Source organism: Pseudomonas sp. UFMG81 (genome assembly GCF_015354575.1).
Lineage (GTDB): Bacteria > Pseudomonadota > Gammaproteobacteria > Pseudomonadales > Pseudomonadaceae > Aquipseudomonas.
On the sequence record NZ_JACAFQ010000003.1, the window covers coordinates 1 to 54,292 of the forward strand.

A 54,292-nucleotide genomic window follows, 5' to 3' on the forward strand; every position below is an offset into this window, starting at 1 on the left:
CACCGCCACCGCCACCACCCGCACCTGCGCTTAATTCTGGCGCGGCTGTAACCTATGGAGGGGGAGGTACAAGACCTATAGTCGTGCCGCTCCCAGAGGGGCCGATCGCACGAGTCGACATCGGCCCTCTGGAATTTCCTGACGCGAATCAAGATAGTTACGGTTGCAGTTCGGCAACTCAAGATGGGTATTACTAAGAGGGGTTTCGGCCTCTAACGCCAGAGCAATCTGAATACATCAATTAAAGGAGCGTCATGCAGTATCTGATATCGGACCACAAGCAGTTACCCGATAGAGAAAAGGCCGTGGGGTACCTTGCCTTTGGCGTGTCGGGCTTGTTATTCGCGTGCCTGTATTTACTGTTTTGGGAGCAGTACCACGAGCCTGATTATGCACGTTGGATCGAGGTCCCGGGAAAGTTGAACGGCGATGGCACGTCATGGAAGGCAGACACTAAGCTGCTGATATTCGGTGTGCGGTTTACGCTGCCAGGCGAGGCAAAGTCTCAGGTTCGACCCGTCTATGCCGACGTGAAGGCCTTCCGTGAAGCCAGAGTACGCATAGGTACTCCTGTGACGCTAACCGTCGAGCCTCGACAGGATGAGGTAATCGTTCGCGAAGTGGTGATGCTTGATGGCCGGGTGCTGTATGACGATAGCCTCTATCACCACGTGGTCTCGGCCAATAATGCTCAGGCCCTGCGCGTCATGGTCCCTCTCTCCATCATTTCACCGATCGCCTTGGTGCTTGCCGCAATCCTCTGGTTCCGCAACGAAGGTGCTTGCGAGGGTGAACCCTGAACCAATCGATGCCCGTACTCTCGATCAGAGCGTACGGGCATTCTCGTTCAGGCAGGTTTTCTGCCCTGAGGCAGTGGCTTGCATGCCCATTGATCAGTTGGAGTGGACAGCCGGCTTTTGAACGACTTAACTGTGGCCACGTTGTGGCTACAAATTGCCCGGAGGTCCCATGGCCCATACAGAAGTCGTCCGCACGCGGATCGATAGCGAACTGAAGACCAATGCAACCAGAATCCTGGATGAGATGGGCATCACCGTCTCGCAGGCTATCCGCATGATGTTGGTGCAGGTCGTGCAGACCAAAGCACTGCCGTTCGAGGTAAAGGCCCTCACGCTCAACGACCGAGCCAGGCAGGTGATGGAGGCTCAGGACCGCGAACCGGTCGTACAGGCGCACGATAGCGCCGAAGCGCTGTTCAAGGATCTGGGTGTGTGAGTGGCTCGAACAGGTAGCCGTGCGGGCCGGTCTGTTCCAGCGTGATGGTTCCGGCAGTGGTGTCGCATTGGTAGATCAGCCACCAATCGAAACCGATAAGGCAGCACCAGCGCCCAGGGGCACCCACCAGCTGGCCGTCGCAATGCCGAGGAGGCAAGGGGCGTTGTTGTTCAAGATGGCGGACAACGGACTTGAATGCGGCAATGTCCGGTTCCCTGGCCAGTTGATGCTGGAAGTCGGACCTGAATTGAGCGGTTGTCTGGATCTTGAACATGGCGAGCTCGCTGCCAGTTGAGCGACGGGAGCTTCGGGTATCGCGAGCACTCCATGTTCGCTTGAACGGGCCGCGTCCTGCGGCCCGGCAAAGCTTAGTGACCTCCCTGGATTGCCCGCGGGAAAGAGTGAGTCGAGGTTTTTCCGTTTACCGCCTAGCGTCTGAGAGGTTTGCCGCAGACCACCACGAGCCCCTCACCTCGCGCGCGTGCCAGCAACTCTTCGGTATCGTCCCCACCCGGCAGCGCCAGCACCAGGTCAGGCCGGCTGTCGCGCAGCATGAACACATTGCGCAGGCGCTCGGCCAATTTGCCGTGCAGTTGCCAGTTGGGCGGGTAGCGGACGATGTCGGCGCCATGCTCGCGCGCCCAGCCTTCGATTTCTCCGCCCAGGTGCTGGCTGCCGCCATGGATCAGCACCAGGATCGGGCATTGGCGCTGCACGTCATCCAGCGCCTGGCGGCAACGTTGGTTGTCGGCGTAGTTGCGCCCCGCACAGATCAGTACACGCATGCCCACCCCCTCAGAACCACTGGCCGAAGCGGCGGATGTACAGGGTCTTCATGCCCTGGGCCACCAGGCAGTAGCCCAGCAGGGTGGCGGCCAGCCAAGGGAAGTATTCCCACGGCAGCGGCACCAGCCCGACCATCGCCCCCAGTGGCGAGAACGGGATGTAGATACCCAGGCACATCACCAGGCCGGTCGCCAGGATCACCGGCAACGCTGCGGTGCTCTGGAAGAACGGCACCTTGCGGGTGCGCAGCATGTGCACCACCAGCGTCTGCGACAACAGCCCCTCGACGAACCAGCCGGACTGGAACAGCGCCTGCATTTCCACGCTGTTGGCGGCGAACACGTACCACATCAGGGCGAAGGTGGTGATGTCGAAGATCGACGAGGTGGGGCCGATCCACAGCATGAAGCGGCCGATGTTGCCCGCATCCCACTTGCGTGGCTGGCGCAGAAATTCCTTGTCCATGCGATCCCAGGGCAGCGACAGCTGGGAGAAGTCATACATCAGGTTCTGCAGCAGCAGGTGGATCGCCAGCATCGGCATGAAGGGGATGAAGGCGCTGGCCACCAGCACCGAGAACACGTTGCCGAAGTTGGAACTGGCGGTCATGCACAGGTACTTCATGATGTTGCCGAAGGTTTCGCGGCCTTTGAGCACGCCTTCTTCCAGCACCATCAGGCTCTTTTCCAAGAGGATGATATCGGCCGATTCCTTGGCGATATCGGTGCCGCTGTCCACCGAGATACCCACGTCGGCATCACGCAGGGCCGGGGCATCGTTGATGCCGTCGCCGAGGAAGCCCACGGTATGGCCGTTGCTTTGCAGCGCCTTGAGCACCCGCGACTTCTGCAGCGGGGTGAGCTTGGCGAACACCGTGCGTTCTTCGACCAGCGCCTTGAGCTGGGTGTCGTCCAGGCGCTCGATGTCCTGGCCGAGCAGTGGCTGGCCGGGCTCCAGGCCCACTTCACGGCAGACCTTGCAGGTGACCACGGGGTTGTCACCGGTGAGCACCTTCACACTCACGCCCATCTCGCGCAGTGCGGCAATGGCAGGGCCGGCAGTTTCCTTGGGCGGGTCGAGGAAGGTCAGCAAGCCCCGGATCACCAGCGCTTGCTCGTCGTCGGTGTGGTACTGAGCCTTGCTTTCGGCGGCCGGAATGTCGCGGGTAGCGACCAGCAGCACGCGGAAGCCGTCGTGGTTGAAGGTGCTGGCCGTGGCCAGCAGTTGCTGGCGCTGCGCGTCATCGAGGGGAACGCGCCGGCCGTCATCCTCCACATGCGTGGCGATGGCGAGCATTTCCTCGACCGCACCTTTGCTCACCATCAGGTGATCGCCTTGTGCATTCTTGACGATCACCGACAGGCGCCGACGAATGAAGTCGAAGGGCAGTTCATCGACCTTGGCGTAGGCGTACGGCGGCTGGAACCCAGTGTTTTCGCCGGCGAAGCGCAGCACGGCCTGGTCCATCAGGTTCTTCACGCCGCTCTGGTGGTGGCTGTTGAGCCAGGCCAGTTCGAGCAGGTGCGGGTCGCTGCGGCCGCTGGGGGCGACGTGGTGCTCGAGGATGATGCGGTCCTGGGTGAGGGTGCCGGTCTTGTCGGTGCACAGCACGTCCATCGAACCGAAGTTCTGGATGGCGTTGAGGCGTTTGACCACCACCTTGCGCCGGGCCATGGCCACGGCGCCCTTGGCCAAGTTGGCGCTGACGATCATCGGCAGCATTTCCGGGGTAAGGCCCACGGCTACGGCCAGGGCGAACAGGAAGGCGTCGCTCCAGTCGCCCTTGACCACGCCGTTGAGCACGAACACCACCGGCACCATCACCAGCATGAAACGGATCAACAGGCCGCTGACGCTGTTCACCCCACGGTCGAAGGCAGTCTGGCTGCGCGAGCCGGCGATGGCCTTGGCCAGCGAGCCGAAGTAGGTGCGCTTGCCGGTGGCCACCACCACGGCGCGGGCGCGGCCGCTGACCACGTTGGTGCCCATGAAGCCGATGTTGGGCAGGTCGAGCAGGTTGCCTTGGTCGCTGGTGTTGTCGGCAGCGGACTTCTGCGCGACATGGCCGAGGGTGTCGTACTTTTCCACAGGCAGCGCTTCGCCAGTGAGCACGGCCTGGCTGATGAACAGGTCGCGCGATTCGATCAGGCGGATGTCGGCGGGGATCATGTCGCCGGCGGCCAGTTGTACGATATCGCCGGCCACCAGTTCGTTCATAGGGACTTCACGCAGGCGCGCGGGGCGGTCCTGGCGTTCGCGGCGCAGCACGGTAGCGGTGGTGCGGACCATCGCCTTGAGCGCTTCGGCGGCCTTGCTCGAGCGGTACTCCTGCCAGAAGCGCAGCAGGCCGCTGACGCTGACCATGGTGAGGATGATGATGACCTTGGTCAGGTCCAGATCGTCGAGGTCACCGGCGCGCAGCGGCAGCCAGTAATCGGTGACGAAGCTGATGGCGGCAAGGGTGAGCAAAACATAGATGAAGGGGTTGTGCAGGGCCTTGAGCAGTTGCACCAGGGCCGGTTGCGGTTTGTCGTGGGCGACTTCGTTGGCGCCGTCGCGTTGCAGGCGCTTGGCGGCTTCGTGCTCGGTCAGGCCCAGTTCGCTGGCGTCGAGGTTGGCGAGGGTCACGGCCAGGCCGTTGCGCGCTTCGCGGGCGGCACGCATGGACAGGCGAGCGTCCTGGGATGTGGTGGTGTTGCGGTCTTTTACGGTCATTTGGCTGTGCTCCTGCCGCAGGAGGCGGCACGACACACAGTCGACTCACGGTTGGGCGGGTGAGTGAGCGTGTCTCGGGCCGCGATCATTCGATCGGTGAAAAGCGTTGTTTTTCCGGCGGTTGCAAGTTCGCTGGCGAGTGCCGGGATTAATATCGGCAGCGAACGTTCTACTGGCGGAGTCCATGGCGGTGTTATTCCTCTGATAAGTTGCAGGCAATAAGTGGTCGGCGAACTTTAATAATTAAAAGTTCGTGCTTTATTGGGGGTGAATCACTGTTTAAGTGGCGACGCGCCCGTCAGCCCAAGCTCAACAAGGCGCGCCATCGACTCGGAGGCTCCTGGCTTTCGTCAGCGTGCCAGTGCAGGCGTAGCGCATCGTTGTCGGCTTGCGATAGCCAGGTGGCACGCAGGCGCGCGCCATGCAAGAGAGGCGTGGGGAAGGGCGGCAGCGCCGCGCAGGCATTGGTGTGCAGCGCCGTGGGGCAGGCGTGCAGGCAGGTGCGGATAAAGGTGATGAGGTTCATGAGCTTGCCTCCGACCGGGCTGGCACCCGGGGCGGCAAGCTACGGCGGAGCATCAGGCTCTGGCGCGGCTTGCCCAGCCAGGGAGGCGGGCCCGGAGTTCCGGTTCAAGTGCCTGGCAGCTATGGGCGGCCAGGCAGCGACTAGATACTGTGTCCATTGAATTCTTCGTGAGTTGAAATAAAGGCCCGGCATTTCGGGCGGGTGAACTTTATGCAAAGCATAGCGGCCAAGTCAACCCGCAAGGTGAAACTTAATTAAGTTTCATCTGGTTTAATCAATGCAACTATATGTAGGAAGTTTCAACGGCAGGTCAGGTCCCAGCTGGAGCGGCAAGGCCGCTCCAACGTCAGGGTGGTTATTGCTCTGGCGTTGGCGCGATCCGCGCTTCCAGCTCGGCGAACTGTTTCTCCAGCGCTTCGAGGCGAGCACGGGTACGGGCGAGCACCACCATCTGGCTGTCGAATTCCTCGCGGCTGACCAGGTCGAGCTTGCTGAAGGCCCCTTGCATCAACACCTTGAACTGGCTCTCCAGTTCGGCGCGCGGCTGCGCGGTGTCACCGCTGAACAGGCGCGAGGCCTGGTCGCTCAGGGCATCGAGAAGGGCTTTGGGCGCGAGCATGTGTGGTTATCCGCTGGTCACTGAAAGACCCGCAGTGTAGCACGCCACCCCGGCGCCCCTGGCTTGCACGGTTTTCGCGCAGGGCGGCGAAACGCCGCGCACCGAATCTGTGCGCTTTTCTCCTGCTGGCGACTGGCCAATCCCGAGTGATTCACGCAACTACCTGTTTCCCGGTGCTTTCCCGTACCTGGCAAGCTTTCTGCAAAGACCTGATCGAGCCGTGCACTGATGCAGTCCCTGGTGACCAGGCAGTGCGCAGGCCCAGAGGGAAGGTTCTTCGTCACAGCCGGATCGTGCGTCGGCGGGGAGGATGGAGCCGACGACGCGTTACAAAGCCAGGCGCTGCGCTTAGACTTGAGACGGGTTTGTTTTCCTGGGGCAAGTCCACCAAATCGGGAGAGAGTTTCATGAAGCTAGTCACTGCCATCATCAAGCCGTTCAAGTTGGACGACGTGCGCGAATCGCTGTCGGAAATCGGCGTGCAGGGCATCACCGTGACCGAAGTCAAAGGCTTCGGCCGGCAGAAGGGTCACACCGAGCTGTACCGCGGCGCCGAATACGTGGTCGATTTCCTGCCCAAGGTGAAGATCGATGTCGCGATCGACGACAAAGACCTTGATCGGGTGATCGAAGCCATCACCAAGGCGGCCAACACTGGCAAGATCGGCGACGGCAAGATCTTCGTGGTCAATCTGGAGCAGGCGATCCGCATCCGTACCGGCGAAACCGATACCGACGCGATCTAAGCCAAGCGCTACAAAAAAGCCTCACCAAACCCAACGCCCCAGGAGAAAACAACATGACTCTGCGTAAGATCGCAGGGCTAGGAGCCCTATTGTCCCTCGTAATGCCAGGGCTGGCCCTGGCCGAGGAAACGGCCGCCCCGGTGCTGAATTCCGGCGACACCGCCTGGATGCTCACCTCGACGGCACTGGTCCTGTTCATGACCATCCCGGGCCTGGCCCTGTTCTACGGCGGCATGGTGCGCTCGAAGAACGTGCTGTCGGTGATGATGCAGTGCTTTGCCATCACCGGGTTGATCAGCATCCTGTGGGTCATCTACGGCTACAGCCTCGCCTTCGATACCACCGGTATGGAAAAGGGCGTGCTCAACTTCAATTCCTTCATCGGTGGCTTCTCCAAGGCCTTCCTCAACGGCGTCACGCCGTCGGGCCTGACCTCGGCCACCGCGCTGTTCCCCGAGGCGGTGTTCATCACCTTCCAGATGACCTTCGCCATCATCACCCCGGCGCTGATCGTCGGTGCCTTCGCCGAACGCATGAAGTTCTCGGCCATGCTGATCTTCATGGGCGTGTGGTTCACCCTGGTCTATGCACCGATCGCGCACATGGTCTGGAGCGGTGACGGCGCGCTGATGTGGGACTGGGGCGTACTGGATTTCGCCGGCGGTACCGTGGTGCACATCAACGCTGGTATCGCTGGCCTGGTCTGCTGCCTGGTACTGGGCAAGCGCAAAGGCTACCCGACCACGCCGATGGCGCCGCACAACCTGGGCTACACCCTGATGGGCGCGGCCATGCTGTGGATCGGCTGGTTCGGCTTCAACGCAGGCTCTGCCGCCGCAGCCAACGGCACCGCCGGCATGGCCATGCTGGTCACCCAGATCGCCACCGCTGCCGCAGCAATGGGCTGGATGTTCGCCGAGTGGGTCTTCCACGGTAAACCAAGCGCACTGGGCATCGCCTCGGGCGTGGTCGCTGGTCTGGTCGCCATCACTCCGGCCGCCGGCACCGTCGGCCCGATGGGCGCGCTGGTGATCGGCCTGGTGTCCGGTGTGGTCTGCTACTTCTGCGCCACCAGCCTCAAGCGCAAGCTCGGCTATGACGACTCCCTCGACGCCTTCGGCGTGCACGGCATCGGCGGCATCATCGGCGCGCTGTTGACCGGTGTGTTCGCAGCGCCCGCCCTGGGTGGCTTCGGTGCGGTCACCGACATCGCCGCGCAGTTCTGGATCCAGGCCAAGGGCGTGCTGTTCACCGTGGTCTACACCGCCATCGTCACCTACGTGATCCTCAAGGTGCTGGACCTGGTGATGGGCCTGCGGGTCAACGAAGAAGAAGAGTCGGTTGGCCTCGACCTGGCTCAGCACAACGAGCGCGGCTACAACCTGTAACCGCCACGCGGGAAAACTTGCCCGGTTCGCCGGGCATTTTTTTGCCTGTAATTTGCCGTTTTGCGCCGTGCAAACGGTTTCGCTGTCCTGTTCGCGACCCGGGTTGAAAACTTACAAGTCATCGAGCGTTTCTGGTGCTTTGCTTTTTCTGCGAGCGCGCTAGAATGCGCGCCGAAGGGTGTGGGACGAGTAGCCCGCACACTTCGCTACCCTTTGCTAGGCTTGCCAGTAGCCTGTGGCCAGCTAGGGTCAAGACAGTTTTGTCAGGCCTTGCCAGGAGCAGGGCCTGCAGGGTGCCGAAGCCCCATCAGGAGGCGGACACCCAGGGCAGTGGCCAACCCACGGCCAGTTGAATTTTCACTGGTGGCTGCCGGTCTACGGCTGCACCGGTCTATAACTAACCTGCTTTTCGCAAGTCATGAGGTAGAACATGAGCGACGACGATCTGGAAAATGATGACCTCGAAGTAGGCGACGAAGACGAGGCTGATGAAGGCCTTGAAGCGGCTGCTGACGATGGCGCGGAAGATGCTGGCGATGACGACAGCAGCCCCGCACCGGCTGCCAAGGGCAAGTCCAAAGCCGCAGTCTCGGTAGATGAGATGCCGAGCATGGAAGCCAAGCAGAAGGAGCGTGATGCCCTGGCCAAGGCGATGGAGGAATTCCTTTCGCGCGGTGGCAAGGTGCAGGAAGTCGAGGCCAACGTGGTCGCCGACCCGCCCAAGAAGCCGGACAACAAGTACGGCAGCCGCCCTATCTGAGTGGTTGAATACAAAAAAGCCCGCCGTCGCTGCGGGCTTTTTTGTGGCTGTCAGTCAGGTTGGCGTATTCCCTGTAGGAGCGGCCTTGCCGGTCCGGCGCCCCGGCAAGGCCGCTCCTACAGGGAAGCATGGAAGACAACTGCGGCCCCTCTCAGCGCCAGCGCGCCAGCACGTCGGGCAATTGCGACAACCGCTGGATCTGGGCATCCGGCGCCTGCTCGCCGGCCCAGACCTTGCCCTGCGGGTTGAACCACACCGCCCGCAACCCGGCGCGTTGGGCCCCGGCGATGTCGTCGCCCGGGTGGTCGCCAACGTGCACCGCAGCTTGCGCGTCCACTTCACCGAGTTTCAGCGCCTCCAGGAACGGCGCCGGGTCCGGTTTGCCAATACCCAGGTCCTCGGCGCACAAGGCAAAGCGGAAGTAGTCCGCCAGCCCCAGCCGGCGCACGTCGGCATTGCCGTTGGTAACCACCCCGAGCACGTAGTGATGGCGCAAGATCTCCAGCACCGGCTGCACCTCGGGGAACACCTCGACCTGGTGCCGCGCGTGCAGGAACACTTCGAAGCCTTCGTTGGCCAGCGCCTGGGCATGTTTCTCGCTGTAGCCCACCTCTTCCAGGGCATGGAACAGCACGCGTCGGCGCAGCGCGCTGATGCGGTGTTTGAGGCCGGGCTCGGCCTGCACCAGGCGTTCGCGGATGGCGAACAGGTGCTCGACCGGCACGCCCCCCAGCACGGGTGCGTTGGCCGCGAGCCAGTCGCGCAGGACGATCTCGGCACTGGCGATCACCGGTGCGGTGTCCCACAGGGTGTCGTCCAGGTCGAAGGTGATCAGCTTGATGCTCATGAGTCTGTGCCTTTGCTGCGTTTGGCCCGGGGGTGGGCGCTGTCGTACACCGCGGCCAGGTGCTGGAAGTCCAGGTGGGTATAGATCTGCGTGGTGCTGATGTCGGCATGGCCGAGCATCTCCTGCACCGCGCGCAGGTCCTGGGACGATTCCAGCAGATGGCTGGCGAAGGAATGGCGAAGCATGTGCGGGTGCAGGTGCTGGCCCAGCTCGCGTTCGCCGACGGTCTTGACCCGTTGCTGGATGGCCCGTGGGCTCAGGCGCTTGCCCTGGCGGGTGATGAACACCGCACCGTCCAGGGGGCTGCCGATACCCCGCAGACGCAGCCATTGCTGCAGCGCCTCGCGGGCCTTGCGCCCGACCGGCAGCACGCGGCTCTTGCTGCCTTTGCCAAGCACCTGGACCAGCCCGCCGGTCAGGTCCAGGCACTCGAGGTCGAGACCGGCCAGTTCCGACAGGCGCAGGCCGGAGGAGTAGAACAGTTCGAGCATGGCTTGGTCGCGGCGGGCGATGAAGTCGTCATCCACGCCACCGTCCAGCAGTTGCAGGGCGCGGTCGGTGTCGAGCACCTTGGGCAGGCGCCGCTCACCTTTGGGGGGCGCCAGGCCGTTGGCCGGGTCGTGCTGGCACAGCCCTTCGCGAACGAGGTAGCGGTACAGCCCGCGCACCGCCGAGAGCAGCCGTGCCAGGCTGCGCGAAGATTGGCCATGGTGGTGCAGGCGTGCCACCAGTTGACGCAGCTGCTGCACCTGTAGCCCAGGCCAGTCGGCAATGCCCTGGCTGTTGCAGAACTCGATGACTTTCGCCAGGTCGCGGCGGTAGGCCAGCAGGGTGTGCTCGGACACCTGGCGCTCGTTGCGCAGGTGCGCGCAATAAGCCTCCAGCTGGCGTTCCATCAACGCACCGAGCGCAGCGTCTGGGTAAAGCGCGGCAGCACCCGGCCGAGTACTTCGGCGATATAGCTGAGGAACAGGGTGCCGACGCTGCTTTTATAGTGCTGCGGGTCGCGGCTGCCGATCGCCAGCACACCGTGCAGCCCCTGGTATTCGAGGGTGACCACGGCGCTGGAGCCGACTTCCTTGTGTTGCTCGCTGCCGAACAGGAAGGCCAGCTCGTGCTCGCGCAGGCTGCCGCTGACGGTCTTGCCGCCACCGATCAACCCGCCAATGGCCTGCTGCGCCTCGCTGCCGGGTACCCAACGGCCGACGGGCGCGGCGTTCTCGCCGAACAGGATCAGGCTGACGAAGGGCACCTGGAACTCCTGGCGCAGGCTGTCCTCGACCGCCATCACCACGTCTTCCAGGCTGTTGGCGTCCAGCAGGTCGAGGATCAGCCGGCGGGTCTTGTCGAACAGCCGATCGTTGTCGCGGGCCACGTCCATCAGTTGCGACAGGCGATGACGCATCTCGATGTTGCGGTCGCGCAGCAGCTTGAGCTGGCGCTCCACCAGCGACACGCTGTCACCGCGCTGGTGGGGGATGTGCTGCTCGACCAGCAGCTCGTCGTGCTCGGCGAAGAACGTGGGGTGGGCGCGCAGGTAGGCGACCACGGTGTCGACGTCGAGCTCGGGTGCTGCGTTTGGCTGATCGGTCATGGCGGATACTCGCTTAGAGACGAACTTGTCCTTCGAAGACGCGCACGGCAGGGCCGGTCATCAGCACCGGCGTGCCTGGGCCGTCCCACTCGATGTTGAGGCGCCCGCCTGGCAGGTCGATGGTCACTGGCGAGTCCATCCAGCCCTGGCTGATGGCCGCCACGGCCGCAGCACAGGCGCCGGTCCCGCAGGCCAGGGTCTCGCCCGCGCCACGTTCCCAGACCCGCAGGTTGGCGCGGTGACGGTCGACGACCTGGATGAAACCGGCGTTGACCCGCTGCGGGAAGCGCGGGTGGTGCTCGATCTTCGGCCCCAGTTCGTGCACCGGTGCGCTGCGCACGTCATCGACGCGCAGCACCGAATGCGGGTTGCCCATGGACACGGCGGCGATCTGATGGTGCTGGCCATCGACTTCCAGCGGGTAGCTGGTGGCCTGTTGGTCGGCAACGAACGGGATCTCGGCCGGGGTGAAGCGTGGCGGGCCCATGTCGACGCAGACCTGGCCGTCGTTGCGCACATCGAGCTCGATAACGCCGCCCTTGGTTTCGACACGGATGCGTTTCTTGGCGGTCAGGCGCTTGTCCAGCACGAAGCGGGCGAAGCAGCGCGCGCCGTTGCCGCACTGTTCGACTTCGGAGCCGTCGGCGTTGAAGATCCGGTAGCGGAAGTCGACGTCCGGGTTGTTCGGGGCCTCGACGATCAGCAGCTGGTCGAAGCCGATGCCGGTGTTGCGGTCACCCCATTGCTTGGCGTGCTTGGGTTGGATGTGCGCGTGCTGGCTGACCAGGTCGAGGACCATGAAGTCGTTGCCCAGCCCGTGCATTTTGGTGAAGCGCAGCAGCATGGGGTCACTCCGGCAGCAGGCTTTCGCCGGCGAACAGCTCGGCAATGGTCTCGCGGCGACGCACTTCGAAGGCCTGGTCAGCATCGACCAGCACTTCGGCGCAGCGGCCACGGGTGTTGTAGTTCGAGCTCATGACGAAACCATAGGCGCCCGCCGACCGCACGGCCAGCAAGTCGCCTTCGGCGAGGTTCATCACCCGCTCCTTGGCCAGGAAGTCACCGGTCTCGCAGATCGGCCCGACCAGGTCGTAGGCACGGCCTTCACCTTCGCGTGGCTTGACCGCGCTGACCCCCATCCAGGCCTGGTACAGGGCTGGGCGGATCAGGTCGTTCATGGCCGCGTCGATGATGGCGAAGTCCTTGTGCTCGGTGTGCTTGAGGTATTCCACGCGGGTCAGCAGCACGCCGGCGTTGGCCACGATGTAGCGGCCCGGTTCGAACACCAGGGCCAGCTCGCGGTCACCCACGCGCTCGCGGATAGCCTTGATGTAGTCGGCCAGCACCGGTGGCTGTTCGTCGCGATAGCGCACGCCAACGCCACCACCGAGGTCGAGGTGCCGTAGGTGGATGCCGCATTCGGCCAGGCGGTCGACCAATACCAGCAAGCGGTCCAGGGCATCGAGGAAGGGTTCGACGGTGGTCAGTTGCGAACCGATGTGGCAGTCGACGCCAACCACGTCCAGGTTAGGCAGTTGCGCGGCGCGCACGTAGATCGCTTCGGCATCGGCGATGGCGATGCCGAACTTGTTCTCTTTGAGGCCGGTGGAGATGTAGGGGTGGGTACCGGCATCGACGTCCGGGTTCACCCGCAGCGACACCGGGGCCACCTTGCCCAGTTCGGCGGCCACCACTTGCAGGCGCTCGAGCTCGTCGGTGGACTCGACGTTGAAGCAGTGCACGCCGACCTCCAGGGCGCGGCGCATGTCTTCGCGGGTCTTGCCGACGCCGGAGAACACCACGCGGTCGGCGCGCCCGCCTGCCGCCAGCACGCGCTCCAGCTCACCACCGGAAACGATGTCGAAACCCGCGCCCAGGCGGGCCAGCAGGTTCAGCACGCCGAGGTTGGAGTTGGCCTTGACCGCGAAGCAGACCAGGTGCTCGGTGCCTTGCAAGGCGTCGGTGTAGCTACGGTACTGGGCCTCGATATGAGCGCGCGAGTACACGTAGGTGGGGGTACCGAACCGTTCGGCGATGGCCGTCAGGGCCACGCCCTCGGCGAACAGTTCGCCGCCGCGGTAGTTGAACGCATCCATGGGATTTCCTTACTGCGCGGGAGACGCTTCAGGCTGCTCTTGCTCTTCCTGCGGTGCCTGTTGGGCCGGCTGGGCGTGCTTGTGCTGGTGCGACTTGCTTGGGCCTTTGCCATTCTTGCCGTCTTCAGGCAGGTACAGGGGGCCTTTCTGACCGCAGGCCGAAACGAGGCAGGCAACCGCGACCAGTGCCGCGAGGGAGGAAATCAGGCGTTTCATGGGTGAAATCCTTGGAAATATGCAGTATTGCGGCCGAGTATACCGAGCGACCACCTGATTGCCTATGCAAGGGCCGGCCCGCCTGGCGGGCTATCCTTGGGCTATCACTGCTGGCCCGTTCGCGGCGGAACCCACTCCCACAAAGGCCGCCACAGCTTCTGTGGGAGCGGGTTTACCCGTGAACAGGTCGAAGCAGTCATCCGCTAGTCTTTGCATTCAGCCGCCAGCGCCCGTATCTTCCCCGCCTTGCTTGTAACGCAGCCAATTTTCGAGGTCCTTGCAATGAGTTTGAGCGAAGCGCGTTTCCACGACCTGGTCGACGCGACCCAACAGGCCCTGGAAGACCTGTTCGACGAGAGCGGCCTGGACCTGGACATGGAGAACTCCGCCGGTGTCCTGACCATCAAGTTCGACAACGGCAGCCAACTGATCTTCAGCCGCCAGGAGCCGCTGCGCCAGCTGTGGCTGGCCGACCGCTCCGGTGGGTTCCACTTCGACTACGACGAAGAGAGCGGCAAGTGGGTGTGCGAGAAAAGCGAGGAGCTGCTGGGCGAGATGCTCGAACGCATCGTCTGGGAGCGTGCCGGCGAAAAGCTGGACTTCGACGAGATCTGAAGATGAGCACCCCGCCGCGGCCCCCAAAGCCGCTCTACAGCAATGTCAGCCCAGCGGTGCCGTCACCTTGTATCAGCGTATGTCGGCTGGACGAGCACAAGGTCTGCACCGGCTGTCACCGTCACGTCGAGCATATTCGCGAGTGGCGTGCGGCCGACGATGAGCGGCGCCGGCAGATTTGCCGCGAGGCCCTGGCCATCAAGGCGCAGGCACAGGCATAACCACAACGAAGTTGCGGGCTTGAGTATTTGCCCCGCTGTGGTAGTGTCGGGTTCTGCGTCGGTGACGCCAAAGCATTCACAAACCCCGCCCTTGGGCGGGGTTTTGCTTTATCTGCCTCAAGTAAATTGTCTGTTCAAAGGAGTCTGACTGGATCATGAGCACCAAGCCTTCCCTCACCCTCACCCGCTTGGACGTGCAGCGTCTCGAGCGCCTGCTCGACAGCCTCGATGAAAGCACCCCGGGTGTGCTCGCCCTGCAGGACGAGCTGGACCGTGCCGAGCAGGTGGTCGGTCACGAAGAGGTGCCGGCAGGGGTGGTGACCATGAATTCGCGCGTGCACTGCCGTGAGATCGCCAGTGGCAAGGATTACCACCTGACCCTGGTCTACCCGAAGGACGCCGGCCCCGAGGGCAATGTGTCGATCCTCGCGCCGATTGGTTGCGCGTTGCTGGGCCTGTCGGTGGGCGACCAGATCGACTGGCCGGCTCCGGGCGGCAAGACCCTCAAGCTGGAACTGCTGGCGGTGGAGTACCAGCCCGAAGCGGCAGGCGATTTCGACCTCTGATCCTGCGGCCGATTACCTGCCCTGTAGGAGCCAGCTTTGCTGGCGAACCACTCTCTGCGGGCTGTTGGCCAGCAAGGCTGGCTCCTACAGGGGGCCTTGCAATTCTTCCAGCCCATCGTTCAAAGCTTGCTCCAGTTCACGCTTGTAGCGCAGATAGAGGCTGGTCGAGCCCTGTTCGTCCCCCAGCAGTTCGGACAAGTCCAGGTCGGTGATGTAGCACCGGTAACTGCCGGCACCGCGGCGTTGGCCCAGGATCTGCTGGGCGACCACGCTGTACAGCTGGTCACCGTGCTCCAGTTCGGAAAACTCCTGTTGGTCGCAATAGAGCGTGACGTGTACCGCGTCGCCCGCGCCCGCCTGGAGAATCGCCTGCACCTCGTAGTAGGGCTGGTTGCGGCCGTCCTTGGGCGTCGGCCGCGGTTCCAGGGTGCGCGCCCTGCCAACACCGGACGGCAGCAATTGGTAGTAGCGAATCGCCAGGGCCGACTGTTGCAGGCTGTCCAGCGGTAGCTGTGCGTCGCGGCGCATCACCATCGATCGCAGGAAGCGCTGCAGCGGCAACAGCAGGTGCTGCTCGTCCTGCAGCGGCAGGCGTTGCTGCCACAGGGCATTGTGCTCGTCGAGCACATACAGGTCGGCCCAGCCCTCGAACAGGCGATAGAACACCTGGATGCAGTCGGGATGCCCCTGCTCGAGGACAAGCGGCAGGTCGTGGTCTTGCAGCGCATGGGGGTCCAGGTAGAGCGGGCTGTAGCAGCCGCGATCCTCGCCGAGCGCCTCGAGCACCGCGTCGTAGTCGTCCAGGGTGGCCAGGGTGACCTGCCCAGGCAGCAGCTCCAGCACGTGGGTGTGCTGGGCCACTTGCAGCAGGTAGCGGTGGCCCAGGCGCTGGTCGAGGAGCAATTGCACGGTGTCGAAGATACCCTCGACCCGCTGGGCGATGGCGTGGGCACGATTGTGGCAGTAACACCGCACCCGTACTCGCGGTCGGTGGCTGCGCTGGCCCAGGCTGTTGAGAAAGTCGCGCAGGCAGCGCACCAGTGCGTTTTCGCCGTCGTAGCGCTGTACTAGCACCTCGTTCCAGCTGTTGAGCGTGACCTGGTCAAGCGTCAGTACCAGGTTCTCGCGCACCCCTGCGTAGCTCAGCGAATCGGTACGCTCCGTGGTCATCAGGATGTTCAGGTCGCGATGGTGGCGCAGCGGGTCCAGGCCCACGTTGACCAACAGGAGGATTTCATCGGCCATGCTGGGCTGCAACAGGCGTACTTCACTGACCGGTTCGAGCGGCAGCGGGATGCTCTGTTGCAGGCTGCCGATCAGGTTGAACAGCTCGAACTCGCTGAGGTCGCTGGCCCCTGGGTGCAGGGCGATCCGCGTGCTGCTGTCGATCACGCCGTTGCGGTGTGCCCAGGTCAGCAGTTCGAGCAGTTCGCGGCAACGCTTGATCGGGCTGAAGTGCTCCCACTCGTGCACGCCGAGGCTGCCGTTGTACAGCCCCCAGTGATGGCAGCCCGGTTCCTTGCGGTTGGGCGCGTTCACCAGCGTGAGGGTGTCCTCGGCCAGGTCTGGGGCGATCCCGGGGTTGATCACCTCGATCTTGCCGGCGCGCCGCTCGAAGGCGGCGTAGAGACGCCGGCCAAGGACGTTGAGGTCGCGCTGGTCGGCACGGCTGCTGGCGTCCTGGTCGCGGGCGAACTGGGCCAGGAAGCGGTAGCAGTGGTTCAGTTCCGCCACCAGTTCGCGGCGTTCCACCGCCACCTGGCGCACCTTCCACTGGCTACGGCTGTCGAGCAAGGCCAGTTGGCGCTCGTCCCAGCCCCATTCCTCGACCAGTTTCGCCAGCAGTTGGCGCTGCCAACCACTGCTGCGGGCGCTGGCGCCGGTGAGCTTCTTGTTGACTTTCAGGTAGAGGCTGCGCCTGGCCAGTTCCAGGCGTTCGGTTTCGCCACGCTGCTGAAGGTAGCGTTCGATACGGCGGTAGACCATCACGTAGGGGTCGAGCTCGTCGAGCTCCAGGCGATTGGCAAACACCGCCTGCTTGTAGTCCAGGCTCAGGCAGCGCACCTCAGGGTGTTCGCTGGCATAGGCCTCGGTGAGCAGCAGTTTGAGCAGCGATTTGTAGGGTGAGTCGATGCCTTTGTACAACTGCCAAAGCCCGGCACCGACGTATTCCCCCGCAGGGATGTGCGCCAGGTGGCCAAGGTCGAGATCGTCGCGGGCGCGAATGAAGCGCTTGGACAAAAGGGTCTGGGTATAGGCGCGGTAGTTATGCTCCTGGTACACCGGCACCAGCCACCACAGCGGGGTGCGCCCGGCCAGCCAGAGGGCGGTGCGGTAAAACTCGTCGAGCAGCAGGTAATGCTGGGTGGTGCCGCAATCGTCGGAACTGAGCTGGCTGTCGCGTTCGCCTTGGACGAACCCCTGCGGCTCGATCAGGAACAGATGCGCTTCGGCGCCTTGGCTGGCGGCCCAGGCCTCGAGCAGCTGGCATTTGCGCCGCAGCTCGGCCTGCGCCGGTTCGGGCAGGTCGGGCGCATGGCATACCCACAGGTCCATGTCGCTCTGCTCGGCCTGGGCCAGGGTGCCGAGGCTGCCCATCAAGAACAGCCCATGGATCGGCTGTGGTGGGTTGCCGTGGCGGGCTTTGTAGGTGAACGAGCGGGTCAGGCGCTGGGCCTCGGCCAGCAGCTCCTCGTCCGGCTCGAAGCCTGAGATGCCGGCTGGCGTGTTGCCGGAGACATAGCCCGGGAGCAGGGGATGATTGACGTGGAGGAACAGCGGCAACAGCGTGAGTACCAGCTGTTGGCGCGTGGACAGCCCTTCCCTCGCCCGTGCCAGGCGGCCTTGGTTGATCTTCAGAAAGCGTGCGCGCAGCCTCGACAGTTCCTTGCGGTCGATGCCTTGATCGATGTCGGGGCGGATTTCGTGGGGGTGGGTCATTGCGCGCTCAGGCAGGCCGGTGGGGCAGTGCCGAGTTTAGCCTGAGTGGCGGGGTCGGATAAGCGTTAAATGATTTTTTGGCGCCAGTAATCCAGCGCTTGTGCGGGCCTCATCGCCGGCAAGCCGGCTCCCACAGGCACGGTGCTGTCAGGTGTGGGAGCCGGCTTGCCGGCGATGGCTGCACCACGAATCTCAGGCGGGTTGTGGGGTTTTCAGGATGGTCAGCAGCAATTGGACGCTTTCGGCGGCATCGTTGCCGAGGCTGGTGAGGTAGCCGCCATCGGGCTGGTCGGTCAGCTCTTTCTCATACAGGCGCTTGGCGGCGGCGATCAGGGCGGGGGGCGCGCTGCTGCCAACCTTGATGCCTTCCTGGTGGCTGTCCAGGTTGAACAGGGCGAGGACTTCCAGTTCGGCGATCAATTCGGGGGTGAAGGACATAAGGCGACTCCTGACTTCCAGACAAGGATGGAAGTCAGGAGTGTAGTCAGGCTTATTCGATATCGCCTTGATCCGCCTCAGGTGGCAGCTCCGGCAGGGCGCGCAGGGCGGCTTCGTACCACTCGGTATTGAACGCGCGGTCCGCATCGAGCATGGCGTCGATCTCGATGGCCAGCACATGAGCCATGAGGTTGAGGATGTCTTCGCGCTCGTAGCCGACCAGGGTCAGCTTGTTGAATGTGGCCTTGGCCGCAGGCGGCTCGCCGCTTTCGATCTGGTTCTCGATGGCCTGGGTCAGCGTGGCCTCGGCGAAGTCTTCTTCATCATTGTTGTCGATGTCTTGGGGTTCGCTCATGGCGGTGCTCCTGTGGTGAAGCGCACAGTGTGCCATGCCCGCCGCGCCAATGCCCGGCCATCGACGTCGCCCATGACGCTGGCCAAGGGTGGGGAAGGGGGCTATAACAGCCGGGCCATCCCCACACGGCCTGGAGGCTGTCTCAATGCTCAAGCTTCATGGATTCGCGGTCAGCAACTACTACAACATGGTCAAGCTGGCGCTGTTGGCGAAAGGGCTGCCATTCGAAGAAGTGCCATTCTTCGGCGGCCAGATGCCCCAGGCCCTGGCGATCAGCCCGCGCGGCAAGGTGCCGGTGCTGGAGACCGAGCACGGCTTCCTCAGCGAGACCGGGGTGATCCTCGACTACATCGAGCAGACCCAGCCCGGCACGCCGTTGCTGCCTGCCGACGCCTTCGGCCAGGCCAAGGTGCGCGAGCTGCTGAGGGAGATCGAGCTGTACATCGAATTGCCGGCGCGCACCTGCTACGCCGAGGCGTTCTTCGGCGCGGCGGTGGAGCCGCTGATCAAGGAGCGTGCCCGGGCCGACCTGCTGGCGGGCTTCGCCACCCTCAAGCGCAATGGCAAGTTCGCCCCTTACGTGGCGGGCGAGCAGATGACCATCGCCGACCTGATGTTCTGCTTCTCGGTGGACCTGGCCTGCGCGGTGGGCAAGAAGGTGCTGAACATCGACTTCCTGGAGGACTTCCCGCAGGCGAAGGCGTTGCTGCAGCTGCTGGGGGACAACCCGCACATGGCGAAGATCGTGGCGGACAAGGACGCGGCGATGCCGGCGTTCATTGAGATGGTGAAAAGCGGTAAGCGTTGAATCTGGAGAAGGGGCTGTGCTGTGCAGCCCATTCGCCGGCAAGCCGGCTCCCACATCTTGCGCGGTATCTGTAGGAGCGGCCTTGTGTCGCGAAAGGGCTGCATAGCAGCCCCGGCGATCTTGGGCGTACTCGAGAACCTGGGGGCGCTGCGCACCCCTTTCGCGACACAAGGCCGCTCCTACAGAAGATCTGTGCCAGGCAGTTGCTCCCACAGGGATTGCGCAGACGCCAGAGCAGCGCTGCACCTGTGGGAGCGGCGGTTCGCCGCCGCGATTTACCCGCGAACGAGGGCGAAGCCCTCGCGTTGCTGCTTAGCGCGAAGCCAGCAGTTCCTTGCCGCGCACCACGGCCGCACGCACCTGCGCAGGCGCCGTACCGCCGATGTGGTTACGGGCGTTGACCGAGCCTTCCAGAGTCAGCACGGCGAACACGTCCTGCTCGATCTGGTCGCTGAACTGGCGCAGCTCGTCCAGGCTCATCTCGGCCAGGTCCTTGCCAGTGTCCACCCCGTACTTCACCGCGTGGCCAACGATTTCGTGGCAATCGCGGAACGGCAGGCCACGGCGCACCAGGTAGTCGGCGAGGTCGGTGGCGGTGGAGAAGCCGCGCAGGGCCGCTTCACGCATGATCGCGTGCTTGGGCTTGATCGCCGGGATCATGTCGGCAAAGGCACGCAGCGAGTCGCGCAGGGTGTCGGCGGCGTCGAACAACGGCTCTTTATCTTCCTGGTTGTCCTTGTTGTAGGCCAGCGGTTGGCCTTTCATCAGGGTCAGCAGGCCGGTCAGGGCGCCGAACACGCGGCCACTCTTGCCACGTACCAGTTCCGGTACGTCCGGGTTCTTCTTCTGCGGCATGATCGAGCTGCCGGTGCAGAAGCGATCGGGCAGGTCGATGAACTGGAACTGGGCGCTGGTCCACAGCACCAGCTCTTCGGAGAACCGCGACAGGTGCATCATGGCGATGCTGGCGGCAGCGCAGAATTCGATGGCGAAGTCACGGTCCGACACGCCGTCCAGCGAGTTGCCGGCCACGGCTTCGAAGCCCAGCAGCTTGCAGGTCAGTTCGCGGTCGATCGGGTAGGTGGTGCCGGCCAGCGCGGCGCTGCCCAGCGGCATGCGGTTGGCGCGCTTGCGGCAATCGACCAGGCGTTCGTAGTCACGGCTGAGCATTTCGAACCAGGCCAGCAGGTGGTGGCCGAAGGTCACTGGTTGTGCGGTCTGCAGGTGGGTGAAGCCGGGCATGATGGTCTCGGCTTCGCGCTCGGCCTGCTCCAGCAGGCCCTGTTGCAGGCGGGTGATCTCGGCAAGAATGAGGTCGATCTCATCGCGCAGCCACAGGCGGATATCGGTGGCCACCTGGTCGTTGCGGCTGCGGCCGGTGTGCAGCTTCTTACCGGTGATGCCGATGCGGTCGGTCAGGCGCGCCTCGATGTTCATGTGCACGTCTTCCAGGTCGACGCGCCAGTCGAAGCTGCCGGCCTCGATTTCGCCCTGGATGGTTTTCAGGCCATCGATGATCGCGTCGCGTTCGACGGTGGTGAGCACGCCGACCTGCGCCAGCATGGTGGCGTGGGCGATCGAACCCATGATGTCGTGGCGGTACAGGCGCTTGTCGAAATCGACCGAGGCGGTGAAACGGGCGACGAAGGCGTCGACGGGCTCACTGAAGCGGCCGCCCCAGGACTGATTGGTCTTGTCGGTGCTCATGGATTCACTCGTTGAAGGCGTGAACGGAAAAAAGTGCCGCGATCATAGCAGGGTTGCGCGTGCCGACGCAGGGGCGCTGGTCGACAGAATCCTCTGATAGAAGGGGCGCACGGCATATTCAACGATTGAACGGCAGTGTTCCACGGACCGTCTACAGTTGGACAAAGGACTGGCGGTGAATCTGCCAGGCCAGTGAATCTTTGGCCTTCGCACCGGTCTGTAGCGTGACCGCTTACCAGTCACCCCACACCTGTCTACGCTATACCCGTGCGAGACTCACTCAGGAATCCAGCGCAATTATGAATGTCCTGATCGTTGATGACGAACCCCAAGCCCGCGAACGCCTGAGCCGGCTGCTCGGCGAGCTGGAGGGCTACACCGTGATGGAGCCCAGCGCCACCAACGGCGAGGAGGCCCTGGCACTGATCGAGAGCCTCAAGCCCGATGTGGTGCTGCTGGATATTGGCATGCCGGGCCTCGATGGCCTGCAGGTCGCCGCCAGGCTGTGCGAGCGCGAGGCGCCGCCGGCGGTGGTGTTCTGCACCGGTGATGACGAATACGGCCCCGAGGCCTTCAAAGACAGCACCCTCAGCCACGTGACCAAACCCATTCAACCCCAGGCCCTGCGCGATGCCCTGCGCAAGGCCGAAAAACCCAACCGCGCACAGCTGGCAGCCTTGACCAGGCCAGGCACGGAAGGTGGTGGCCCGCGCAGCCATATCAGTGCGCGGACCCGTAAGGGCATCGAGTTGATCCCTCTGCCGCAAGTGATCTACTTCATCGCCGACCACAAGTACGTCACCTTGCGCCACGAGGCCGGCGAGGTGCTGCTCGACGAGCCGCTCAAGGCACTGGAGGACGAGTTCGGCGAACGTTTCGTGCGGATTCACCGCAATGCCCTGGTCGCCCGCGAGCGTATCGAGAAGCTGCAACGCACGCCGTTGGGGCATTTCCAGCTCTATCTCAAGGGCCTCGACGGCGATGCGCTGACCGTGAGCCGGCGCCATGTGGCCGGCGTGCGCAAGATGATGCAGTCATTGCACTGACGCTTTCGCGGGTAAACCCGCTCCCACGGGCTGGCGATCTACCCTGTGGGAGCGGGTTTACCCGCGTAGGGGCGCTACGCAATCCTGATCTGAATCTGCGGGAACCATGGGAGGAGCTGTTATGATCGGCAGCATTTCTCTGGTTCGGGGCGTTCCATGTCCACTCGCGAAATCCGCATTGCCACCCGTAAAAGTGCCTTGGCCCTGTGGCAGGCCGAGTATGTAAAAGCCCGCCTGGAGCAGGCTCACCCAGGCCTGCTGGTCACCCTGGTGCCAATGGTCAGCCGTGGCGACAAGCTGCTCGACGCACCCTTGGCGAAAATCGGCGGCAAGGGCCTGTTCGTCAAGGAGCTGGAAACCGCACTGCTCGACAACGAAGCCGACATCGCCGTGCATTCGATGAAGGACGTGCCCATGGACTTCCCCGAGGGCCTGGGCCTGTACTGCATCTGCGAGCGCGAAGACCCGCGCGACGCCTTTGTCTCCAACACCTTCAAAAGCCTCGAGGCGTTGCCGGCCGGCAGCATCGTCGGCACCTCCAGCCTGCGCCGCCAGGCCCAGTTGCTGGCGCGTCGCCCCGACCTGCAAATCCGCTTCCTGCGCGGCAACGTCAACACGCGCCTGGCCAAGCTCGATGCCGGCGAATACGACGCCATCATCCTCGCTGCCGCCGGCCTGATCCGCCTGGGCTTCGAGGACCGCATCACCGATACCATCAGCGTCGACGACAGCCTACCGGCGGGCGGCCAGGGTGCGGTGGGCATCGAGTGCCGCAGCGCCGATCATGAAATCCACGCCTTGCTGGCCCCCCTGCACCATGCCGATACCGCCGACCGGGTGGTCGCCGAGCGCGCCTTGAACAAGCGCCTGAATGGTGGCTGCCAGGTGCCGATCGCCTGCTACGCGGTGCTTGAAGGCGAGCAGCTGTGGCTGCGCGGCCTGGTCGGCCAGCCTTCCGGCGGCACCCTGCTGGTGGCCGATGCGCGCGCCCCGCGTGCCAGTGCCGAGGCGCTGGGGGTGCAGGTCGCCGAAGACCTGCTCGGCCAGGGCGCCGAGGCGATTCTCAAGGAAGTCTACGGCGAGGCCGGCCACCCGTGAGCCCTTGGCGCCTGCTGCTGACCCGGCCCGAAGAGGACTGTGCGGCACTGGCGCTGTCGCTGGCCGAGGCGGGCATCGCCAGCGCCAGCCTGCCGTTGCTGGCCATCGAAGCGCTCGCGCCGAGCCCCGCGCAGCAACAGTGCCTGCGCGACATCGGCCAGGCCAGGGCGATCATCGTGGTCAGCAAACCGGCTGCACGACTGCTGCTGGAACGGCTCGAGCAGGCGGGTATCGAGCCGCCGGGCACCGGCTGGTTCACGGTAGGCGAGGCGACCGCGCGGGTCCTTCAGGATCGCGGGCTGTTGGTGACATACCCTACAGCTGGCGATGACAGTGAGGCCTTGCTCGGCCTGCCTGCCCTACGCAAAGCTATCGCTCTTCCTACGCCGCGCGTCCTGATCGTCCGTGGTGTGGGAGGTCGCGAACTGCTGGCCGAGCGTCTTGCAGAGCAAGGTGCTAGTGTCGATTATCTGGAACTGTATCGCCGCTGCCTGCCGGAGTACCCGCTGGGTACCTTGGCGCACTGCGTCGATGGGGAACGCCTCAACGGCCTGGTGGTCAGCAGTGGGCAGGGGCTTGAACACCTGCATCGGCTGGCCGGGGCGGATTGGCCGAGGCTGGCGGGCCTGCCGTTGTTCGTACCCAGCCCCCGCGTGGCCGAACAGGCCCGTGCGCTGGGTGCTCGAAGAATTGTGGATTGCCGTGGCGCCAGCGCCGCGGCATTGCTGGCAGCCGTGCAGCACACCGCTGCACCTGCCCCTTGAGGCGCTAAGCTTGAGCGATGCGCCACCATGCAAAGGATGGATACGTGAGCGAAACAGTCTTGCCCAACGCTGAACAGACCTCGGCGCCAGAAGCGTCGCAAACCTCGTCCACACCCGCCCGACGCTCTGGCAATGGCGTAGCGTTGCTGGCCCTGCTGCTGGGCGCCGCGGGCGTTGCCATCGGTGGCTGGGGCGCCTGGCAGGTTCGTCAACTGCAAGGCAGCGAGCAGGGGCAGGGCGAGCACCTGCAAGCCCTCAACCAGCGCGCCGACGCCCTGCAACAACGTGAGCAGCAGCTCACCGCACAATTGGCCAGCCTGCCCGCCGCCAGCGAGCTGGAAGACCGTCGCCGCCTGGTGGCGCAACTGCAGGGCGACCAGCAGCGCTTGAACCAGCGCCTGGAAACCGCACTGGGTGAAAGTCGCAAGGAGTGGCGCCTGGCCGAGGCCGAGCATTTGCTGCGCCTGGCCACCCTGCGCCTGTCGGCGTTGCAGGACATCACCAGCGCCAAGGCCCTGGTGCAAGGTGCCGACGAAATCCTCCGTGAGCAGAGCGACCCAGGCGCCTTCGCCGCCCGCGAGCAACTGGCACGCAGCCTGGCCACCCTGGACAGCACCCAGCAGCCGGATCGCACCGGGCTGTTCCTCAAGCTCGCCGCCCAGCGCGAGCAGGTCCAGCAGCTCAGCGCCCAGTCGCCGGAGTTCGACAGCAAGGCCGACGCCATGGGCGCGCTCACCGCCGATGGCGACGGCGCCAGCCGCTGGTCGCAGTGGTGGGCCGAGATATCCAAGTACTTCCAGATCGAGTTCGACGCCGACGACAATGTGCGCCCGCTGCTCTCCGGGCAGTCGCTCAACCAGCTGCGCCTGGCCCTGAGCCTGACCATCGAGCAGGCCCAGTGGGCCGCGCTCAACGGAGAGGCCAAGGTCTACGCCCAGGCGCTGGACGATGCCCGCAGCGTCCTGCTGGCCAACTTCAACCCAGACAACGCGCAAAGCAAGGCGATGCTCGACAGCCTCAACCAGCTGGCCGAGCAGCCCGTGTCGGTGGTCACCCCCGACCTCTCCGAAAGCCTGGCTGCGGTGCAGGCTTATATCCAGCGTCGCCACCTGCCGGCCGAAGCCGAGGGGGCCAAACCATGAAGCGCACCTACCTGCTGGCGGTGCTGGCGATCGTGGTTGCCGCAGCGCTGGGCATCGCCATCGCCAAGCACAGCGGCTATGTGCTGATCGCCTATGGCGGCTTCCGCTACCAGTCAGGGCTGTGGGCGGCACTGGGGGCGTTGGTCGGCATCGTGCTGTTGCTGCTGGTGCTGCGCTATCTGGTCGGGCTGGTGCTCACCTCCACCGGGGTGGTCAACCCTTGGTCGCGGCGCAACCGCAGCCGGCGTACCCGCATTGCGGTCGAACAGGGGCAACTGGACCTGGCCGAAGGCCGCTGGAGCAGTGCCCAGCGGCACTTGCAGCGCGCCGCCGAGGCCGAGCGTCAGCCCTTGCTGTACTACCTGGGTGCCGCCCGTGCCGCCAACGAGCAGGGCCGTGTGGAAGAGCGTGACAACTTGCTCGAGCGGGCACTGGAGCGCCAACCACAGGCTGAACTGGCCATCGCCCTCACCCATGCCCAATTGCAGATGGACCGCGGTGAGAGCGACGGTGCCCTCGACGCACTGCAAGCCATGCAGGCGCGTCATCCGCACAACGCTCAGGTACTGCGCCTGTTGCAGCGCCTGCACCTCGAGCGTGGTGACTGGCCGGCACTGATCCGGTTGCTGCCTGACCTGCGCAAGCACAAGGTGCTGCCAGCCTCCGAGCTGGCCGAACTTGAACAGCGTGCCTGGGGCCAGAACCTGGGCCTGGCGGCAACCCGTGGAGAAGACCAGCAGACCGCACGCCAGGCGCTCGAACGTGCCTGGCAGCAGCTCACCGCGGCCCAGCGTCAGGAACCGCGGCTAGTGTTGGCCTATGCCGAACAGTTGCGCCAGGTGGGTGCCCAGGGCGAGGCTGAACAGGTGCTGCGCGCCGCCCTCAAGCGCGAATACGAAAGCCACCTGGCACGGTTGTATGGCCTGGTACGCGGCGACGATCCGGTGCGCCAGCTGCAAACCGCCGAAGGCTGGTTGAAGGACCACCCGCAAGACCCGAGCCTGCTGCTCACGCTCGGCCGCTTGAGCCTGCAGAATCGCCTGTGGGGCAAGGCCCGTGACTACCTGGAGAGCAGCCTGAACCTGCAACGCAACCCGGAAGCCTGCGCGGAGCTTGCGCGCCTGCTGGCCGGGCTGGGTGAGACCGAGCGCAGCAATCAGTTGTTCCAGGAAGGCCTGGGGTTGCTGGATGAGCGTCTGCTAGCTTTGCCGTTGCCAGAGGCGGTGCGGGCCTGATGCTTACCCCCTCAGGCTCGCCGGAGGCGCGAGCTTGAGGGGGCTCCTCAGCAGTTTTTGCGGAAAGCCGATTTTTCGGCGGGCTTCATCGGATTACTCCTACTCGCTTCAGCAATGATTCACTGCCAAACAGCGACGTCTCCCCGCTGTATCGCCTTGATACAACGCGCGTGTTTCCTCTACCGTTTCAAGCCCATTTTCCTTCGCGGACTTCCATCGCCCATGTCGTTGGCCTGCTTGCGCAGCTTTTTTCTCCCGGCCTTGCTGGTCTCGATCACGGTGCTGGTCGCATCGTTGCGCCTGGAGTCGGTAGTCGGCCTGGTGCCCTGCGCCTTGTGCTTCAGTCAGCGCCTGATGCTGGGGCTGTATGCACTGGTCTGCCTGGCAGCGCTCATTCACCGGCCCGGCACCCGCGGCCAACGCAGTTATGGCTGGCTGGCGCTGGGGTGCGCTGTTGGGGGCGCGCTGCTGGCCGGGCGGCATGTCTGGTTGCAGGCAGACCCACAACTGCTCGAGGGATGTCACCTACCGCTGGCTCAGCTCATTGATCAACCGCTGGGTGAGCTCGCCAGGGCGTTGCTGATGGGGACCCCGGACTGCGTGTCCATCAGTTGGAGCTTCCTTGACCTCACGCTGCCTGAGTGGAGTCTGCTGGCCTTCCTGCTGCTCGCCGCGTTGCCATTGTCGTGGCTGACGGCCAATCGCTTGCGCCAGCGGGCGTGGGATTGACCCAAGACAATGCGCAACGGTTTGTTCGACCAGTGGTGAGTAGGAAAGGGATTAAACACTTGTATGAACTTTGTGCGCTGCGTACCTTGAAGGGCACGGCGCACGGGAATAATCTCCCAGCACACATACTCAACATACAACTGTTCGATGCCGTCCTGCTGATGTCACCTTTGTGCCACGGGCTTGTGGCGCGAGGTGCAGCGGCATCTACCCAGAAGGGAAGAGATCGCCATGCTCGATAGTTGCCAGAACGCCCAGGAACGCTGGGGCGGTGTTCATAAGCTGATCGATCGTTGGCTGGAGGAGCGCCAGGAGCTGGTGCAAGCCTTCCGCGCTCTGCGCGATGCCAAGCCGGCCTTTGCCGACAAGGAGCAGAACCGGGATTTCTGTGCGGTGTTGGTCGACTATGTGTCGGCCTGGCACTTCGAAGTCAGCGAGCAGCTGGTCAGCGAAGCCAAGGCCTTTGGCGACACCCGTGGCTTGGAACTGGCCACGCAGATCAATCCTCGCATCGATGAAAGCACCCAGATCGCGCTGGCCTTCAATGACCACTGCGAGAAGGGCGAGTGCAAGGACACCGAGCGCTTCGCCGAGAAGCTGGGCAAGCTTGGCAGCTTGCTGCATGAGCGCTTCGAACTGGAAGACTGCCTGATCGAAGTGCTGCACAACGCGCACAAGGAAGAGGACGCGGTGCAGGCCTGACTCAGTCGGCCACGGCCAGCAGTTCGATCTCGAACACCAGGGGGGTGTAGGGCGCGATCAGGTCGCCCGCACCTTCGGCGCCGTATGCCTGCGCCGAAGGGATCACCAGCCGCCATTTCGACCCGGCCTTCATCCTCGGCAGTGCCACCTGCCAGCCTTCGATCACCGAATCCAGCTTGAACCATTGCGGTTGCTGGCTCTGGTCGAACACCGTGCCATCCGGCAACTTCCCCACATAACGCACCTGCACACTGCCGCTGGCCTTGGGTTGCGCGCCAGTGCCGCTGGCCAGCTCGCTGTAGAGCACACCCTCGGGCAGTTCGTGCACACCGGCCTTGGCCCGTTCACCCGCCATGAAGCGTTTTTCGGCGCTCAGCAGTTGGTCCACCTGGGCCTGTTCAGCGGCGGCGCTGGCTTGCGCGTCGTGCTGCGCAAGGATGGCTTGCATCTGCGACTTGGCGATCCGTGGCGGTTGGCCCTGATAGGCCTGGCGCAGGCCATCGACCAGCGCGTCGAGCTGCAGGCCGGGGACTTCCTGGCGCAGGCGCTCACCCAGGCTGGCGCCGATGCTGTAGGCCAGGTCGTTGTCGGAAACGGGTTCAGGGGATGCCAGCGCCAAGGGGGCGACCAGGCACAGGCCGAGGATCAGGTAACGTGGCATGCGCGACTCCAGCTGCAATAAGCGCGAAGTATGCCAGCCTTGTTGGCGAATGATTTGTAAATCTGCGCAATACATTAAACGGCATCTACACTTGTTTCCTGCTGCAAGACAACAACTTTGCCCAGGCATGCAACGCGGCGCTACTGATACTGTCAACATGCCCTAGCGGCGGTAGCAGCAGAAGCATAGTATGAGCCGCACTCTCGTCAGCCAGGAGGTAAGCCATGTCGGCTAAAAAGAAGCCAGTCAGTACGCCTTTGCACCTGCTCCAGCAACTTTCCGGTAGCCTGCTCGAACATTTGGAAGATGCCTGCTCCCAAGCGATGGCGGATGCCGAGAAACTGTTGGCCAAGTTGGAAAAACAACGTGGCAAGGCCCAGGAAAAACTGCACAACGCTCGCCTGAAGTTGCAGGACGCGGCCAAGGCCGGTAAAGCCAAGGCACAAGGCAAGGCAAAGAAGGCCGCCGGCGAACTGGAAGACTTGCTCGATTCGCTCAAGGATCGTCAGACCCAGACCCGCACCTACATCCAGCAGCTCAAGCGCGATGCCCAGGAAAGCCTGAAGCTGGCCCAGGGTGTCGGCAAGGTACGCGAAGCTGCCGCCAAGGCGCTCGACTCGCGCACCACCGCACCGAAAGTCGCGGCCAAGCCTGCCACCAAAGCCCCGGCCAAACCGGCTGCCAAAACCGCAGCTGCCAAACCAGCCGCCGCCAAGCCAGTGGCTGCCAAGGCCCCGGCCAAGCCTGCCGTGAAAGCCGCCGCCAAGCCAGTTGCGGCTAAAGCCCCGCCCAAAACCGCTGCCGCTAAACCTGCCGCCAAGCCAGCGGCTAAACCGGTAGCTGCCAAGGCCGCCGCCAAGCCTGCTGCCGCTAAAGCTCCGGCCAAAACCGCTGCAGCCAAACCTGCCGCCAAAGCCCCGGCCAAGCCTGCTGCCGCTAAACCGGCTGCCGCCAAAGCCCCGGCCAAGCCCGCTGCCGCTAAATCGGCTGCCGCCAAAGCCCCGGCCAAGCCCGCTGCCGCTAAACCGGTTGCCGCCAAAGCCCCGGCCAAGCCTGCTGCCGCTAAACCGGCCGCAGCCAAAGCACCCGCCAAGCCCGCTGCGGCCAAGCCGGTCGCCGCCAAGGCACCCGCCAAACCAGCAGCGACCAAACCGGCCGCCAAGCCCGCCGCTGCAAAACCTGTCGCCAGCAAACCGGCCGCTCCAGCCTCCAGCGCCGCACCGGCACCGGCTGCCAGCCCGGCTACCCCGGCAGCAGCCCCTGCCAGCACCCCGGCTCAGGCGCCGTCCTCGGCCTCCTGAAGCTGTCGGGCCGCGGCGCGCAGCTGATGCAGCGCGTCGTGGCCTTGGGCCTGGTCCGGCACCAGCCGGGCCAGCCAGTCTTCGCCAGCGCCCGCTCCGGCGGGCCAGGTGCGCGCAAGCGATTCCAGGCGCTCCAGCAAGGTGCGCTCGGCTTGCAGTTCCAACCTCTTCACTTGTTCGCGCAGCACCGCCAGCTGCGGGTCGGCCAGCGCCTGCTCGCGCCACTGTTGGCGAAGTGCGCGCAGCGGTTTCACCACGTCTCGCTGCCAGGGCTCGGCACTCAACTGCAACGCCGCAATGCGTTGCGCGTCGGGGGCCACCCTGCGGGCCTGCAGCCAGGTGCCGCAGAGCAGCAGGCAGACATCGCCGCCCAGCGCTTGAAGGGTGAGGCAGGCCGTTTCGACCCCCGGCCGGGCATACAGGGCCAGGGCATGATTCCACAGGTCGGTGTGCATGGTTTCGCTCGCGCCAGTGATCGGGGAAGCTGGTAGACTCCGCGACCATCATGATCAGACTATCGAACCTCACTTTACAGCGTGGTCCACAGCGCCTGCTAGAAGGCGCCGAGATGACCCTGCACGCCGGTCACAAGGCCGGCCTGATCGGTGCCAACGGCGCCGGCAAATCCAGCCTGTTCGCCCTGCTGCGCGGCGAGTTGACGCCCGACGGCGGCGACTGCCAGCTGCCCGGCGACTGGCGCATCGCCCACATGCGCCAGGAGGTCGACACGCTCGACCGCATTGCCGTGGACTATGTGCTCGACGGCGACGCCCGTCTGCGCAAGGTCCAGGCCGAGCTGGCGGCGGCCGAAGCGGCGCACGACGGCACCGCACTGGCGCGCCTGCACAGTGAGCTGGACAGCGCCGACGGCTACACCGCCGACGCCCGCGCGCGCAAGCTGCTGGCCGGCCTTGGTTTCAGCAACGAGCAGATGGACCGCCGCGTCGGTGACTTCTCCGGTGGCTGGCGGATGCGCCTGAACCTGGCCCAGGCACTGATGTGCCCCTCCGACCTGCTGCTGCTCGACGAACCCACCAACCACCTCGACCTCGACGCCATCCTCTGGCTGGAAGACTGGCTCAAGGGCTACCCGGGCACGCTGCTGCTGATCTCCCACGACCGCGACTTCCTCGACGCCGTGGTCGACCATGTGCTGCATGTCGAGCAGCGCAAGCTCAACCTCTACAAGGGCGGCTACAGCGCCTTCGAGCGCACCCGCGCCGAGCGCCTGGCGCAACAGCAGCAGGCGTACGAGAAGCAGCAGGCGCAGCGCGCGCACATGGAAAAGTACATCGCCCGCTTCAAGGCCCAGGCCACCAAGGCCCGCCAGGCGCAGAGCCGGATCAAGGCCCTGGAGCGCATGGAGGAGCTGACCGCGGCGCATGTCGATTCGCCGTTCGACTTCGTCTTCCGCGAGTCGGAGAAGATCTCAAGCCCGTTGCTCGACCTTTCCGAAGCCCACCTGGGTTACGGCGACAAGGCCATCCTCGAGAAGGTCAAGCTGCAACTGGTGCCGGGCGCGCGCATCGGTTTGCTTGGCCCCAACGGTGCGGGCAAGTCGACGCTGATCAAGAACCTTGCCGGTGAACTGCAGCCCTTGTCCGGGCGCCTGGTGCGTGGCGAGAACCTCGCCGTCGGCTACTTCGCCCAGCACCAGCTCGATTCGCTGGACGACAAGGCCAGCCCGCTGCTGCACCTGCAACGCATCGCCCCGACCGAGCGCGAGCAGACCCTGCGCGACTTCCTCGGTGGCTTCGACTTCCACGGCGACCGTGTCGACGAGCCGGTGGTCAACTTCTCCGGTGGTGAAAAGGCGCGCCTGGCCCTGGCGCTGATTGCCTGGGAGCGGCCCAACCTGTTGCTGCTCGACGAACCCACCAACCACCTCGACCTCGAGATGCGCCTGGCCCTGACCATGGCCTTGCAGGAGTTCGCAGGTGCCGTGGTGGTTGTCTCCCACGACCGTCACCTGCTCAAGAGCACCACCGACGACTTCCTGCTGGTGGCCGACGGCAAGGTCGACACCTTTGACGGCGACCTGGACGACTACAGCCGCTGGCTGGTGGAGTACCGCCAGCGCAACGCGCCAGCCAGTAACGCGCCGGTGAACCCGGACAAGACCGACAAGAAGGCCCAGCGCCAGGCGGCCGCCGCCCTGCGCCAGCAGCTGGCACCGCACAAGAAGGCCGCCGACAAGCTGGAGACTGAGCTCAACCAGTTGCACAAGGACCTGGCGCACGTCGAAGCCGTCCTGGGTGACAGCGGTGTGTACGAAGCGGCGCGCAAGGATGAGCTGCGCGACCTGCTGGCCCGCCAGACCAAGCTCAAGCAACGCGAAGGCGAACTGGAAGAGGCCTGGATGGAAGCGTTGGAACTGCTGGAAAATATGCAGGCCGAGCTCGAGGCGCTGTCCTGATGGAGGAGCTGCGTTCGCTGCTGCCGGGGCAATGGATGGACACGTTCTGGCTGGGGCTGCAGATCCTGTTGATCCTGATCGCGGCGTTCGTGCTGCAACGCATGATCGCCCGCGGCCTCAGGAGCCTGGGTGACCGCTACCCGCTGCCCCACGAGCTGATGATGCCGGTGCGCGGCGCCCTGCGCTGGCTGATCATGGGCAGTGCATTGCTGTTCGTACTGGAGCGTCTGGGCGTCTCGGCCACGGTGTTGTGGACGGCGCTGTCAGGCTTCGTCGCGGTGGCGGCGGTGGCGTTCTTCGCCATCTGGAGCGTGCTGTCCAACCTGCTGTGCGCGGTGCTGATCTTCACCGTGGGGCCGTTTCGCATCGGCGATGTGGTCGAGCTGGTCGACACCACCGACAAACCGGGGGTGAAGGGCCGGGTGATCGCCATCAACCTGCTGTACACCACCTTGATGGAAACACCAGAGGCCGGCGGGGCGCTGGTGCAGGTGCCCAACAGCCAGTTCTTCCAGAAGGCGGTGCGGCGCTGGCGCGGGGCGGAAGTCCCCGTGACGGCCAAGGCTGAGTCCATCGAAGGCGACTGACTGCATAGCCTTGCGTTGGCTGTCAGGGCCTCATCGCCGGCAAGCCGGCTCCCACAGGTTTCATCCCGAGCTCGATCTCTGTGGGAGCCGGCTTGCCGGCGATGAGGGCCTGCTAGAAAGGCGCAGATAGTTCTGGTTATTTTTTCGCCAACACCGTAGCTTAACGTTTTGCAACAAACGTTCGGATGAGGTGTGCGATGTCGATGGAAACGTGGTTGGCCTTCTTTGCCGCGTGCTGGGTGATCAGCCTGTCGCCGGGTGCCGGGGCCATCGCCTCGATGTCCAGCGGGCTGCAGTACGGTTTCTGGCGCGGTTACTGGAACGCCCTGGGGCTGCAGCTGGGCCTGATCGTGCAGATCGCCATCATCGCCGCCGGTGTCGGCGCCATTCTCGCCGCCTCGGCCACCGCCTTCCAGGCCATCAAGTGGTTCGGCGTCGCCTACCTGGTCTACCTCGCCTACAAGCAATGGCGCGCGCTGCCCATGGACATGAGCGACGAGTCCAGCGTGCGGCCGATCGGCAAGCCGCTGAGCCTGGTGTTCCGCGGCTTCCTGGTCAACGTCAGCAACCCCAAGGCGCTGGTGTTCATGCTGGCGGTGCTGCCGCAGTTCATCAACCCGCATGAGCCGCTGCTGGCGCAGTACGTGGCAATCACCGTGACCATGATCAGCGTCGACATGCTGGTGATGGCGGGCTACACCGGGTTGGCGTCGAAGGTACTGCGCCTGCTGCGCACGCCGAAGCAGCAGAAACGCCTGAACCGTACCTTCGCCGGGCTGTTCATCGGCGCCGCGACCTTCCTCGCCACGCTGCGTCGTGCGCCGATCTGACTGGATGATGGGGGCTGCTGCGCAGCCTCTTTCGCTGGCAAGCCAGCGCCTACACCCCGTCAGCGCTGTTTGTCGACCAAGCCCTTGAGCAGGTCCACCGGCAGCGGGAACACGATGGTCGAACTCTTGTCGCCGGCAATCGAGCCCAGGGTCTGCATGTAGCGCAGCTGCATCGCCCCTGGCTCCTTGCTCAGCATCTGCGCTGCCTGCATCAGTTTCTCCGAGGCCTGCAACTCGCCTTCGGCGTGAATCACCTTGGCCCGCCGCTCGCGCTCGGCTTCGGCCTGGCGGGCGATGGCGCGGATCATCGATTCGTTCAGGTCGACATGCTTGATTTCGACGTTGGCCACCTTGATGCCCCAGGCGTCGGTCTGCGCGTCGAGTACCTCACGAATATCGCCGTTGAGCTGTTCGCGCTCGGCCAGCAGCTCGTCCAGCTCATGCTTGCCGAGCACCGCGCGCAGGGTGGTCTGGGCCAGCTGGCTGGTGGCGGCGAGGAAGTCCTCGACCTGGATGATCGCCTTCTGCGGGTCGAGCACGCGAAAGTACAGCACCGCGTTGACCTTGACCGAAACGTTGTCGCGGGTGATCACATCCTGCGGCGGTACATCCAGCACCACGGTGCGCAAGTCGACGCGAACCATCTGCTGGATGCCCGGGATCAGGATGATCAGCCCCGGGCCCTTGACCTGCCAGAAGCGCCCGAGCTGGAACACCACACCGCGTTCGTATTCACGCAGGATGCGCAGCGCCGACAGTAGCAGGAGCACCACCAGCACGAGCAGGGTGCCGAAACCGAATTGCATGAACATCTTCACTCTCCTAGCGCTGATGGCGCGGTGGCGCTGACCTCCAGCATCACGCCGTTGCGTGCGGTCACCCGCACATGCTGGCCGGGCTGCAGCGGCGTGGCGCACTGCGCCTGCCATTGCTCACCTTGAGCCTGTACCGAGCCACGAAACGGGTTGTCGGCGTGCACGAAGGTCACCGTGACCAGGCTGCCCACCAGCCCGGCGTCACCACTGACCAGGGCCCTGCGTCGTGCCTTGACCGCCATGCCCAGCACACCGCCCAGCAGCAGAGCCGAAAGCACCGCCAGGCTGACGATCAGCGCCAGCGGGATGCCAAAGCCTGGCGCGTCGGTGTCCATCAGGATCAGCGCGCCGACGATGAACGCGACGATGCCGCCGAAACCGACCACGCCAAAGCTGGGCAGGAACGCCTCGGCGATCATGAACGCCATCCCCAGCAGGATCAGTGCGACCCCGGCGTGGCTCACCGGCAGCAGTTGCAGGGCATACAGCGCCAACAGCAGGCAGATACCGCCAATCACGCCACCGGCGGCGGTGCCGGGGTTCATGAACTCGAACAGCAGGCCGTACACCCCGATCATGATCAGGATCAGCGCCACGCTGGGGTTGGTGATCACCGCCAGCAGGCGCGTGCGCCAGTCCGGCAAGTGCTCGACCACGGTCGCGTCGGCGGTGCGCAATTGCACGGGCTGGCCTGCGGCGACCAGGTTCTGCCCGTCGAGCTGGCGCAATAACTCGGGCAGGTCGTTGGCGACCCGGTCGATCACTTTCAGGCGCAAGGCTTCGCTGGCTGGCAGGCTCACCGCCTCGCGTACCGCTTTCTCTGCCCAGTCGGCGTTGCGCCCGCGCAGCTCGGCCAGGCCGCGGATATAGGCTGCCGCGTCGTTGACCTGCTTGCGGGCGAGGGTGTCCTGTTGTTTGTCGGCATCCTTCTCGGGTGTGCCGGGCGAACCTATCTGCACCGGTGTGGCGGCACCCAGGTTGGTCCCGGGCGCCATGGCCGCCACATGGCTGGCATAGAGGATATAGGTGCCGGCGCTGGCCGCGCGGGCACCGCCGGGGGCGACGTAGGTGGCCACCGGCACGGGGCTGGCCAGGATGGCCTTGATGATCTGGCGCATGGCGCTGTCCAGCCCGCCAGGGGTGTCGAGGCGGATCACCACCAGCTGTGCACCTTGTGCCTGGGCCTGGTCCAGCCCACGTAGCAGGTAGTCCGCGCTGGCCGGGCCGATGGCGTCGTCGACGCTGAGCAGCCACACCGTGCCACCGGGCGCTGCCTGGCCGCCTGGGCTCAGGCCGAGCATCAGCAGCAACAGCAACACGCGCCAGCCGTGAGCGATCACCTGTCGTCACCTCATTGGGGCTTGTCCTTGAAGTTTAGCCGTGGCCACCTGTGCGCGGCCTAAACTTGTGGGTGGGGGCGAAACCGGAGGTGCATCATGCGTATGGCCAAGACCCTTCAGCAGCGCCTGGACCAGGCCAACTGCGACTACGACATCATTGCCCACCCACATTCGGCCACCAGCCTCGAGTCGGCGCGCACGGCCAGCGTACCCGCCGAGCGGGTCGCGAAATCGGTGATGCTGGATGACCGCCATGGCAACTACATCATGGCCGTGTTACCGGCCAACCGGCACCTGGACATGACCGAGGTGCGCATGACCGGCGCCTGGCAACTGACCAGCGAGAGCAACCTGCCGAGCCTGTTCGGCGATTGCGAACGCGGTGCCGTCCCAGCATTGGGCGATGCCTACAATATTCCGATGCTGCTCGACCGCAGGCTTACCCGCCAGGGTGATATCTATTTCGAGGCGGGTGACCACGATCACCTGATCCACATGAGCATGGAGCAATACCTGAAACTGGTGCCGCACGCCGAAGTGCGCGAACTGAGCTGATGCTCGCAACCCACGCCGGGCCGGCGTCGTGGACGGCCCGCCCGGCCCGAGGAGGAACCATGGAAGCACCGACCCATCCATTCGCCGACCTGTTCAAGCAACTGGGCTTGCCCGACGACGCTCAGAGCATCGACCAGTTCATCACCTCGCATTCGCCACTGAAAAACGAGATCAAGCTGGTGGATGCGCCCTTCTGGAGCGAATCGCAACGGGCTTTTCTCAAGCAAAGCATCATAGAGGACGCTGATTGGGCGGTGCCCTTCGATCAACTCAACGAGGCCCTGCGCCGGCCCCGAAAATAAAGCGCCGAGCGGCACCTGATGGGTGAACGGGGCGTTGCTATGCTCAGGAAAAACAAGAGGGGATGGCGCGATGAAAGATCCCTACGCACCAGGCTTCTGGTGCTCCGTGACGATCCTGGGCACCCTGACCGGCGGCTACTTCTACGGCATCCGGCACACCCAGCAGATGAACCAGGCCGTGCAGTTTCTGTATGCCGCCGCCGCCGTGACCGCGGCGGTGGCGCTGTGCGGCCTGGCGTGGATCGCCTGGCAGCAGCTGCACCTGAACAAACGCGAAGTGGCCCAGGGGCGAACGTTGCTGACCATCTGGAACACCAAGGTCGCCCTGCGCCGGGTCGAAACGGTGTTCGACCGCTATTTCTGGGGCAGCTACTGGCATTCCGGGCGCACTTTCGAAGAGGTGATGGGCGAGCTCAAGGGCACGCCGCTGGAACAGAGCCTCGACGCCCTCAAGCGCCAGTGCCGCGAACTCGACCGGGAAATCCACGACCACCATCACCATTGGCTGGCCAATGCCCGTGACCTGTCCAGTGTCGCCACCGCCATGGCCCGTGAACGCTATCAGCTGGACCTGTGTGATGCGCCCGTGCGTGAGGGGGGCAACACCGCCGTGCTCAACCGTGACCTGGAAGTACTGGTGTACACCTGGTCGGCGCGCCTGCGCAGCTTCGACCATCAGCTGGACGAGCTGGAGCGCGCCTACCACTGAGGGTCATTCGCCGCGGATGTACTGCTCCAACTGAAGGATCAGGTTGGCCTGCTCGGCGATGGTTTCCTTCACCAGGTCGCCGATCGACAGCAACCCCAGCAACTCGCCGTTGTGCACCACCGGCAGGTGACGCAGATGGCGGTTGGTCATCAGGTTCATGCAGTACTCGAGGTTCTGCTTAGGCTCTACGGTGACCACCGGTGAGCTCATGATCTCGCGCACTGGCGTCGCTGCCGAAGAGCGCCCCTTGAGCACCAGCTTACGGGCATAGTCACGTTCGCTGACGATCCCCACCACTTGGTCGTTCTCCACCACCGGCAATGCGCCGACGTTCTTTTCCGCCAGCATTTTCAAGGCATCCAGCACCGAGTCATCAGGGCCGATGGTGTACACGGTCTGATGCTGGGATTTGGTCTTGAGGATTTGTTCGACGTTCTTCATACGGGCCTCGGTGGGTGAAAAAGCACGGTGTCGGAGTAAATAAAGCATCCGGCACGGCGCTCTGCACGGCAATGCAGGAAACGGCATCGAGGCGATTGAAAAACGTCATGGTTGCAGGTGCATGAAAAAAAGGCGGCCCTAAGGCTAATGCCAGTCAGTTAAGCCACATTTGGGGCTGCTTCGCAGCCCTTCGCGGCGGTTCGGCGCTCCGACAAGCCCGCTCCCACAGGTACGGCGCATATGTTGAGAAATGCGCAATCCTGTGGGAGCGGGCTTGCCCGCGAAGGGCCGCAGAGCGGCCCCAATCAATGCGATGGCGCACTAACTGATCAGCATTAGCCCGAAGGCCGCCTCATCATTCCCGCTCAGGCTGCGCTCAGACCAGACCCTTGGGGCTTGGGCCGAAACGGTTGTTGCCGGGCGTGCCGTCCTGGATCAGGAACACCAGGTTGACGATCGGCACCAGTAGCCACCAGCCACTGTGGTCGTTGTCGTGCAGGCGACGCACGCCCACGGCGATGCTCGGGATCAGGATCGCCAGGTTGTACACCAGGCCCAGCAACGGGGTAGTGCCAAGCGCGTTGTCGATGAAGCCGACGGCGATTGTGATCAGGAAGTTGATCAGCACGAACATCCAGTATTCCTTGCGGCGTGCACGGCCTTTGAATACGGCGTACTTCTTCAAGACTTCGAGGTAGGGCGTGCCGCTGCTCACTTCGGCGGTACCCACGAAGGCACCGTTGGTGGCAGTGGCAGCCTGGGGTGCGCCGCAGCCTGGGCAGCTCAGGGCCGATTGATGGATCTGTTTGGCGCAGCCACGGCAGAACACCATGCTCATTTGTTTTCCCTCACAGTTGGATTAGCTTGCGGATATCAGGCCGACCAGGCACAGCAGCGAGATGCCTGCCATGACAACGCCGGCGATCGCCAAGCCGTTGCCGGGTTTGTTCTGGTTGATGCTGATGACGCCGAGGATCAGGCTGGTGCTTGCGAACAGGCCCAGCCCCAGGAGGGTTTCATCCTCCCAGGCGGAATCATCGAACAGGGTCATGAAACACAGAATGCCAAGCATCAGGGAGACGATACCCATCCACGGCGATTCGCCGCCGGCAGGTTTCGTGGAGGATGTTGCGTGCTGTGGAGCACCGCATTGGGGGCAGGTAGGTGCCGTTTCGTGCAGCTGTCTGGCACAGCCGCGGCAATAGACCATTGCCATCGCAAATCCTTTTGTGGCGTTCGCCGAACGCATCCCTGTTCGCATACCGTGTCACCCGTCTGGGTGGCCGGCGCAGAGGTTACCAAACATTTCGTAGGTGGCGAAACAGTGGCGTCAAAAAATCCGAAGGTCGCCTCGACCCAATTAAAAAGGCGCCCGCAGGCGCCTGATGCTCTTTAGTTAAGTCAGATGGGGCCGCCGGGCGGCCCTAGGCCGCGAGCCTCAGAGCTTGGGCATCTGCCCGATCCGCGCCACCATCTCGCTGACGATCTGCAGATCGAGCATGAACTGCTCCACGGTCTTGAACTCGTTGTCGTTGTGCCCGGTGTACTTCACGTCCGGCATGGCCAGGCCGAACTGCACGCCGTTGGGCAGGTCGTGTACCGAGGTGGCGCCGGCGGAGGTGCCGAACTCGTGCTTCATGCCCAGGTTCTCGCTGGCCACGGCCAGCAGCGCCTTGACCCACTCGCCCTCCGGGTTGCGGTACATCGGCTCGTCCATGCTGTAGTCGAAGGCCACCTGGGTCTTGCTCTTGGCTACCCATTGGTCGAGCTTGCCGGAAATCTCGGACTTGAGGGTGGCCAGCGCCTTGCCTTTGGGGATCCGCAGGTTCACCGCCAGCTTCAGCGCCTTGTCGTCCAGGCCGACGAAGGTCAGCGAGGTGGTCAGCGGGCCCATGAAATCATCCTTGAAGCCTACGCCGAGTTTATTGCCCAGGTAGTCCAGGCCCCAGTTGTCGGCGGCATAGCGGGCGGCGTCGGTGATGTGGTTGTGCTTGAGCGGCACCTGCTTGCCCAGGCCATTGAGGAAGTCGAGCATGCGTGCCACCGGGTTGACCCCCGACTCGGGCTCGGAGGAGTGCGCCGATACGCCGGTTACGGTCAGCAATACCTGCTTGCCCGCGACCTTGGCATCGATGCTGAAGTCGCCACCGTGCTTCTTCACGTACTCGGCGCCGGCCTTGTTCAGGGCCTTGGCCAGGTCGGCCGGCTTGTCGCCGATCAGGGTCGCCACCGAGCTGCCGGGGATCTGGTTGGTGGCCAGGCCGCCGGTGAGGTTGACCACTTCGGCGCCTTTGCCGCTGCCGGCGCGCTTGGCGAAGGTGGCCATGACCGTGCCGTAGCCTTTCTCGGCGATCACTACTGGGTAGCCGCCATCCAGTGCCAGGTTGTAGTCGGGCGTGGCGTTACGCTCGAAGTAGTAGGGGATGGCGTCGCCGGTGGTTTCTTCGGTGGTGTCCACCAGCAGCTTGAACTGGCGCGCCAGCGGCAGTTTCTCGTCCTTGGCCACTTTCAGCGCATAGAGCGCGACGACGATGCCGTTCTTGTCGTCCTCGGTGCCACGGCCGTACATGCGGTCGCCCACCAGGGTGACCTTGAACGGGTCGAGCTTGGTGCCGTCGGCAAGCTTCCAGTTTTCCGGGGTGACCGGTACCACGTCGGCGTGGGCATGGATGCCGATGACTTCCTTGCCCTCGCCGAGGGAGATCTCGTAGACGCGGTTGTCGACGTTGCGGAACGTCAGGCCGAAGCCCTCGGCCAGGGCCTTGATCTTGTCGGCGATCTTGAGGAACTCGGGGTTCTCGTGCTGCGCCACGCCGTCTTTGCGGTAGGTGGGGATCTCCACCAGCTCGCGCAGGGTCTGGGTGGCGGCCTTGCCGTACTTGATGCGGGTGTACAGGCCCAGCAGGCGGTTGATTTCGTCCTGCTGCTCGGCAGTGAGCGGCTTGCCGGCCAGGTACAGCTTGAGGGTTTCATCGAGCTTGTCGACCTTGGCCAGGTCACTGCCGGCCAGCTTGCCGAGGAACTGCTTGAAGTCGGCCGGGTCGCTGCCGTCGTAGGCCTTGATGATGGCGGCGGACTGTTGCTGGGACAAGTTGGCCTGGGCCGGGATCGAGAACAGGGCCACGCTGGCCAGCAGCAACGACGCGGCGGAGAGCTTGGTAAATGGCATGGGCGTGCGCATTCCTTTGCAAGGGTTTGAGGGGGTCCGTTTACGCAAACGGAAGAGGCCAACGCTACCACCAATGACGCGCTGAAGGGGAGAGGTGGCAATGTGCGCTCAAGCACAAACGAAACAGCTTTCATGCAGCGGCGAAACAGGAGGTCTGCAGGCCATATACAAAAATGCGTATCATTAGCGTTTTTCAGCGGTACCCCGCGTTACCGAGAAGGATCCTCATGTTGATGAAATACTTTGCACCCCTGGCCGGGGTGCTCGCATTCGCCCTCGCCTGCATCAGCCCCGCCCAAGCGCGTGACGATGGAACCGACCACTCCGTTACCCTCGAGAAGGTTATCCAGGCCTATACCGTCCAGGCCGATGGCAGCTTCCAACTTGAGGTAGAAACGGTCACCCGCATCAACGAGGAACGGGCCATCCAGGCCAAGGCGCAGCAACCCCTGAGCTACAACCGCTCGTTCGAAACCCTCGAGGTCGTCGAAGCATTCACTCGCAAACCCGATGGCCGCACGGTCAAGGTGGATGCCTCGCAGATCAAGGAGCAGCAGGAGCGGGCTTCATCCTTCGCCCCAATGTTCCAGGACTCGCGGGTGAAGGTGGTGATCTTCCCGGAGGTCGCGGTCGGCGACCAACTGGTGCTGCGCTACAAGCTTCATCGCACCACTGCGCTGTTCCCCGGGCAGTTCGAAGACATCACCTCGCCGGACTTCCACCCAGTGCAGCAATTCACGCTCCTCTACGACCTGCCAGCGGACATGCCACTGTTCGCCGACGCCCGTGGCTTCAAGGCTTCGGCCCCCAAGGCCGGCAAGGGCCGCAAGGCCTACCGCTGGGACTTCGTGCCCACCGAGCGGGCCCGGACCGAGGCAGGCTCGGTGTCTTATCTGGACTATGGCCAGTACCTGGCCGTGTCGACGTTCAAGGACTATTCGGCGCTGGCGGCCGCCTATCAGGCCCGTGCCGGGGTAGAGGTAACGCCCGCCATCGCCGCCTTGGCCGCACAGTTGACCGAGCACCTGCCCAGCGCGCGGGAGAAGGCCTACAAACTCAACGACTGGGTGCGTGAGAACATCCGCTATGTGGCCGTCTATGTCGGCCCCGGCGGCGTGGTGCCCCATTCAGCGCAGAGCGTGCTGGACAACCGCTACGGCGATTGCAAGGACCATGTGGCGCTGCTCGAAGCGCTGCTCAAGGCGGCCGGGATCGAAAGCTCGCCCGCCTTGATCAACCTGGGCAACGCCTACACGCTGCCCAAGGTGCCCACACTGGGCGTGCTCAACCACGTGCTGACCTACATCCCAAGCCTGGACTTGTACCTGGATTCGACCGACCCCTCGATCGCCGCTGGTTACCTGCCCCTGCCAGACCTGGACAAGCCGGTGCTGCTGACCGCCTCGGGCGCGTTCGGTAAAACCCCGGCCAGCCAGCTCAACAAGCAGTCGGGCGAAATGCTGTTCAAGGTCCAGGGCACCGGTGCCGCAGACTTCACCAGCGCCTCGGTCATCGAAGGTTGGGCCAGCGAGTTCAGCCGCTACAGCGCCAAGTCGATGCAGCCGGCCGACCTCGACCGGATGGTCGAGCAGGTGCTCAACGCCTATGGGCAACGGGGCAGCGGCAAGCTGCTGATTCAGCCGTCGGTGGAGCCCGAGCAGTTTCGCAGCAAGGTCGAGGGGCGCAGCGAAAACCTGGTCAACCTGCCGGGCCCGGTCGGGGTGCAGGCATTCAGCAGCCTGGTCGGTGGCATTGCGCAGACGGTGTACGGTTTCGCCGCCGAGAACGAACGCACCCAAGCGTTCATCTGCCTGGCCAATGAAGCGGTGGAACAATCGCGCTTCGAGTTCCCGGCCGAAGTCACCATCCTGGCGACGCCCAAACCGGTTGCCGTGCAGGATGCCAGCTTCGACTACAGCGCCCAGTACAGCCGTGATGGCAACGCCGTGGTCATCGAGCGCCGCCTGCGGTTCAAGCACCCGAAAGCGGTGTGCACGCCGGAGGAGTTCAAGGCCATGAAGCCGACCATCGAAACCATGGTCAAGGACCTGCAAGGGCAGATCATCGTGCAGGCAAGTTGAGGTCGCGTGCAGCGACTTTCGGTTGAGGAGTAGTACCGATGGTGTTCGATGGATTCGCCCTGCTCAATGGCCTGTGGGGCTTCATCTGTGTGGCGGTGATCACGCCGATCCTGGCCAACCGCAAGTACGGCCTGTGCGCGCTGTTGGCCCTGCTGCTTTGCGCAGGTTGGGCGCTGTTGCTGCACGACTACAGGCGGATGCCCGTCGACGAGTCATTGCTCAGAAGTGCAGGCGTGGTGCTGCTCAACGTTGCGATCGCCTTCCTGCTGGTGCACTTCGTTCATCGCAAGCGCTCGCTCAAGGACTTGCTCCGGCGCTGAAGCGCATCATGGCCCCGCGCGGCAAAGGGCGGGTTCGGCGAGTAGCCCGGGCCAGCGTCGCCCCCAGTCATCACCATGACGCATGCCAGGTACTGCGCGCACTTGCGCACAGTCACCGGCCACGGCCTGGGTGAAGCGCAAGGCGATTACCCCCGGTACGACATCATCTTCGGTCCCGAAGTAATGAACCTGAGGCAGCCCGTGCAGCCGGGCGGCGCTGTCGATGGGGTTGAGCGAGGCGGGCATGGGGGTGGTCCTGTGCAACCGGTTGAACTCGCCGACATCGAGATTGCCCGCCACCGTGCGCAGGCTGGCCACGTCCGTCCGCCGGGCGGCAAGCAGCGCGGCAATGGCGCCGCCACCGGAATAGCCGACCAGGTGCAGCGGCTGCTTGGGTAACTGCCGGGCGTAGTGCTGCACGGCCTGATCCATGGCCTGCACCACCTCCTCGGCAAAACGCTTCCCCGTCCAGTACGCCACGGTGCAGTGCGGATTGTCGGCGCGTCGGGCGAATTGGCAGGGGCGGGCGAGGTACAGCACATTGGCGCTTGGGTCGGCCGCGGCCAGGGCCAGCCCCTGTGGATTGACGGGGGTGGGATCGTCCGACGGTTGCGAGCGGGTACGGAAGGCCAGCCCATCGCCTTCGATGTACACCGTCAGCGGCAGGTCCTGCCGCGTGATCCGGGCAAAACTGGTCAGCACGAAGCTGTCGGTACGCACCTGTTCGCGCGCCAGGCCGGCTGCGCGGGCAAGGGCGTCGGCGTGCTGGCTGCGCTGCTCTGGCGAGGGCAGCGTGGTGCAGCCGGGCAGTAGCAGGCTGGCAAGCAGCGCGGCTATGCCCATGCCATGGACCAAGGGATGTGTGCGCATGCTTGCTTGCCCGTTGCACCGGGCACCCCATGCGAGGCGCCCGGCAGCACTCAGAATGCCCAGCGTGCCTCGACCGATGCCGTCTGGTTGAGGAAGTGGGTGCGTTTTTCCACATCGTAGCGTGCCGACAGCTGCAACTGCTCGTTGGCCTGGTAGCTCAGGGCGGTGGCGCCGCGTGCCAGCCAGCGCTGGGGCTCGCCCGACACGGTGGTGAACGCTGCGCCCGGCGCACCGGCGAAGGCCGTGGTGATCGCGTCACGTTCGGCGAGGAAGTCGTAGCCGGCGCCCAGCAGGGCGCTGACCTTCAACCGTTCGCTCAGGTCATGCTCAAGCTTGCCGTCCAGGCCCAGGATGAACTGGTCGGTGCTGCGGCTCTTGGCATTCAGGTTCAGCTCCTGGGCGCCGGTTTCGCGGTAGTCCTCATCCTTGATCCAGGTGTAGTCCGCGCGTACCGAGGGGGTGATGCGGGTGGCCTGGGTCAGGCTGTAGGTGCGGTCCAGGGCCACACCGGCGTGGGCGGTCCAGCTGTCGTAACGGGACTTGGCGCGCAGGCCGGCGAAGTCGATGTCGCGCGTGCCTTCGTTGCGGTTCTTGCCGCCGTCGACCTGCAGGCGAAGGTCGGTGACGTCGTCGATGTGGTAGATGCCATAGCCCACCAGCTGGTAGACATCGGTGTCCAGGCTCTGGCGCGTGCTGCCGCCACGGGTGCGGGTGTCGGCGTTGGCGTAGACGAAGGCGCTGCCCAGGGTCCAGCTGTCGCTGAACGCCGCGTCGGCACCAATGGCCAGGCCGCCGACGTTGGTGCGCGCGCCGTCCGCGCCGCCGCTGCTTTCCAGGTCGGCCCAGGAGCCGAACGGCTTGATCCACAGGTGCTGCTCGGTCAGGGCCAGGTCACCCGAGGCGGCGCCGCGCAAGGTGTCGCCACGCACTTCGATGAGGCGGTTGACCGAGGTCAGGGCGGTCTTGGCGGCCACGGTGGAGCCCCCGGCCATCAATGGCAGGGCTTCGCTGGCGGCCTGGGATACCTCGGCCTGGGTGCTCAGGGGGATGAAGCGGCTGGCCAGCCCACTGGCAGGGGCGCTGGCGATCACGCCGTCGAGCACGGCGGCGGCGCCGACAGCCGGGGTGTTGCCCAATGCCTGAACGCTACCGCGCACGGTGTTGTGGCCGGGCGAGGAGCCGCCTGCGCTGTTGTGGCCACCCACCACATTGAGGTCGACGCTGTTGCCGGTGTAGGTCGGGGTGAAGTCGAACAGCAAGCTGTTGTCGGTGACCTGGCTGAAGCGACCGGAGACCGTGCCCGTGGTGCTGACCACATTGCCCAGGCGGTTGTTGCCGGCCAGGGTATTGCCGGCTTTCACGTCGATATCCAGGGTGCCGTCCAGCTGGGCATTGCCGTTCACCTGGAGGGCGCCGTACTGGCTGGCGCTGAGGGCGCCGACACGCAGCACGCCGCTGGCCTGTTGGGTGAAGTCGCCGACAGTCAGCGTGGCATAGGGCGAGCCGGCGCTGCCCACGCTCAGCAGGCCGCTGTTGTTCAGGCTGCCGCCAATACGCGCGGCGCCAGCGTTGAGCGTGGCGCCCTGAGCGATGTTGACCGAGCCCAGCAGGCTGGCGCCATCGGCCAGTTGCAGGGTGCCGGCCTTGACGCTCCAGGCTTTGCCCCAGCTGTCGGTGCCGGTGAGGGTCCAAACGCTGCTGCCCTCTTTCTCGAAGGCGCCGAAGCCCTGGTACTGCTTGTCACTGCCCACGTCGCCCAGGTTGCCCAGGTCGAAGGTGTCGGGGCCGTCACGCTCATCCCAGCTGCCGCCCAGTATCAGCACGTCCGAACCGGTGCCATCGGTGGTGACCTTGCCATTGATGACCGAGAACGGGCCGAGCACCAGGCGGTTGTTGCCCAACAGCAGTTCGATGGCGTCCTGCTGCTCGCCACTGCCGCCATTGGCGTAGCCGCCGGAAATGGTGCCGTAGTTGTAGACGGTCGAGTTGCCCAGGCCGATGACGCCCACGCCGCCCCAGCCGAACTGGCCGCTGGCGCCATCGGCGCCCTTGGTGCCCGCGTTGATCGGGCCCAGGTTGCCGGTGCCGCCTTGGCCGCCGATACCTCCGGCACCTCCCGTGCCGCCGTTGCCACCTTGGATCAGGCTGTGGTTGACCACCTGCAGGTTTTGGCCAAACACACCGTGCCCACCCGTGCCGCCGCTGCCACCATCGCCCCCACGGCCACCGTTGCCACCGTTGGAAGAGGCGATGCTGCCGACGCCACTGTTGCCACCCGCGCCGCCCGCGCCACCTTGCACGCCGTTGGAGCCGTTGCCGCCGATGATCATCGCGTAGTTGGTCAGGCTGATGTTGTCGGCGAAGAAGCCCGAGCCACCGTTGGCGCCGTAGCCGCCGGCACCGCCCGCGCCGCCATTGCCCCCGCTGAGCGGTATCGGGGTGCTGCCGGACGCACCGGCGTTACCCCCTCTGCCGCCGGCACCGGAGACTGCGGTGGTGATGCCCTGGCCGCCCCACACCGTGGCCATGTTGGTCACGCTGAAACCGTTGCCGGTGATGGCGGACTGGCCATCAGGCTGGCCGACCAGCGCACCGAGGCCGCCATTGCTGCCGCTGCCGCCTGCCGTGCCGAGGGTACCCGGCATGCCGAAGGTGCCATCGATGCCATTGGCGCCGTTGCTGCCGTTGTAAGGGCTGACGGTGCCCGAGCGTGCGCCGATGTAGATACCGGTCAATGTCGCGCCGATGGCGCCGTCGAGGGTCAGCATCTTGCTGTCGCCCCGCAGGCTGGCGCCGCTGATGTTCACAGGGGCGCTGGCCTGGAGGCGCGTGGTGGCATTCAGGTCGATGGGGCTGGCGTTGTTCAGCGCGATGCTGGACACGGACGGCGCAATGCTCACCGTACTCATGTGTTGCAGCGCGTCGCGCAGCGAACCTGGCCCTGAGTCGGCGCCCGTGGTGACGGTGTACAGCGGTGTGGCCGACAGGCCGGAGGCAACGCCCAGTGATAACAGCGCCAGGGGCCAGGCTGCGTGCTTGGCTGCACCAGGACGTGTGTTCCATACCAGGCGGTAGAGGGCCTTGCTCATGTGTGCGTCATTCCTTGCCTTTGGCGTTTTGCTGGCGCTGGGCTCGAAAGCAGCCTGGCCTGTCAGACAGCGAGTGAGTGGCGGCTCACGATGGGATGGTGGCTATGTGATATCGCCGGCGCGCATCATGCCAAATTTTCAGGAAAACGCTACTGATTCGCCGCAGGTAAACAGGGCGATTGAGCAAAGACGAAGAGGAGGGTGAAACGCAGCCCGTGGGATGGGCGAGAAGGGTGGCGCACTCGGCGGGATTCGAACCCACGACCCCTGCCTTCGGAGGGCAGTACTCTATCCAGCTGAGCTACGAGTGCATCGGGGCGCATGATACCCATCTGCATCGGCGGCGTCCATCGCCTTGATCTACGGCTGTTTTTCCCTGCGTGCCCGGTCTTGCGCTCTAACGATATTCGATTTCGGTATTTTTCAGCCCCGGCTTATGCCCGTTATCTTCTGGTCACAACTTGTTATAACAAGTCAGCCAATAGCGAAGACAATCATGGCCGAACTGCTTCCCCTGTCCCCCGTACCGCTCTACACCCAGCTCAAGGCACTGCTGCGCGAGCGTATCCTCGACGGCACCTACCCACCCCACAGCCGCATGCCTTCGGAAAACGAGCTGGGCACAGCTTTCGACGTCAGCCGCATCACCGTGCGCCAGGCGCTGGGCGACCTGCAAAAAGAGGGGCTGATCTTCAAGATCCATGGCAAGGGTACCTTCGTCGCCAAGCCCAAGGCGTTCCAGAACGTCAGCACCTTGCAAGGCCTGGGCGAGTCGATGACGCAGATGGGCTACGAAGTGCTCAACCGCCTGCGCAGCCTGCGCCATGTGCCGGCCACCGCGCTGGTGGCTGCGCGCTTGCAGGTGGAAGAGGGCAGCCTGGTCACCGAGATCCGCCGGGTGCGCCTGGTCAACCGCGAGCCGGTGTCGCTGGAGATCACCTGGCTGCCGCACAGCGTCGGCGAACAGCTGGAAAAGGCCGACCTGGTCACCCGCGACATCTTCCTGGTGCTGGAGAACGACTGTGGCATCGCCCTCGGCCACGCCGACCTTGCCATCGACGCGGTGCTCGCCGACCACGACCTCACGCAGGCGCTGGACGTGCAGGAGGGCGCGCCAATCATGCGCATCGAGCGCCTGACCCACACCGCCGACGGCACGCCGCTGGACTTCGAACACCTCTACTACCGCGGCGATGCCTTCCAGTACCGCCTGCGCATCGACCGCCAGAAAGGAGGCACGGCATGAGCATCCAGACTCAGGACTACGACATCGTCGTGATTGGCGGCGGCACCGCCGGGCCCATGGCCGCGATCAAGGCCAAGGAGCAGGACAGAACCCTGCGCGTGTTGTTGCTGGACAAGGCCAACGTCAAGCGCAGCGGTGCCATCAGCATGGGCATGGACGGCCTGAACAACGCCATCATCCCCGGGCATGCAACGCCTGAGCAGTACACCAAGGAAATCACCGTCGCCAACGATGGCATCGTCAACCAGGCCGCGGTGTATGCCTACGCCACCAAGAGTTTCGAAACCCTCGAGCAACTCGACCGCTGGGGCGTGAAGTTCGAGAAGGACGAGACCGGCGACTACGCGGTGAAGAAGGTCCACCACATGGGCGCCTACGTGTTGCCGATGCCCGAGGGCCATGACATCAAGAAGGTGCTGTACCGCCAACTCAAGCGCGCCCGGGTGGAGATCAGCAACCGCATGGTCTGCACCCGTGTGCTGCTCGATGGCGAAGGCGCGGCGGCGGGTGTGCTGGGCTTCGATTGCCGCAGCGGCGAGTTCCGGGTGATCCGCGCCAAGGCGGTGATCCTTGCTTGCGGCGCCGCCGGCCGCCTGGGCCTGCCGTCGTCGGGCTACCTGATGGGCACCTACGAAAACCCGACCAACGCCGGTGACGGCTACGCCATGGCCTATCACGCCGGTGCCGAGCTGGCCAACCTCGAGTGCTTCCAGATCAACCCGCTGATCAAGGACTACAACGGGCCGGCCTGCGCCTACGTCACCGGCCCGCTGGGTGGCTACACCGCCAACGGCAAGGGTGAGCGCTTCATCGAATGCGACTACTGGAGCGGGCAGATGATGTGGGAGTTCCACCAGGAACTCGAAGGCGGGAATGGCCCGGTGTTCCTCAAGCTCGATCACCTGGCCGAGGAAACCATCCAGAACATCGAAGAAATTCTGCACAGCAACGAGCGCCCCAGCCGTGGCCAGTTCCATGCGGGGCGCGGCACCGACTACCGCCAGCACATGGTCGAGATGCATATCTCCGAGATCGGCTTCTGCTCCGGGCATTCGGCCTCGGGGGTGTGGGTCAACGAGAAGGCCGAGACCAGTGTGAAGGGCCTGTACGCCGCCGGCGACATGGCCGCGGTGCCGCACAACTACATGCTCGGTGCCTTCACCTATGGCTGGTTCGCCGGGGTGAATGCCGCGCAGTACGTGGCCGGGCGTGAGCTGGCCGAGGTCGATACGCAGCAGGTCGAACGTGAACAGGCGCGGGTGTTCGCGCCGTTGCAACGAGAGCACGGCCTGCCGCCGGCCCAGGTCGAGTACAAGCTGCGGCGCATGGTCAACGACTACCTGCAACCGCCCAAGGTGACCAAGAAGATGGAGATCGGCCTGGCGCGCTTCGCCGAGATCGAGCGCGACCTTGAGCAGATGAAGGCCAACAACCCCCATGAGCTGATGCGCGCGATGGAAGTCACGGTGATCCGCGACTGTGCCGAAATGGCCGCGCGGGCTTCGTTGTTCCGCCAGGAGAGCCGCTGGGGGCTGTACCACCACCGGGTCGATTTCCCCGAGCGCAATGATGGCGAGTGGTTCGTTCATTGCCACCTGAAGAAGGGCGAGGACGGTGAGATGACCAGTTTCAAGAAAGCGGTCGAGCCGTACCTGATCCCGCTGGATGCCGAGGAACAGGCCGCGTACGACCGGCTGCGGGTGAAAGCCGACGCGGCATAGCGGATCCAGCGCAATGCTTTTGTAGGAGCGGCCTTGTGTCGCGAAAGGGCCGCGCAGCGGCCCCAGGATTCCAGCAGCAAGGGAAATTGCCGGGGCTGCTCCGCAGCCCTTTCGCGACACAAGGCCGCTCCTACAGTGACCGCGTCATGTCAGACATAAATCGAGGGCCGAAGGCCCCCAAGGACCCCGTGAAATGGCCTACCAACCCCAGGAAATCTTCTTCCGCAGCAATGCCCCGGTGACCATCGACGAAGACAAGTGCATCGCCGAGAAAGGCTGCACCGTGTGCGTCGAGGTCTGCCCCATGGACCTGCTGGCGATCAACCCGGCCACGCAGAAGGCCTACATGGCCTTCGACGAATGCTGGTACTGCATGCCCTGCGAAAAGGACTGCCCGACCGGGGCGGTCAAGGTCGATATCCCTTACCTGCTGCGTTGACGCACACGGACCGCCCCATGACCGACACTGACAATCAACACATCCTCGACCTGCTGCCCCGTCTGGGCGACAGCGATGCCCGTGTGCGGCGCATCGCCCTGATCGAACTGGCCGACCTGGAGGACCCGGACGGCCTGCCCTGGTTGACCCAGGCGCTGCGAACCGATGCCGACGCGCAGGTGCGCGCCGAGGCTGCGCGCCTACTCGAGGCCTGGGAGCAGCCAGGCGTGGTGCAGGGCCTGTGCGCGGCCCTGGCCGACCCCGCCGACGCAGTACGCCAGGCGGCTGCCCAGAGCCTGAGTGAACTCAAGACTCAGGAAGCAGGCCAACTGCTCCTGCCCTGGGCCACCCATGCCGATGCCTTCGTGCGGGCCAGCAGCCTGCGTGCCTTGCGCGAGCTGCGGCTGGAGGCCGCCGCCGGCCCGGCGCTGAGCGCCCTGGTCGATGCCGATGCCGGGGTGCGCCGCGAAGCGGTGGGCATCCTCGGCTGGCTCAAGCACACACCCGCCATGCCGGCATTGGCACGGCGCGCCGCCGCCGAGCCGGACACCGAGGTGCGCCGCGCCGTGATCGGTGCGCTGGGCATGGCTCAGGACGCCACGGTACTGCCCACTCTGATCGAGGCCTTGGCCGATGAGGCCTGGCAAGTACGCGAAGAGGCGGCGACTACCCTGGGCAAGGTTGGCCAAGCCGAAGCGGGCCAAGCCTTGATTGCGGCGCTGAGCGACAGCTATTGGCAGGTCCGCCTGCGTGCGGCACGGGCCCTGGGGCGGCTGCGCCATGTCGCGGCCCTGGATGGGCTGGCGCAGTTGCTCGGCCATGGCATTGCCAACCTGCGCAAGGAAGCCGCGCTGGCGCTGGGCGAACTGGGCGATGCCCAAGCATTGCCGGCGTTGCTGGCGGCCGAAGCCGACAGCGATCCGGAAGTGCGCAAGGCCGTGCGCATCGCCCTGGCGCAGTTGCAGGGGGTGGTGTGATGAACACGCCCAGTGCTCTTTACAACCGGCGTGAATGCGGCGAATTGCGGGTGCAGTGGGGTGAGGCTGAACAGGTGATCAGCCATGCCCGGCTGCGTGGTGCCTGCCCGTGTTCACGGTGCCGGGCGGGGCGCTTGAAGGGTGCGATTTCAGTCGTGGACGAGGAGGTCCGCGTCGAGCGGATCGAGGCGCAGGGGTATGGAGTGCAGCTGGTGTTCAGCGATGGGCATGAGCGGGGGATCTATCCCTGGAGCTACCTGCGAGGGTTGGGGTGACAGGGCCTGCACTTTATCTGTAGGAGCGGCCTTGTGCCGCGAAAGGGCCGCGCAGCGGCCCCAGATTCCTGGTTTGCTACAAAATTGCCGGGGCTGCTACGCAGCCCTTTCGCGGCACAAGGCCGCTCCTACAGGCGATGAGGCCGGTACAGGCAACCCACTCCTAAAGCGCAATCAACTCCGGCCGCAACCCTTCCACCCGCTGCACCACCGGCCGCAGGTAACCACCATCCCCGGTAATCTGGTGCAGCACTTTCTCGCGCAACCCATGCAGCGCCACCCCGGTGCGCTGGCGCGGGTGCGGCAGGCCGATCTCCACCACCGCCTTGATCCGCCCCGGCCGTGGCTCCAGCACCACCACCCGGTCGGCCAGGTAGGTCGCCTCCTCGGCATCGTGGGTCACCAGCAAGATGGTCACCCCCGAGCGTTCGCGAATCGCCAGCAGCTCGTCCTGCAACTGCTGGCGGGTCAGCGCATCCAGCGCACCGAATGGCTCGTCCAGCAGCAGGATGCGCGGGCTGGCCACCAGCCCACGGGCGATCGCCACACGCTGGGCCATGCCGCCGGATAGCTGGTGCGGGTAGGCCGTTTCGAAACCGACCAGGCCCACCAACTGCACGAACTCATGCACCCGGCGGCTGCGCTCACCTTGGCTGAGCTTGTCGTTGACCAGCCCAAGTGCAATGTTCTGCGCCACCGTCAGCCAGGGGAACAGCCGGTGTTCCTGGAACACGATGCCGCGCTCGCCGCCGATACCGCTGACCGGCTTGCCATCGACGCGGATGCTGCCGCTGTAGTCATTGTCCAGCCCCACCAGCAGGCGCAGGAGCGTGGATTTGCCACAGCCGGACGAACCAACGATGGCGATGAACTCGCCCTCATTGATCGACAGGTCGAAGTCATGGATGGCCTCGAACGGCTGGCCATCGACGCTGAAGGTCTTGCCGACCTTGTCGAAGCTGACCAGCGGTGGGGTGGCGTCGGCCTGGTTGGCGGCGTGCAGGTGCGGGGTGATGAAGGCGTTCATGCGGTTCTCCAGCGCGTGGCGCGCGATTCGAGGCGTTGGCCGAGCTGGCCGAGCAGGGCGCCGACCAGGCCGATCAGGACCATGGCGGCCATCACCTGGTCCATGCGGAACAATTGCTGGGCGCCGATCATCAGGCTGGCGATGCCGCCGTCCGAGGGCATGAAGTATTCGGCGCCGATGGTGCCCAGCCAGGCGTAGATCAACGACAGGCGCAGGCCGGCGAAGATCGCCGGCGCGGCGCCGGGCAGCACCAGCAGGCGCAGGCGTTGTGACACATCCAGGCGCAGGGCCTGGGCTGCCTCGCCCAGTTGCGGCGACAAGCTGGCGATACCCCGTTGGGTGGCGATCAGCAGCGGGAAGAACGCGGCCAGGGCGACGAACACCAGCTTGGCGCCTTCACCCAGGCCAAACCACGCGGTGAGCAGCGGCACCCAGGCGAACAACGCCACCTGGCGCAGCGCCGACAGGCTCGGGCCGAACAGGCGTTCGCTGCGCGGCGACAAACCCAGCAGCAGCCCCACGGCGAAGCCTGCGCCGCCACCCAGCAGCAACCCGGCCAGGGTGCGTTGCAGGCTCAGGCGCAAGGCCTCGCCCAGCGAGCCATCCAGCAGCCCGGCGTACAGGCTGCGCAGCACGTCCAATGGTGAGGCGAGAATGTTGGCATCGACCCAGCCGAAACTGTTGGCGGCCTGCCACACGGCCAGCAGCGCTGCCGGCAGCAGCAGGCTTTGCCAACCCTTGGCCACCCCACCGCGCGGCTGTTCGCCGGTAGCCGGTTGCGGCCAGTACAGCAGGCGGCGCTCCAGGTGCGAGAAACCACGGTCCATCATCGCGCCGACCAGGCCGATCAGCAGGATGCACAGGAACACCAGGTCGAGCATGAACAGCTGGCGCCCCCACACCATCAGGTAACCGATGCCCTCGCTGGAAGCCAGCAGTTCCACGGCCAGCAGCGACGTCCAGCCGGTCGCCAGGGCCAGGCGCACGCCGGCAAGAAAGGCGGGCAGGGCGGCCGGCAGCAGCAGGCGCAGGAACAATAGGTGCGCCGGCAGGCGCAAGGTGGCGGCGGCTTCGCGCAGCTTGGGCTGGGCGTCGCGCACGCCGACCAGGGTATGCAGGGTGACCGGCACCACCACCGCCTTGACCAGCACCACCAGCTTGAGCAGTTCGCCAATGCCGAAGAACAGCATGAACAGCGGGATCCAGGCCAGGGTGGGGATTTGCGC

57 protein-coding genes and 1 tRNA gene (1 of these 58 cut by a window edge) are annotated in these 54,292 nt (G+C 64.7%); 30 read left to right on the plus strand and 28 right to left on the minus strand.

The window, feature by feature from the left end; genetic code table 11:
- Window positions 1-254 precede the first annotated feature (254 nt).
- Together IX761_RS03040 and IX761_RS03045 are read left to right on the plus strand one after the other, a co-directional pair.
- Complete coding sequence (locus tag IX761_RS03040; protein WP_194788167.1) at window positions 255-800, plus strand: hypothetical protein; 546 nt, start codon at window positions 255-257, stop codon at window positions 798-800.
- 169 nt (window positions 801-969) lie between these two features.
- Complete coding sequence (locus tag IX761_RS03045; RefSeq protein WP_194788168.1) at window positions 970-1,236, plus strand: type II toxin-antitoxin system RelB/DinJ family antitoxin; 267 nt, start codon at window positions 970-972, stop codon at window positions 1,234-1,236.
- Here the strand turns inward: IX761_RS03045 and IX761_RS03050 are convergent.
- From IX761_RS03050 to IX761_RS03070, 5 genes are all read right to left on the minus strand, one after another.
- Entirely contained in the window at window positions 1,217-1,510 is a 294-nt protein-coding gene (locus tag IX761_RS03050; RefSeq protein ID WP_194788169.1) for a type II toxin-antitoxin system YafQ family toxin, read from the minus strand. The genes IX761_RS03045 and IX761_RS03050 overlap by 20 nt on opposite strands.
- A gap of 154 nt (window positions 1,511-1,664) precedes the next feature.
- Window positions 1,665-2,021 (minus strand): DUF2493 domain-containing protein, encoded by a 357-nt coding sequence (locus tag IX761_RS03055; protein WP_194788170.1) that lies wholly within the window; start codon window positions 2,019-2,021, stop codon window positions 1,665-1,667.
- A 10-nt stretch (window positions 2,022-2,031) separates the two neighbouring features.
- Window positions 2,032-4,737, minus strand: coding sequence for a magnesium-translocating P-type ATPase (gene mgtA, locus IX761_RS03060; RefSeq protein ID WP_194788171.1), 2,706 nt, complete (start codon window positions 4,735-4,737; stop codon window positions 2,032-2,034).
- 298 nt (window positions 4,738-5,035) lie between these two features.
- Window positions 5,036-5,263, minus strand: coding sequence for a hypothetical protein (locus tag IX761_RS03065; RefSeq protein WP_194788172.1), 228 nt, complete (start codon window positions 5,261-5,263; stop codon window positions 5,036-5,038).
- 355 nt (window positions 5,264-5,618) lie between these two features.
- On the minus strand, window positions 5,619-5,882 hold the full coding sequence (locus IX761_RS03070) for an accessory factor UbiK family protein (RefSeq protein WP_194788173.1): 264 nt from the start codon (window positions 5,880-5,882) through the stop codon (window positions 5,619-5,621).
- A 407-nt stretch (window positions 5,883-6,289) separates the two neighbouring features.
- Here IX761_RS03070 and glnK point away from each other — a divergent pair, with 407 nt between their 5' ends.
- The 3 genes from glnK to sutA all read left to right on the plus strand — a co-directional run bounded on the left by glnK (window position 6,290) and on the right by sutA (window position 8,776).
- Entirely contained in the window at window positions 6,290-6,628 is a 339-nt protein-coding gene (gene glnK / locus IX761_RS03075) for a P-II family nitrogen regulator (RefSeq protein WP_002555808.1), read from the plus strand.
- Between the two features lie 53 nt (window positions 6,629-6,681).
- On the plus strand, window positions 6,682-8,016 hold the full coding sequence (locus tag IX761_RS03080) for an ammonium transporter (protein WP_194788174.1): 1,335 nt from the start codon (window positions 6,682-6,684) through the stop codon (window positions 8,014-8,016).
- 430 nt (window positions 8,017-8,446) lie between these two features.
- Window positions 8,447-8,776, plus strand: a complete 330-nt coding sequence (gene sutA, locus IX761_RS03085) for a transcriptional regulator SutA (protein ID WP_011536349.1) — start codon at window positions 8,447-8,449, stop codon at window positions 8,774-8,776.
- A gap of 151 nt (window positions 8,777-8,927) precedes the next feature.
- On the opposite strand, the gene IX761_RS03090 is transcribed toward sutA, so the two are convergent.
- The 6 genes from IX761_RS03090 to lptM are packed head-to-tail and all read right to left on the minus strand — an operon-like array spanning window position 8,928 to window position 13,529.
- Window positions 8,928-9,623 (minus strand): HAD family hydrolase, encoded by a 696-nt coding sequence (locus IX761_RS03090; RefSeq protein ID WP_194788175.1) that lies wholly within the window; start codon window positions 9,621-9,623, stop codon window positions 8,928-8,930.
- A complete protein-coding gene (xerC, locus tag IX761_RS03095) occupies window positions 9,620-10,519 on the minus strand; it encodes a tyrosine recombinase XerC (protein WP_194788176.1) in 900 nt (299 codons plus the stop codon). Before xerC ends, IX761_RS03090 begins: the two co-directional genes overlap by 4 nt.
- Entirely contained in the window at window positions 10,519-11,217 is a 699-nt protein-coding gene (locus IX761_RS03100; RefSeq protein WP_194788177.1) for a DUF484 family protein, read from the minus strand. Before IX761_RS03100 ends, xerC begins: the two co-directional genes overlap by 1 nt.
- Window positions 11,218-11,230: 13 nt before the next feature.
- Window positions 11,231-12,061, minus strand: a complete 831-nt coding sequence (gene dapF, locus IX761_RS03105; RefSeq protein ID WP_194788178.1) for a diaminopimelate epimerase — start codon at window positions 12,059-12,061, stop codon at window positions 11,231-11,233.
- Between the two features lie 4 nt (window positions 12,062-12,065).
- Window positions 12,066-13,313, minus strand: coding sequence for a diaminopimelate decarboxylase (gene lysA / locus IX761_RS03110; protein WP_194788179.1), 1,248 nt, complete (start codon window positions 13,311-13,313; stop codon window positions 12,066-12,068).
- Between the two features lie 9 nt (window positions 13,314-13,322).
- Window positions 13,323-13,529 carry an LPS translocon maturation chaperone LptM gene (lptM, locus tag IX761_RS03115; protein WP_194788180.1) on the minus strand — a complete coding sequence of 69 codons (207 nt, stop codon included), beginning with the start codon at window positions 13,527-13,529 and terminating at the stop codon, window positions 13,323-13,325.
- A 282-nt stretch (window positions 13,530-13,811) separates the two neighbouring features.
- Here lptM and cyaY point away from each other — a divergent pair, with 282 nt between their 5' ends.
- The 3 genes from cyaY to rnk all read left to right on the plus strand — a co-directional run bounded on the left by cyaY (window position 13,812) and on the right by rnk (window position 14,931).
- On the plus strand, window positions 13,812-14,144 hold the full coding sequence (gene cyaY / locus IX761_RS03120) for an iron donor protein CyaY (protein WP_012312194.1): 333 nt from the start codon (window positions 13,812-13,814) through the stop codon (window positions 14,142-14,144).
- Between the two features lie 2 nt (window positions 14,145-14,146).
- Complete coding sequence (locus IX761_RS03125) at window positions 14,147-14,365, plus strand: DUF1289 domain-containing protein (protein WP_194788181.1); 219 nt, start codon at window positions 14,147-14,149, stop codon at window positions 14,363-14,365.
- A 155-nt stretch (window positions 14,366-14,520) separates the two neighbouring features.
- Window positions 14,521-14,931 (plus strand): nucleoside diphosphate kinase regulator, encoded by a 411-nt coding sequence (gene rnk, locus IX761_RS03130; protein ID WP_194788182.1) that lies wholly within the window; start codon window positions 14,521-14,523, stop codon window positions 14,929-14,931.
- Between the two features lie 84 nt (window positions 14,932-15,015).
- On the opposite strand, the gene IX761_RS03135 is transcribed toward rnk, so the two are convergent.
- From IX761_RS03135 to IX761_RS03145, 3 genes are all read right to left on the minus strand, one after another.
- Window positions 15,016-17,871 (minus strand): class I adenylate cyclase, encoded by a 2,856-nt coding sequence (locus tag IX761_RS03135; RefSeq protein ID WP_194788183.1) that lies wholly within the window; start codon window positions 17,869-17,871, stop codon window positions 15,016-15,018.
- 192 nt (window positions 17,872-18,063) lie between these two features.
- A complete protein-coding gene (locus tag IX761_RS03140; RefSeq protein WP_194788184.1) occupies window positions 18,064-18,309 on the minus strand; it encodes a TIGR02647 family protein in 246 nt (81 codons plus the stop codon).
- A 52-nt stretch (window positions 18,310-18,361) separates the two neighbouring features.
- On the minus strand, window positions 18,362-18,664 hold the full coding sequence (locus IX761_RS03145) for a hypothetical protein (protein ID WP_194788185.1): 303 nt from the start codon (window positions 18,662-18,664) through the stop codon (window positions 18,362-18,364).
- Between the two features lie 145 nt (window positions 18,665-18,809).
- On the opposite strand from IX761_RS03145, the gene IX761_RS03150 reads away from it, so the two are divergent.
- Window positions 18,810-19,472: a glutathione S-transferase gene (locus IX761_RS03150; RefSeq protein WP_194788186.1), complete on the plus strand. Its 663-nt coding sequence runs from the start codon at window positions 18,810-18,812 to the stop codon at window positions 19,470-19,472.
- Between the two features lie 312 nt (window positions 19,473-19,784).
- On the opposite strand, the gene argH is transcribed toward IX761_RS03150, so the two are convergent.
- A complete protein-coding gene (gene argH, locus IX761_RS03155; RefSeq protein WP_194788187.1) occupies window positions 19,785-21,179 on the minus strand; it encodes an argininosuccinate lyase in 1,395 nt (464 codons plus the stop codon).
- A gap of 299 nt (window positions 21,180-21,478) precedes the next feature.
- On the opposite strand from argH, the gene IX761_RS03160 reads away from it, so the two are divergent.
- The 7 genes from IX761_RS03160 (at window position 21,479) to rsd (ending at window position 27,895) form a co-directional block, all read left to right on the plus strand.
- A complete protein-coding gene (locus IX761_RS03160) occupies window positions 21,479-22,225 on the plus strand; it encodes a LytR/AlgR family response regulator transcription factor (RefSeq protein ID WP_194788188.1) in 747 nt (248 codons plus the stop codon).
- Between the two features lie 156 nt (window positions 22,226-22,381).
- Window positions 22,382-23,323, plus strand: a complete 942-nt coding sequence (hemC, locus tag IX761_RS03165; protein WP_194788189.1) for a hydroxymethylbilane synthase — start codon at window positions 22,382-22,384, stop codon at window positions 23,321-23,323.
- Entirely contained in the window at window positions 23,320-24,087 is a 768-nt protein-coding gene (locus tag IX761_RS03170; protein WP_194788190.1) for a uroporphyrinogen-III synthase, read from the plus strand. The genes hemC and IX761_RS03170 overlap by 4 nt, the downstream gene beginning before the upstream one ends.
- Before the next feature lie 44 nt (window positions 24,088-24,131).
- On the plus strand, window positions 24,132-25,229 hold the full coding sequence (locus tag IX761_RS03175) for a uroporphyrinogen-III C-methyltransferase (RefSeq protein WP_194788191.1): 1,098 nt from the start codon (window positions 24,132-24,134) through the stop codon (window positions 25,227-25,229).
- Window positions 25,226-26,464, plus strand: a complete 1,239-nt coding sequence (locus IX761_RS03180) for a heme biosynthesis HemY N-terminal domain-containing protein (protein WP_194788192.1) — start codon at window positions 25,226-25,228, stop codon at window positions 26,462-26,464. Before IX761_RS03175 ends, IX761_RS03180 begins: the two co-directional genes overlap by 4 nt.
- Window positions 26,465-26,686: 222 nt before the next feature.
- Complete coding sequence (locus IX761_RS03185) at window positions 26,687-27,193, plus strand: disulfide bond formation protein B (RefSeq protein ID WP_194788193.1); 507 nt, start codon at window positions 26,687-26,689, stop codon at window positions 27,191-27,193.
- Between the two features lie 231 nt (window positions 27,194-27,424).
- Window positions 27,425-27,895: a sigma D regulator gene (rsd, locus tag IX761_RS03190; protein ID WP_194788194.1), complete on the plus strand. Its 471-nt coding sequence runs from the start codon at window positions 27,425-27,427 to the stop codon at window positions 27,893-27,895.
- 1 nt (window position 27,896) lies between these two features.
- On the opposite strand, the gene IX761_RS03195 is transcribed toward rsd, so the two are convergent.
- Window positions 27,897-28,556 (minus strand): FKBP-type peptidyl-prolyl cis-trans isomerase, encoded by a 660-nt coding sequence (locus IX761_RS03195; RefSeq protein ID WP_194788195.1) that lies wholly within the window; start codon window positions 28,554-28,556, stop codon window positions 27,897-27,899.
- Window positions 28,557-28,780: 224 nt separating this feature from the next.
- On the opposite strand from IX761_RS03195, the gene IX761_RS03200 reads away from it, so the two are divergent.
- The gene (locus IX761_RS03200; RefSeq protein WP_194788196.1) at window positions 28,781-29,857 is read left to right on the plus strand and encodes an AlgP family protein; all 1,077 of its coding nucleotides are present in this window, start codon (window positions 28,781-28,783) and stop codon (window positions 29,855-29,857) included.
- On the opposite strand, the gene IX761_RS03205 is transcribed toward IX761_RS03200, so the two are convergent.
- Complete coding sequence (locus tag IX761_RS03205) at window positions 29,833-30,312, minus strand: TIGR02444 family protein (protein WP_194788197.1); 480 nt, start codon at window positions 30,310-30,312, stop codon at window positions 29,833-29,835. The two genes, IX761_RS03200 and IX761_RS03205, sit on opposite strands and share 25 nt — an antisense overlap.
- Before the next feature lie 50 nt (window positions 30,313-30,362).
- On the opposite strand from IX761_RS03205, the gene IX761_RS03210 reads away from it, so the two are divergent.
- The 3 genes from IX761_RS03210 (at window position 30,363) to IX761_RS03220 (ending at window position 33,690) form a co-directional block, all read left to right on the plus strand.
- Window positions 30,363-32,273, plus strand: a complete 1,911-nt coding sequence (locus IX761_RS03210) for an ATP-binding cassette domain-containing protein (RefSeq protein ID WP_194788198.1) — start codon at window positions 30,363-30,365, stop codon at window positions 32,271-32,273.
- Window positions 32,273-32,860, plus strand: a complete 588-nt coding sequence (locus tag IX761_RS03215) for a mechanosensitive ion channel family protein (protein WP_194788199.1) — start codon at window positions 32,273-32,275, stop codon at window positions 32,858-32,860. Before IX761_RS03210 ends, IX761_RS03215 begins: the two co-directional genes overlap by 1 nt.
- 197 nt (window positions 32,861-33,057) lie before the next feature.
- A complete protein-coding gene (locus IX761_RS03220; RefSeq protein ID WP_194788200.1) occupies window positions 33,058-33,690 on the plus strand; it encodes a LysE family transporter in 633 nt (210 codons plus the stop codon).
- Window positions 33,691-33,749: 59 nt separating this feature from the next.
- Here IX761_RS03220 and IX761_RS03225 read toward each other — a convergent pair whose 3' ends face one another.
- On the minus strand, window positions 33,750-34,502 hold the full coding sequence (locus IX761_RS03225; protein WP_194788201.1) for a slipin family protein: 753 nt from the start codon (window positions 34,500-34,502) through the stop codon (window positions 33,750-33,752).
- 2 nt (window positions 34,503-34,504) lie between these two features.
- Window positions 34,505-35,845 carry an NfeD family protein gene (locus IX761_RS03230; protein ID WP_194788202.1) on the minus strand — a complete coding sequence of 447 codons (1,341 nt, stop codon included), beginning with the start codon at window positions 35,843-35,845 and terminating at the stop codon, window positions 34,505-34,507.
- Between the two features lie 96 nt (window positions 35,846-35,941).
- Between IX761_RS03230 and IX761_RS03235 the strand changes: the two genes are divergently transcribed.
- From IX761_RS03235 to IX761_RS03245, 3 genes are all read left to right on the plus strand, one after another.
- Window positions 35,942-36,400: a YbaK/EbsC family protein gene (locus IX761_RS03235; RefSeq protein WP_194788203.1), complete on the plus strand. Its 459-nt coding sequence runs from the start codon at window positions 35,942-35,944 to the stop codon at window positions 36,398-36,400.
- A gap of 59 nt (window positions 36,401-36,459) precedes the next feature.
- The gene (locus tag IX761_RS03240) at window positions 36,460-36,702 is read left to right on the plus strand and encodes a DUF2789 domain-containing protein (protein WP_194788204.1); all 243 of its coding nucleotides are present in this window, start codon (window positions 36,460-36,462) and stop codon (window positions 36,700-36,702) included.
- A gap of 70 nt (window positions 36,703-36,772) precedes the next feature.
- Entirely contained in the window at window positions 36,773-37,411 is a 639-nt protein-coding gene (locus tag IX761_RS03245) for an NADH:ubiquinone oxidoreductase subunit N (RefSeq protein WP_194788205.1), read from the plus strand.
- Between the two features lie 3 nt (window positions 37,412-37,414).
- Here IX761_RS03245 and IX761_RS03250 read toward each other — a convergent pair whose 3' ends face one another.
- The 4 genes from IX761_RS03250 to IX761_RS03265 form a co-directional block, all read right to left on the minus strand.
- A complete protein-coding gene (locus tag IX761_RS03250; protein ID WP_194788206.1) occupies window positions 37,415-37,852 on the minus strand; it encodes a CBS domain-containing protein in 438 nt (145 codons plus the stop codon).
- A gap of 376 nt (window positions 37,853-38,228) precedes the next feature.
- Window positions 38,229-38,690 (minus strand): DUF805 domain-containing protein, encoded by a 462-nt coding sequence (locus tag IX761_RS03255; protein WP_416366756.1) that lies wholly within the window; start codon window positions 38,688-38,690, stop codon window positions 38,229-38,231.
- 21 nt (window positions 38,691-38,711) lie between these two features.
- Window positions 38,712-39,068: a DUF4190 domain-containing protein gene (locus tag IX761_RS03260; RefSeq protein ID WP_194788207.1), complete on the minus strand. Its 357-nt coding sequence runs from the start codon at window positions 39,066-39,068 to the stop codon at window positions 38,712-38,714.
- A 222-nt stretch (window positions 39,069-39,290) separates the two neighbouring features.
- Window positions 39,291-41,021 carry a dipeptidase gene (locus IX761_RS03265; protein WP_194788208.1) on the minus strand — a complete coding sequence of 577 codons (1,731 nt, stop codon included), beginning with the start codon at window positions 41,019-41,021 and terminating at the stop codon, window positions 39,291-39,293.
- A gap of 233 nt (window positions 41,022-41,254) precedes the next feature.
- Here IX761_RS03265 and IX761_RS03270 point away from each other — a divergent pair, with 233 nt between their 5' ends.
- Both IX761_RS03270 and IX761_RS03275 read left to right on the plus strand, forming a co-directional pair.
- Complete coding sequence (locus IX761_RS03270; RefSeq protein ID WP_194788209.1) at window positions 41,255-43,102, plus strand: DUF3857 domain-containing transglutaminase family protein; 1,848 nt, start codon at window positions 41,255-41,257, stop codon at window positions 43,100-43,102.
- Window positions 43,103-43,140: 38 nt separating this feature from the next.
- Entirely contained in the window at window positions 43,141-43,422 is a 282-nt protein-coding gene (locus IX761_RS03275; protein WP_194788210.1) for a hypothetical protein, read from the plus strand.
- A 6-nt stretch (window positions 43,423-43,428) separates the two neighbouring features.
- Here the strand turns inward: IX761_RS03275 and IX761_RS03280 are convergent, their stop codons facing one another.
- From IX761_RS03280 to IX761_RS03290, 3 genes are all read right to left on the minus strand, one after another.
- Window positions 43,429-44,292, minus strand: a complete 864-nt coding sequence (locus IX761_RS03280; protein ID WP_228533198.1) for an alpha/beta hydrolase — start codon at window positions 44,290-44,292, stop codon at window positions 43,429-43,431.
- 50 nt (window positions 44,293-44,342) lie between these two features.
- A complete protein-coding gene (locus IX761_RS27310) occupies window positions 44,343-47,381 on the minus strand; it encodes an autotransporter outer membrane beta-barrel domain-containing protein (RefSeq protein WP_194788211.1) in 3,039 nt (1,012 codons plus the stop codon).
- Between the two features lie 234 nt (window positions 47,382-47,615).
- Window positions 47,616-47,692, minus strand: a tRNA-Arg gene (locus IX761_RS03290).
- A 185-nt stretch (window positions 47,693-47,877) separates the two neighbouring features.
- Between IX761_RS03290 and IX761_RS03295 the strand changes: the two genes are divergently transcribed.
- The 5 genes from IX761_RS03295 to IX761_RS03315 all read left to right on the plus strand — a co-directional run bounded on the left by IX761_RS03295 (window position 47,878) and on the right by IX761_RS03315 (window position 52,039).
- Window positions 47,878-48,627: a GntR family transcriptional regulator gene (locus IX761_RS03295; RefSeq protein WP_194788212.1), complete on the plus strand. Its 750-nt coding sequence runs from the start codon at window positions 47,878-47,880 to the stop codon at window positions 48,625-48,627.
- Entirely contained in the window at window positions 48,624-50,348 is a 1,725-nt protein-coding gene (locus IX761_RS03300; protein WP_194788213.1) for a fumarate reductase/succinate dehydrogenase flavoprotein subunit, read from the plus strand. Before IX761_RS03295 ends, IX761_RS03300 begins: the two co-directional genes overlap by 4 nt.
- Before the next feature lie 193 nt (window positions 50,349-50,541).
- Window positions 50,542-50,787, plus strand: a complete 246-nt coding sequence (locus IX761_RS03305) for a 4Fe-4S dicluster domain-containing protein (RefSeq protein WP_043208219.1) — start codon at window positions 50,542-50,544, stop codon at window positions 50,785-50,787.
- Window positions 50,788-50,804: 17 nt separating this feature from the next.
- A complete protein-coding gene (locus IX761_RS03310) occupies window positions 50,805-51,764 on the plus strand; it encodes a HEAT repeat domain-containing protein (protein ID WP_194788214.1) in 960 nt (319 codons plus the stop codon).
- Window positions 51,764-52,039, plus strand: a complete 276-nt coding sequence (locus IX761_RS03315; RefSeq protein ID WP_194788215.1) for a DUF971 domain-containing protein — start codon at window positions 51,764-51,766, stop codon at window positions 52,037-52,039. The genes IX761_RS03310 and IX761_RS03315 overlap by 1 nt, the downstream gene beginning before the upstream one ends.
- A 163-nt stretch (window positions 52,040-52,202) precedes the next feature.
- Here IX761_RS03315 and IX761_RS03320 read toward each other — a convergent pair whose 3' ends face one another.
- Both IX761_RS03320 and IX761_RS03325 read right to left on the minus strand, forming a co-directional pair.
- Entirely contained in the window at window positions 52,203-53,066 is an 864-nt protein-coding gene (locus IX761_RS03320) for an ABC transporter ATP-binding protein (protein ID WP_194788216.1), read from the minus strand.
- Window positions 53,063-54,292: the 3' portion of an ABC transporter permease gene (locus tag IX761_RS03325; protein WP_194788217.1), read on the minus strand. 360 nt of this gene lie beyond the right edge of the window; the window shows 1,230 of its 1,590 coding nt (coding positions 361-1,590); the start codon falls outside the window, past its right edge; the stop codon is at window positions 53,063-53,065. Before IX761_RS03325 ends, IX761_RS03320 begins: the two co-directional genes overlap by 4 nt.

Coding starts and splice junctions, on each gene's coding strand:
- IX761_RS03040 (WP_194788167.1), top strand. CDS start 255: ATGCAGTATCTGATATCGGACCACAAGCAGTTACCCGATAGAGAAAAG.
- IX761_RS03045 (WP_194788168.1), top strand. CDS start 970: ATGGCCCATACAGAAGTCGTCCGCACGCGGATCGATAGCGAACTGAAG.
- IX761_RS03050 (WP_194788169.1), bottom strand. CDS start 1,510: ATGTTCAAGATCCAGACAACCGCTCAATTCAGGTCCGACTTCCAGCAT.
- IX761_RS03055 (WP_194788170.1), bottom strand. CDS start 2,021: ATGCGTGTACTGATCTGTGCGGGGCGCAACTACGCCGACAACCAACGT.
- mgtA (WP_194788171.1), bottom strand. CDS start 4,737: ATGACCGTAAAAGACCGCAACACCACCACATCCCAGGACGCTCGCCTG.
- IX761_RS03065 (WP_194788172.1), bottom strand. CDS start 5,263: ATGAACCTCATCACCTTTATCCGCACCTGCCTGCACGCCTGCCCCACG.
- IX761_RS03070 (WP_194788173.1), bottom strand. CDS start 5,882: ATGCTCGCGCCCAAAGCCCTTCTCGATGCCCTGAGCGACCAGGCCTCG.
- glnK (WP_002555808.1), top strand. CDS start 6,290: ATGAAGCTAGTCACTGCCATCATCAAGCCGTTCAAGTTGGACGACGTG.
- IX761_RS03080 (WP_194788174.1), top strand. CDS start 6,682: ATGACTCTGCGTAAGATCGCAGGGCTAGGAGCCCTATTGTCCCTCGTA.
- sutA (WP_011536349.1), top strand. CDS start 8,447: ATGAGCGACGACGATCTGGAAAATGATGACCTCGAAGTAGGCGACGAA.
- IX761_RS03090 (WP_194788175.1), bottom strand. CDS start 9,623: ATGAGCATCAAGCTGATCACCTTCGACCTGGACGACACCCTGTGGGAC.
- xerC (WP_194788176.1), bottom strand. CDS start 10,519: ATGGAACGCCAGCTGGAGGCTTATTGCGCGCACCTGCGCAACGAGCGC.
- IX761_RS03100 (WP_194788177.1), bottom strand. CDS start 11,217: ATGACCGATCAGCCAAACGCAGCACCCGAGCTCGACGTCGACACCGTG.
- dapF (WP_194788178.1), bottom strand. CDS start 12,061: ATGCTGCTGCGCTTCACCAAAATGCACGGGCTGGGCAACGACTTCATG.
- lysA (WP_194788179.1), bottom strand. CDS start 13,313: ATGGATGCGTTCAACTACCGCGGCGGCGAACTGTTCGCCGAGGGCGTG.
- lptM (WP_194788180.1), bottom strand. CDS start 13,529: ATGAAACGCCTGATTTCCTCCCTCGCGGCACTGGTCGCGGTTGCCTGC.
- cyaY (WP_012312194.1), top strand. CDS start 13,812: ATGAGTTTGAGCGAAGCGCGTTTCCACGACCTGGTCGACGCGACCCAA.
- IX761_RS03125 (WP_194788181.1), top strand. CDS start 14,147: ATGAGCACCCCGCCGCGGCCCCCAAAGCCGCTCTACAGCAATGTCAGC.
- rnk (WP_194788182.1), top strand. CDS start 14,521: ATGAGCACCAAGCCTTCCCTCACCCTCACCCGCTTGGACGTGCAGCGT.
- IX761_RS03135 (WP_194788183.1), bottom strand. CDS start 17,871: ATGACCCACCCCCACGAAATCCGCCCCGACATCGATCAAGGCATCGAC.
- IX761_RS03140 (WP_194788184.1), bottom strand. CDS start 18,309: ATGTCCTTCACCCCCGAATTGATCGCCGAACTGGAAGTCCTCGCCCTG.
- IX761_RS03145 (WP_194788185.1), bottom strand. CDS start 18,664: ATGAGCGAACCCCAAGACATCGACAACAATGATGAAGAAGACTTCGCC.
- IX761_RS03150 (WP_194788186.1), top strand. CDS start 18,810: ATGCTCAAGCTTCATGGATTCGCGGTCAGCAACTACTACAACATGGTC.
- argH (WP_194788187.1), bottom strand. CDS start 21,179: ATGAGCACCGACAAGACCAATCAGTCCTGGGGCGGCCGCTTCAGTGAG.
- IX761_RS03160 (WP_194788188.1), top strand. CDS start 21,479: ATGAATGTCCTGATCGTTGATGACGAACCCCAAGCCCGCGAACGCCTG.
- hemC (WP_194788189.1), top strand. CDS start 22,382: ATGTCCACTCGCGAAATCCGCATTGCCACCCGTAAAAGTGCCTTGGCC.
- IX761_RS03180 (WP_194788192.1), top strand. CDS start 25,226: ATGAAGCGCACCTACCTGCTGGCGGTGCTGGCGATCGTGGTTGCCGCA.
- IX761_RS03185 (WP_194788193.1), top strand. CDS start 26,687: ATGTCGTTGGCCTGCTTGCGCAGCTTTTTTCTCCCGGCCTTGCTGGTC.
- rsd (WP_194788194.1), top strand. CDS start 27,425: ATGCTCGATAGTTGCCAGAACGCCCAGGAACGCTGGGGCGGTGTTCAT.
- IX761_RS03195 (WP_194788195.1), bottom strand. CDS start 28,556: ATGCCACGTTACCTGATCCTCGGCCTGTGCCTGGTCGCCCCCTTGGCG.
- IX761_RS03200 (WP_194788196.1), top strand. CDS start 28,781: ATGTCGGCTAAAAAGAAGCCAGTCAGTACGCCTTTGCACCTGCTCCAG.
- IX761_RS03205 (WP_194788197.1), bottom strand. CDS start 30,312: ATGCACACCGACCTGTGGAATCATGCCCTGGCCCTGTATGCCCGGCCG.
- IX761_RS03210 (WP_194788198.1), top strand. CDS start 30,363: ATGATCAGACTATCGAACCTCACTTTACAGCGTGGTCCACAGCGCCTG.
- IX761_RS03215 (WP_194788199.1), top strand. CDS start 32,273: ATGGAGGAGCTGCGTTCGCTGCTGCCGGGGCAATGGATGGACACGTTC.
- IX761_RS03220 (WP_194788200.1), top strand. CDS start 33,058: ATGTCGATGGAAACGTGGTTGGCCTTCTTTGCCGCGTGCTGGGTGATC.
- IX761_RS03225 (WP_194788201.1), bottom strand. CDS start 34,502: ATGTTCATGCAATTCGGTTTCGGCACCCTGCTCGTGCTGGTGGTGCTC.
- IX761_RS03235 (WP_194788203.1), top strand. CDS start 35,942: ATGCGTATGGCCAAGACCCTTCAGCAGCGCCTGGACCAGGCCAACTGC.
- IX761_RS03240 (WP_194788204.1), top strand. CDS start 36,460: ATGGAAGCACCGACCCATCCATTCGCCGACCTGTTCAAGCAACTGGGC.
- IX761_RS03245 (WP_194788205.1), top strand. CDS start 36,773: ATGAAAGATCCCTACGCACCAGGCTTCTGGTGCTCCGTGACGATCCTG.
- IX761_RS03250 (WP_194788206.1), bottom strand. CDS start 37,852: ATGAAGAACGTCGAACAAATCCTCAAGACCAAATCCCAGCATCAGACC.
- IX761_RS03255 (WP_416366756.1), bottom strand. CDS start 38,690: ATGAGCATGGTGTTCTGCCGTGGCTGCGCCAAACAGATCCATCAATCG.
- IX761_RS03260 (WP_194788207.1), bottom strand. CDS start 39,068: ATGGCAATGGTCTATTGCCGCGGCTGTGCCAGACAGCTGCACGAAACG.
- IX761_RS03265 (WP_194788208.1), bottom strand. CDS start 41,021: ATGCCATTTACCAAGCTCTCCGCCGCGTCGTTGCTGCTGGCCAGCGTG.
- IX761_RS03270 (WP_194788209.1), top strand. CDS start 41,255: ATGAAATACTTTGCACCCCTGGCCGGGGTGCTCGCATTCGCCCTCGCC.
- IX761_RS03275 (WP_194788210.1), top strand. CDS start 43,141: ATGGTGTTCGATGGATTCGCCCTGCTCAATGGCCTGTGGGGCTTCATC.
- IX761_RS03280 (WP_228533198.1), bottom strand. CDS start 44,292: ATGCGCACACATCCCTTGGTCCATGGCATGGGCATAGCCGCGCTGCTT.
- IX761_RS27310 (WP_194788211.1), bottom strand. CDS start 47,381: ATGAGCAAGGCCCTCTACCGCCTGGTATGGAACACACGTCCTGGTGCA.
- IX761_RS03295 (WP_194788212.1), top strand. CDS start 47,878: ATGGCCGAACTGCTTCCCCTGTCCCCCGTACCGCTCTACACCCAGCTC.
- IX761_RS03300 (WP_194788213.1), top strand. CDS start 48,624: ATGAGCATCCAGACTCAGGACTACGACATCGTCGTGATTGGCGGCGGC.
- IX761_RS03305 (WP_043208219.1), top strand. CDS start 50,542: ATGGCCTACCAACCCCAGGAAATCTTCTTCCGCAGCAATGCCCCGGTG.
- IX761_RS03310 (WP_194788214.1), top strand. CDS start 50,805: ATGACCGACACTGACAATCAACACATCCTCGACCTGCTGCCCCGTCTG.
- IX761_RS03315 (WP_194788215.1), top strand. CDS start 51,764: ATGAACACGCCCAGTGCTCTTTACAACCGGCGTGAATGCGGCGAATTG.
- IX761_RS03320 (WP_194788216.1), bottom strand. CDS start 53,066: ATGAACGCCTTCATCACCCCGCACCTGCACGCCGCCAACCAGGCCGAC.